At 71.8% G+C, this 55,418-nt stretch carries 56 protein-coding genes; 33 read left to right on the plus strand and 23 right to left on the minus strand.

Features of this window, described 5'->3' with window-relative positions:
* From ACFFIA_RS13125 to ACFFIA_RS13140, 4 genes are all read right to left on the minus strand, one after another.
* Positions 1-606: CHAP domain-containing protein (locus tag ACFFIA_RS13125; protein ID WP_377250370.1), on the minus strand; the 606-nt coding region annotated here is incomplete at its 3' end.
* Between the two features lie 86 nt (positions 607-692).
* A complete protein-coding gene (locus ACFFIA_RS13130; protein WP_377250372.1) occupies positions 693-1,370 on the minus strand; it encodes a response regulator in 678 nt (225 codons plus the stop codon).
* Positions 1,343-2,476 (minus strand): hypothetical protein, encoded by a 1,134-nt coding sequence (locus ACFFIA_RS13135; RefSeq protein ID WP_377250374.1) that lies wholly within the window; start codon positions 2,474-2,476, stop codon positions 1,343-1,345. Before ACFFIA_RS13135 ends, ACFFIA_RS13130 begins: the two co-directional genes overlap by 28 nt.
* Positions 2,469-3,593 carry a sensor histidine kinase gene (locus ACFFIA_RS13140; protein ID WP_377250377.1) on the minus strand — a complete coding sequence of 375 codons (1,125 nt, stop codon included), beginning with the start codon at positions 3,591-3,593 and terminating at the stop codon, positions 2,469-2,471. Before ACFFIA_RS13140 ends, ACFFIA_RS13135 begins: the two co-directional genes overlap by 8 nt.
* Before the next feature lie 224 nt (positions 3,594-3,817).
* Here ACFFIA_RS13140 and ACFFIA_RS13145 point away from each other — a divergent pair, with 224 nt between their 5' ends.
* The 4 genes from ACFFIA_RS13145 (at position 3,818) to ACFFIA_RS13160 (ending at position 6,535) form a co-directional block, all read left to right on the plus strand.
* Positions 3,818-4,180, plus strand: a complete 363-nt coding sequence (locus ACFFIA_RS13145; protein WP_377250380.1) for a hypothetical protein — start codon at positions 3,818-3,820, stop codon at positions 4,178-4,180.
* Between the two features lie 155 nt (positions 4,181-4,335).
* Positions 4,336-5,112: an alpha/beta fold hydrolase gene (locus ACFFIA_RS13150; protein WP_377250383.1), complete on the plus strand. Its 777-nt coding sequence runs from the start codon at positions 4,336-4,338 to the stop codon at positions 5,110-5,112.
* Between the two features lie 92 nt (positions 5,113-5,204).
* Positions 5,205-6,284, plus strand: coding sequence for a hypothetical protein (locus ACFFIA_RS13155; protein WP_377250386.1), 1,080 nt, complete (start codon positions 5,205-5,207; stop codon positions 6,282-6,284).
* Complete coding sequence (locus ACFFIA_RS13160; protein ID WP_377250389.1) at positions 6,281-6,535, plus strand: hypothetical protein; 255 nt, start codon at positions 6,281-6,283, stop codon at positions 6,533-6,535. Before ACFFIA_RS13155 ends, ACFFIA_RS13160 begins: the two co-directional genes overlap by 4 nt.
* Before the next feature lie 29 nt (positions 6,536-6,564).
* Here ACFFIA_RS13160 and ACFFIA_RS13165 read toward each other — a convergent pair whose 3' ends face one another.
* The 3 genes from ACFFIA_RS13165 to ACFFIA_RS13175 all read right to left on the minus strand — a co-directional run bounded on the left by ACFFIA_RS13165 (position 6,565) and on the right by ACFFIA_RS13175 (position 9,039).
* Positions 6,565-6,828, minus strand: coding sequence for a DUF6458 family protein (locus tag ACFFIA_RS13165; RefSeq protein WP_377250392.1), 264 nt, complete (start codon positions 6,826-6,828; stop codon positions 6,565-6,567).
* 65 nt (positions 6,829-6,893) lie between these two features.
* Positions 6,894-7,934 (minus strand): FIMAH domain-containing protein, encoded by a 1,041-nt coding sequence (locus ACFFIA_RS13170; protein ID WP_377250394.1) that lies wholly within the window; start codon positions 7,932-7,934, stop codon positions 6,894-6,896.
* A 103-nt stretch (positions 7,935-8,037) separates the two neighbouring features.
* On the minus strand, positions 8,038-9,039 hold the full coding sequence (locus ACFFIA_RS13175) for a CehA/McbA family metallohydrolase (RefSeq protein WP_377250397.1): 1,002 nt from the start codon (positions 9,037-9,039) through the stop codon (positions 8,038-8,040).
* Between the two features lie 71 nt (positions 9,040-9,110).
* Here ACFFIA_RS13175 and ACFFIA_RS13180 point away from each other — a divergent pair, with 71 nt between their 5' ends.
* The 3 genes from ACFFIA_RS13180 to ACFFIA_RS13190 all read left to right on the plus strand — a co-directional run bounded on the left by ACFFIA_RS13180 (position 9,111) and on the right by ACFFIA_RS13190 (position 10,378).
* Positions 9,111-9,557, plus strand: a complete 447-nt coding sequence (locus ACFFIA_RS13180) for a VOC family protein (protein ID WP_377250399.1) — start codon at positions 9,111-9,113, stop codon at positions 9,555-9,557.
* A gap of 67 nt (positions 9,558-9,624) precedes the next feature.
* Positions 9,625-10,062 (plus strand): SRPBCC domain-containing protein, encoded by a 438-nt coding sequence (locus ACFFIA_RS13185; protein ID WP_377250402.1) that lies wholly within the window; start codon positions 9,625-9,627, stop codon positions 10,060-10,062.
* Positions 10,049-10,378 (plus strand): ArsR/SmtB family transcription factor, encoded by a 330-nt coding sequence (locus ACFFIA_RS13190; RefSeq protein WP_377250405.1) that lies wholly within the window; start codon positions 10,049-10,051, stop codon positions 10,376-10,378. The genes ACFFIA_RS13185 and ACFFIA_RS13190 overlap by 14 nt, the downstream gene beginning before the upstream one ends.
* Before the next feature lie 282 nt (positions 10,379-10,660).
* Here ACFFIA_RS13190 and ACFFIA_RS13195 read toward each other — a convergent pair whose 3' ends face one another.
* A complete protein-coding gene (locus tag ACFFIA_RS13195; RefSeq protein WP_377250408.1) occupies positions 10,661-11,176 on the minus strand; it encodes a cupin domain-containing protein in 516 nt (171 codons plus the stop codon).
* Positions 11,176-12,051, minus strand: a complete 876-nt coding sequence (locus tag ACFFIA_RS13200) for a LysR substrate-binding domain-containing protein (RefSeq protein WP_377250411.1) — start codon at positions 12,049-12,051, stop codon at positions 11,176-11,178. The genes ACFFIA_RS13195 and ACFFIA_RS13200 overlap by 1 nt, the downstream gene beginning before the upstream one ends.
* A 346-nt stretch (positions 12,052-12,397) precedes the next feature.
* Between ACFFIA_RS13200 and ACFFIA_RS13205 the strand changes: the two genes are divergently transcribed.
* Genes ACFFIA_RS13205 through ACFFIA_RS13255 form a run of 11 tightly spaced genes read left to right on the plus strand, consistent with a single transcriptional unit; the run spans position 12,398 to position 23,289 of the window.
* Positions 12,398-13,747, plus strand: a complete 1,350-nt coding sequence (locus ACFFIA_RS13205; protein ID WP_377250413.1) for an NtaA/DmoA family FMN-dependent monooxygenase — start codon at positions 12,398-12,400, stop codon at positions 13,745-13,747.
* Positions 13,744-15,249, plus strand: a complete 1,506-nt coding sequence (locus ACFFIA_RS13210) for an ABC transporter substrate-binding protein (protein WP_377250415.1) — start codon at positions 13,744-13,746, stop codon at positions 15,247-15,249. The genes ACFFIA_RS13205 and ACFFIA_RS13210 overlap by 4 nt, the downstream gene beginning before the upstream one ends.
* Complete coding sequence (locus ACFFIA_RS13215) at positions 15,246-16,265, plus strand: ABC transporter permease (protein WP_377250417.1); 1,020 nt, start codon at positions 15,246-15,248, stop codon at positions 16,263-16,265. Before ACFFIA_RS13210 ends, ACFFIA_RS13215 begins: the two co-directional genes overlap by 4 nt.
* A gap of 1 nt (position 16,266) precedes the next feature.
* Positions 16,267-17,130 (plus strand): ABC transporter permease, encoded by an 864-nt coding sequence (locus ACFFIA_RS13220; RefSeq protein ID WP_377250419.1) that lies wholly within the window; start codon positions 16,267-16,269, stop codon positions 17,128-17,130.
* Positions 17,108-17,920 carry an ABC transporter ATP-binding protein gene (locus tag ACFFIA_RS13225; RefSeq protein WP_377250422.1) on the plus strand — a complete coding sequence of 271 codons (813 nt, stop codon included), beginning with the start codon at positions 17,108-17,110 and terminating at the stop codon, positions 17,918-17,920. Before ACFFIA_RS13220 ends, ACFFIA_RS13225 begins: the two co-directional genes overlap by 23 nt.
* On the plus strand, positions 17,910-18,749 hold the full coding sequence (locus ACFFIA_RS13230) for an ABC transporter ATP-binding protein (RefSeq protein ID WP_377250424.1): 840 nt from the start codon (positions 17,910-17,912) through the stop codon (positions 18,747-18,749). Before ACFFIA_RS13225 ends, ACFFIA_RS13230 begins: the two co-directional genes overlap by 11 nt.
* Complete coding sequence (locus ACFFIA_RS13235; RefSeq protein ID WP_377250426.1) at positions 18,746-20,098, plus strand: NtaA/DmoA family FMN-dependent monooxygenase; 1,353 nt, start codon at positions 18,746-18,748, stop codon at positions 20,096-20,098. Before ACFFIA_RS13230 ends, ACFFIA_RS13235 begins: the two co-directional genes overlap by 4 nt.
* Positions 20,095-21,867: an FAD-dependent monooxygenase gene (locus tag ACFFIA_RS13240; RefSeq protein ID WP_377250428.1), complete on the plus strand. Its 1,773-nt coding sequence runs from the start codon at positions 20,095-20,097 to the stop codon at positions 21,865-21,867. The genes ACFFIA_RS13235 and ACFFIA_RS13240 overlap by 4 nt, the downstream gene beginning before the upstream one ends.
* The gene (locus tag ACFFIA_RS13245) at positions 21,848-22,615 is read left to right on the plus strand and encodes an alpha/beta fold hydrolase (RefSeq protein WP_377250430.1); all 768 of its coding nucleotides are present in this window, start codon (positions 21,848-21,850) and stop codon (positions 22,613-22,615) included. The genes ACFFIA_RS13240 and ACFFIA_RS13245 overlap by 20 nt, the downstream gene beginning before the upstream one ends.
* Before the next feature lie 14 nt (positions 22,616-22,629).
* Positions 22,630-23,139, plus strand: a complete 510-nt coding sequence (locus ACFFIA_RS13250) for a flavin reductase family protein (RefSeq protein WP_377250516.1) — start codon at positions 22,630-22,632, stop codon at positions 23,137-23,139.
* Positions 23,140-23,289, plus strand: coding sequence for a hypothetical protein (locus ACFFIA_RS13255; protein ID WP_377250432.1), 150 nt, complete (start codon positions 23,140-23,142; stop codon positions 23,287-23,289).
* A 24-nt stretch (positions 23,290-23,313) separates the two neighbouring features.
* Here the strand turns inward: ACFFIA_RS13255 and ACFFIA_RS13260 are convergent, their stop codons facing one another.
* Complete coding sequence (locus ACFFIA_RS13260; protein WP_377250519.1) at positions 23,314-24,396, minus strand: calcium:cation antiporter; 1,083 nt, start codon at positions 24,394-24,396, stop codon at positions 23,314-23,316.
* Between the two features lie 5 nt (positions 24,397-24,401).
* The gene (soxR, locus tag ACFFIA_RS13265; RefSeq protein WP_377250435.1) at positions 24,402-24,896 is read right to left on the minus strand and encodes a redox-sensitive transcriptional activator SoxR; all 495 of its coding nucleotides are present in this window, start codon (positions 24,894-24,896) and stop codon (positions 24,402-24,404) included.
* Between the two features lie 387 nt (positions 24,897-25,283).
* Here soxR and ACFFIA_RS13270 point away from each other — a divergent pair, with 387 nt between their 5' ends.
* From ACFFIA_RS13270 to ACFFIA_RS13285, 4 genes are all read left to right on the plus strand, one after another.
* On the plus strand, positions 25,284-25,943 hold the full coding sequence (locus ACFFIA_RS13270; protein WP_377250437.1) for a hypothetical protein: 660 nt from the start codon (positions 25,284-25,286) through the stop codon (positions 25,941-25,943).
* Positions 25,940-26,719: a HoxN/HupN/NixA family nickel/cobalt transporter gene (locus tag ACFFIA_RS13275; protein ID WP_377250439.1), complete on the plus strand. Its 780-nt coding sequence runs from the start codon at positions 25,940-25,942 to the stop codon at positions 26,717-26,719. The genes ACFFIA_RS13270 and ACFFIA_RS13275 overlap by 4 nt, the downstream gene beginning before the upstream one ends.
* 13 nt (positions 26,720-26,732) lie before the next feature.
* Positions 26,733-31,706 (plus strand): carbohydrate-binding protein, encoded by a 4,974-nt coding sequence (locus ACFFIA_RS13280; RefSeq protein ID WP_377250441.1) that lies wholly within the window; start codon positions 26,733-26,735, stop codon positions 31,704-31,706.
* A gap of 300 nt (positions 31,707-32,006) precedes the next feature.
* Positions 32,007-33,512: a hypothetical protein gene (locus ACFFIA_RS13285; protein ID WP_377250443.1), complete on the plus strand. Its 1,506-nt coding sequence runs from the start codon at positions 32,007-32,009 to the stop codon at positions 33,510-33,512.
* A 15-nt stretch (positions 33,513-33,527) separates the two neighbouring features.
* Here ACFFIA_RS13285 and ACFFIA_RS13290 read toward each other — a convergent pair whose 3' ends face one another.
* The gene (locus tag ACFFIA_RS13290; protein WP_377250446.1) at positions 33,528-34,718 is read right to left on the minus strand and encodes an ATP-grasp domain-containing protein; all 1,191 of its coding nucleotides are present in this window, start codon (positions 34,716-34,718) and stop codon (positions 33,528-33,530) included.
* A 499-nt stretch (positions 34,719-35,217) separates the two neighbouring features.
* Between ACFFIA_RS13290 and ACFFIA_RS13295 the strand changes: the two genes are divergently transcribed.
* Genes ACFFIA_RS13295 through fxsT form a run of 3 tightly spaced genes read left to right on the plus strand, consistent with a single transcriptional unit; the run spans position 35,218 to position 39,682 of the window.
* Entirely contained in the window at positions 35,218-35,571 is a 354-nt protein-coding gene (locus ACFFIA_RS13295; RefSeq protein WP_377250448.1) for a CU044_2847 family protein, read from the plus strand.
* 5 nt (positions 35,572-35,576) lie between these two features.
* Complete coding sequence (locus ACFFIA_RS13300) at positions 35,577-36,500, plus strand: effector-associated domain 2-containing protein (protein WP_377250451.1); 924 nt, start codon at positions 35,577-35,579, stop codon at positions 36,498-36,500.
* Between the two features lie 53 nt (positions 36,501-36,553).
* The gene (gene fxsT, locus ACFFIA_RS13305; RefSeq protein WP_377250454.1) at positions 36,554-39,682 is read left to right on the plus strand and encodes an FxSxx-COOH system tetratricopeptide repeat protein; all 3,129 of its coding nucleotides are present in this window, start codon (positions 36,554-36,556) and stop codon (positions 39,680-39,682) included.
* 20 nt (positions 39,683-39,702) lie between these two features.
* On the opposite strand, the gene ACFFIA_RS13310 is transcribed toward fxsT, so the two are convergent.
* The 3 genes from ACFFIA_RS13310 to ACFFIA_RS13320 form a co-directional block, all read right to left on the minus strand.
* Complete coding sequence (locus ACFFIA_RS13310; RefSeq protein WP_377250456.1) at positions 39,703-39,897, minus strand: hypothetical protein; 195 nt, start codon at positions 39,895-39,897, stop codon at positions 39,703-39,705.
* 282 nt (positions 39,898-40,179) lie between these two features.
* The gene (locus ACFFIA_RS13315; RefSeq protein WP_377250459.1) at positions 40,180-40,971 is read right to left on the minus strand and encodes an MBL fold metallo-hydrolase; all 792 of its coding nucleotides are present in this window, start codon (positions 40,969-40,971) and stop codon (positions 40,180-40,182) included.
* Complete coding sequence (locus ACFFIA_RS13320) at positions 40,968-41,768, minus strand: alpha/beta hydrolase (RefSeq protein WP_377250461.1); 801 nt, start codon at positions 41,766-41,768, stop codon at positions 40,968-40,970. Before ACFFIA_RS13320 ends, ACFFIA_RS13315 begins: the two co-directional genes overlap by 4 nt.
* Positions 41,769-42,028: 260 nt before the next feature.
* Between ACFFIA_RS13320 and ACFFIA_RS13325 the strand changes: the two genes are divergently transcribed.
* Positions 42,029-42,277, plus strand: coding sequence for an SCO4848 family membrane protein (locus tag ACFFIA_RS13325; protein ID WP_377250463.1), 249 nt, complete (start codon positions 42,029-42,031; stop codon positions 42,275-42,277).
* A 13-nt stretch (positions 42,278-42,290) separates the two neighbouring features.
* Here the strand turns inward: ACFFIA_RS13325 and ACFFIA_RS13330 are convergent, their stop codons facing one another.
* Positions 42,291-43,214: an aldo/keto reductase gene (locus ACFFIA_RS13330; RefSeq protein ID WP_377250466.1), complete on the minus strand. Its 924-nt coding sequence runs from the start codon at positions 43,212-43,214 to the stop codon at positions 42,291-42,293.
* Between the two features lie 92 nt (positions 43,215-43,306).
* On the opposite strand from ACFFIA_RS13330, the gene ACFFIA_RS13335 reads away from it, so the two are divergent.
* Together ACFFIA_RS13335 and ACFFIA_RS13340 are read left to right on the plus strand one after the other, a co-directional pair.
* On the plus strand, positions 43,307-44,356 hold the full coding sequence (locus ACFFIA_RS13335; RefSeq protein WP_377250468.1) for a LacI family DNA-binding transcriptional regulator: 1,050 nt from the start codon (positions 43,307-43,309) through the stop codon (positions 44,354-44,356).
* Positions 44,357-44,453: 97 nt separating this feature from the next.
* Positions 44,454-45,050, plus strand: coding sequence for a copper resistance CopC family protein (locus ACFFIA_RS13340; RefSeq protein ID WP_377250470.1), 597 nt, complete (start codon positions 44,454-44,456; stop codon positions 45,048-45,050).
* A gap of 19 nt (positions 45,051-45,069) precedes the next feature.
* Here the strand turns inward: ACFFIA_RS13340 and ACFFIA_RS13345 are convergent, their stop codons facing one another.
* Positions 45,070-47,424 (minus strand): FdhF/YdeP family oxidoreductase, encoded by a 2,355-nt coding sequence (locus ACFFIA_RS13345; protein ID WP_377250472.1) that lies wholly within the window; start codon positions 47,422-47,424, stop codon positions 45,070-45,072.
* A gap of 288 nt (positions 47,425-47,712) precedes the next feature.
* Here ACFFIA_RS13345 and ACFFIA_RS13350 point away from each other — a divergent pair, with 288 nt between their 5' ends.
* Positions 47,713-48,579, plus strand: coding sequence for an aldo/keto reductase (locus ACFFIA_RS13350; RefSeq protein WP_377250474.1), 867 nt, complete (start codon positions 47,713-47,715; stop codon positions 48,577-48,579).
* Between the two features lie 26 nt (positions 48,580-48,605).
* On the opposite strand, the gene ACFFIA_RS13355 is transcribed toward ACFFIA_RS13350, so the two are convergent.
* Both ACFFIA_RS13355 and ACFFIA_RS13360 read right to left on the minus strand, forming a co-directional pair.
* Positions 48,606-48,728, minus strand: coding sequence for a hypothetical protein (locus ACFFIA_RS13355; RefSeq protein WP_377250477.1), 123 nt, complete (start codon positions 48,726-48,728; stop codon positions 48,606-48,608).
* A 109-nt stretch (positions 48,729-48,837) separates the two neighbouring features.
* Positions 48,838-49,551: a DUF4142 domain-containing protein gene (locus ACFFIA_RS13360; RefSeq protein ID WP_377250480.1), complete on the minus strand. Its 714-nt coding sequence runs from the start codon at positions 49,549-49,551 to the stop codon at positions 48,838-48,840.
* A gap of 350 nt (positions 49,552-49,901) precedes the next feature.
* Between ACFFIA_RS13360 and ACFFIA_RS13365 the strand changes: the two genes are divergently transcribed.
* Positions 49,902-50,579, plus strand: coding sequence for a response regulator transcription factor (locus tag ACFFIA_RS13365; RefSeq protein ID WP_377250482.1), 678 nt, complete (start codon positions 49,902-49,904; stop codon positions 50,577-50,579).
* A gap of 107 nt (positions 50,580-50,686) precedes the next feature.
* Here ACFFIA_RS13365 and mgrA read toward each other — a convergent pair whose 3' ends face one another.
* Both mgrA and ACFFIA_RS13375 read right to left on the minus strand, forming a co-directional pair.
* A complete protein-coding gene (gene mgrA, locus ACFFIA_RS13370; RefSeq protein WP_377250485.1) occupies positions 50,687-51,733 on the minus strand; it encodes an L-glyceraldehyde 3-phosphate reductase in 1,047 nt (348 codons plus the stop codon).
* Between the two features lie 99 nt (positions 51,734-51,832).
* Positions 51,833-52,000: a hypothetical protein gene (locus tag ACFFIA_RS13375; RefSeq protein ID WP_377250487.1), complete on the minus strand. Its 168-nt coding sequence runs from the start codon at positions 51,998-52,000 to the stop codon at positions 51,833-51,835.
* A gap of 100 nt (positions 52,001-52,100) precedes the next feature.
* On the opposite strand from ACFFIA_RS13375, the gene ACFFIA_RS13380 reads away from it, so the two are divergent.
* Together ACFFIA_RS13380 and ACFFIA_RS13385 are read left to right on the plus strand one after the other, a co-directional pair.
* Positions 52,101-52,760: a hypothetical protein gene (locus ACFFIA_RS13380; RefSeq protein WP_377250489.1), complete on the plus strand. Its 660-nt coding sequence runs from the start codon at positions 52,101-52,103 to the stop codon at positions 52,758-52,760.
* A 235-nt stretch (positions 52,761-52,995) separates the two neighbouring features.
* Complete coding sequence (locus tag ACFFIA_RS13385) at positions 52,996-53,346, plus strand: NUDIX domain-containing protein (RefSeq protein ID WP_377250491.1); 351 nt, start codon at positions 52,996-52,998, stop codon at positions 53,344-53,346.
* Between the two features lie 142 nt (positions 53,347-53,488).
* Here ACFFIA_RS13385 and ACFFIA_RS13390 read toward each other — a convergent pair whose 3' ends face one another.
* Together ACFFIA_RS13390 and ACFFIA_RS13395 are read right to left on the minus strand one after the other, a co-directional pair.
* Complete coding sequence (locus tag ACFFIA_RS13390; protein ID WP_377250493.1) at positions 53,489-54,310, minus strand: PHP domain-containing protein; 822 nt, start codon at positions 54,308-54,310, stop codon at positions 53,489-53,491.
* 143 nt (positions 54,311-54,453) lie between these two features.
* Entirely contained in the window at positions 54,454-54,597 is a 144-nt protein-coding gene (locus ACFFIA_RS13395) for a hypothetical protein (protein WP_377250496.1), read from the minus strand.
* Between the two features lie 385 nt (positions 54,598-54,982).
* On the opposite strand from ACFFIA_RS13395, the gene ACFFIA_RS13400 reads away from it, so the two are divergent.
* Positions 54,983-55,396, plus strand: a complete 414-nt coding sequence (locus ACFFIA_RS13400) for a VOC family protein (protein ID WP_377250499.1) — start codon at positions 54,983-54,985, stop codon at positions 55,394-55,396.
* The last annotated feature ends 22 nt before the right edge of the window (positions 55,397-55,418 follow it).

The raw sequence follows: 55,418 nt of genomic DNA on the forward strand, positions 1-55,418 counted from the left end.
CTGGTTGGGGTCGACGGCGACCAGGTCCTCGTACCGGTCACCGTTGACACTCTCCGCGACCCGGTTCACCGAGGGCAGGTCACCGAAGTAGATGTACTCGAAGCTCGACGCGGAGACCGTGCGCCTGCCGTAGCCGGTCGGCGTGGCCCAGTTGTACTCCTCGATGAGCACTGTTCCGTTGGAATTCACCTGGGCGACCCACGCCACGTGGCCGAACGAGCCGCCGTCGGACTGCGCGATCGCGCCCGGTCGAGGCGTCGAACTCACGGTGAGGCCGGCCCGCCGCGCGGCGTCGTCCCACGTGTTCGCGTTGCCGAAGTGCTGGCCGAGATACCGGTTGTGGAAGTTGATGCCGAGCCGGCTGTTGATCCGCCACGCGGCGAAGGACGTGCACTGTCCTTTGTAGTAGTTCCACGGGTCGACGCCGCTGCTCTGCCCCCGGTAGGGGTAGTCGTCGACGATCGGACCGGCGTTGGCGGCGGCGGGCTTCGCGGTGCCGGCCACGTCGATGGTGCCGGTCGTGAGCATGCTGAGCGCGGCTACCGCGAGCGCGGCCGCGAGGAGTCGAATGGTGATTCGTCCGGGTCGGAATGCCTGTGCTGCCAAGGCGACCTCCTGTGAGCATGGGCGGATTGCCCGCGCTCACGGTATGGAGGGTCCACTCCGGACAGGGTCAGGTGATCACCCCACAGTCACGACGATGGATCCGGCATCTCACCCAGATCGGCCAGCGTGATCAGCCCGTCGTGGAGGGCCCGCGTGACGAGTTCACTCTTGGTACGGGCCGCTCGCCCCACATTGGCATACTTCACCCGTACTCGCTCGATGTGCGTGTCGACCGTCTTGACGCTGATGTTGAGTTTTGCCGCGACCAGATCCTTCGACGACGAGGCGAACCAGGCGCGCAGTACCTCTGTCTCGCGCTGGGAGAGGTGGGGGCGGCTCGGGTCGTCGTCGGAGACCAGCACGCCGCCGAGCGAAGGCGCGGTGTAAGACCGACCGTCCGCGGCCGCGTGGATTGCCGGCACCAGGTGGTCTGGCCCCTCCGTCTTGGTGAGGTAGGCCAGCGCGCCGAGGTTGACGCACTTGAGCACGGTCTGGCTGTCGGCGTGCTGGGAGTAGACCACGACCCGCCGGCCGGCGTCGACGAGCCGCCGCAGCTCGCCGAAGGCCGGATTCTTCGGCACCAGCTCCAGGTCGAAGATGACCACGTCGGCGAGCGCTCCCGCGCCGGTCCAGACGTTTGCCATCCTTGCCTCCGCGTCGATCAGCTCGATCGGCGGCTCGGCCCGTTCGCACCAGTACCGGACGCCCGCGGCGATCGCCGCGTGGTCATCGACGATCACCGCGGTGATGCGGTCGCCTGCCATCGCACCTCCACCCACAGCCTCTCCTCGGTATGGAACGCGTCCAGCCGCACGCCGGGCGCGGCCGGGCGCGGCAACTCCACCGGCCCGCAGTCGGCCAGTACGTTGACGCAGACCAGGTCGGGGCTGCCGACCACGGTGACCCGGGCCCACGACTCGGCCGTGGCGAGCACGGTCAGCGGCGCCTCGGTGAGGTCGCGCCGCACCGGCAGCGGCAGGTCGGGCCACTGACCCCGGGCGTCCAACTCCACCAGCACGCCCTTGCGGTCGGCCACGTCGGCGCAGTGCCGCAGCTCGTGCAGCAGCTGGTTGGGTACGTGGTCGACCTCGGCGAACAGCCGCCGCATCCGGGCCGCCTCGATGGCGCAGTCGTGCCGGACCCGCGGGTCGGCCGGGTCGAGCCGCCCGCGGGCCAGCCCTTCCAGCAGCGGCAGCGCGGTCAGGTCGAGGTCGGTGAAGCGTTGCTGCCGCCGCCGGTGCGACTCGACCGCGGCCGCCTCGGCGACGGCGACCTGCTCGGTCTCCCACTTCGCGGCCGCCGCCGCGCGGGCGATCCCGCGGAACGCGGCGGCCGTCACCGCCATGCACAGGGGGTAGCCGATGACGCCGACCGAACCGGTGGCGAAGCGGAGCACCATCGTGCGGTCGACGTCGGTGGAGAGCAGCATGTTGCCCAGCGCGATGCTCCAGTGCAGACCGAGGAAGGCGAGGGGCACGGGGAGCGGCCGGCTCAGCAGCACCACGAGCCCGACCCAGGTGGCCTGGCCGAAGATCCAGTCACCGGCGGAGGCGGCGTGGCCGTACGGCAGGGCCGTGTAGGAGACGACCGAGGCGAGCACCACCACGCCCACCGCCGGCCACCGCCACGCCGCCGGCCAGAGCCGCCCGCGGACCACCAGCACGGCCTCCACGCCGAGGACGCCGGCGAGCATCAGGTATGCCACCACCTGCGCCCAGGCCGGCTCGTACAGCTCCCAATCGCGCAGCATGTTGGGCAGGCAGAGCAGCAGCAGGCCGCCCGAGGCCGCGGCCAGGATGCCTACCCGCAGCCGGGACATCAGCTGGGCCCGGGTCGCCCGCTCGATGCCGTCCCGGGGATCGTCACTCATCGCGCCACTCCAGCGAGACGGTCGTGCCCGCGCCGGGCCGGGACGCGACCCGCGCCGTGCCGCCGACCGCCGCCAGCCGGCCCCGCACGCAGTCGCGCAGGCCGCGGCGGGTCGCCGGTACCCGATCCGGCTCGAAGCCCCGGCCGTCGTCGGCGACCTCGACCCGCAGCCGCCGCGGGTCACCGCTCAGCCGCAGGTGGATCTGCTCGGCGCCGGCGTGCCGCAGGACGTTGTTCATCGCCTCCCGCGCCGCGTCGGCCACCGCCCGCCCCACGCGGTACGGCACCGGCAGGTCGGCCGGCCCGGCGAACCGCACCGGGAGCTGTCTGACCGCGTCGGCCTCCTCCCGCAGCAGCAGCACGAGGTCGGCCTCGGCGGGCGCCTGCTCGCCGTACGCCCGGAGCATCTCCAGGTCGCGCCGGGCCCGTGGCACCAGCCAGCCGTCGCCGGACCGCACCTGGCCACTGCCGACCATCAGCAGCGTGGTGGCCGCCGTGTCGTGCAGCGCGTTGACCAGCTCGCGCTCGTCGGCCCGGACCGCGGCGGCGACCCGCTGCGCCTTCCGCGCCCGCTCGGCGTCGAGCGCCAGCCGGTCGGCGCTCCGGGCGCCCCGCATGACCAGCGTCCACGCGGTGCGGGACAGCGCGGCGAAGGCCAGGACGCCGACCGCCGCGTTGACGACGTCGGAGGCGGGCTGGGTCACCAGCACGACGGTCAGCAGCGTGCCGCCGAGGACCCCGGTCGCGGCGATGCCCCGCGGCAGCGGCGTGTACCACTGGTACGCCACGCAGGCGAAACTCACCAGCAGGCGGATCCAGCCGACGTTGCTCTGCGCCGCCGCGTCGGTCCAGAAGATGCTCAGGCAGACCAGGACCAGCACCGCCACGTCGACCGCCGTCGCCCACTGGCCGGTGCGCCGCAGCAGCCACCAGACGTAGTATGCGCTCCACACCGCGACTCCGGCGACCACCACGGCCGTCGGCGCGGCGTGCTCCCCGGTCGCCCGGAGCAGCCCGATCACGGCGACCGGGCCGAAGATCGCCACGCGGACGCCGGCCGCCAGGCGCCGCCCGTAGCGCGACAGCAACGCCTCGGACTCGCCCCCGACGCCCGGCACGTCGCCTCACCGCCTCCTCGATCATTTGGATCCGGCGGCTGCACCCTAGCGCCACGAGCCGTCTCCTGGGTGAACAAATGTGGGTTGTTCGCCCGACACACACTGCGTGCCCTCGTCTATACCATCGGCTCCGCCATCCGTGTTAGCCCACGGCCGTGGGATAGGTTGGCGGCGTACGCCGCTCTCCGCGCGGCGGTTGGGACAGGAGAGGCGGACTGCTGGTCGTGCGGCCCCGGGTCGATCGCTGGTGGCCCGGCTGCCTGCTGATCGCGCTCGGCGTGCTGCTCTACACGGCGCACGCGATCGTCGTACCGCACGGCGCCGCCGCGCCCGCCGGCACCGCCTCCGCGACCACCGCCGCCCCCGCCGTCACCTGCGTCGACCGCGGCCTGCCGGCCAGCGAGCCCGGCTGTGGGGCGTACACCGCCGGCCACCAGGTTGCCCGGCAGACCAGCGCGAAGACCGCCGCCGCGCAGCCGCACCGGCCCGCTGGCGAGGCCCGGCCGGTCACCGCCGAACCGCCCGAGCCCGGCCGGGAGGCGGAGCGGAGCGTCGACCGCGCCCTGCTCCAGGTCTGGCGGCACTGAGCCCGCCGCACGCGCCGCCCACCTACTGACTCACGCCGCGCACCCCGCTGGCGGGCGCACCGCCGCCCCGCCGGTGAGCGACGTGCGCGATCGACCCGCTCCCGGACCGGTGCCGCCGCGAGCCACCGGTTCCCGACCCGCAGGAACGAGAATCGATGACCGTAACTGGCAGGAACCCGCGGCCGCCGCGCCGCGTACCGCGCGCGTGGCTCGGACCGGCCGGCACGTGGACGTACGACGTGTGGGGTGACACCGGCCGGCCCGTGGTGCTGCTGCACGGGCCGGTGTACGACCGCCGCATGTGGTGGCCGGCCGGCGCCGAACTCGCCGACCACGCCACGGTGATCGCCGTCGACCTCCCCGGCCACGGTGACTCCCCGGCCCGCAGCGGCTACCCGCCGGCCGCGCTGGTGGCCGAGCTGGCCAGCCTCGTCGACGGCGTCGGGCGGGGACAGGCCCCGGTCGTCGTCGGCCACTCCATCGGCGCGCTGCTGGCCTGCGTACTCGCCGCCCACATCCGGGTGCACGCGGTGGTCACCGTGGCGCAGAGCCTCGACGTACGCCCGCTGGCCGGCGCCCTGCGCGAGACCGGCAACCTGCGCGGCGTACTGCCGCAGGCGCGGCTGGACGCGCTTCCCGGCGCGTACCGCGATCTCGTCGTGCCGCACCCCGACGCCGGCCTGCTCGCCGACTATCTGGAGTGGATGACCGACCGCGAGCCGCACGAGGTGCAGCAGGTGGTCGACGACGCGCTGCGCCGGATCGACACGCCGCACCTGACCGTCCTCGGCGACCCGCCCGAGCCCGGCTACCTGATGTGGCTGCACCGCCTGGTACCGACCTCGCAGTGCCGGATCTACCCGCACACCGGCCTCTTCCCCCACCTCCACGAGAGCACCAGGTTCGCCGCCGAGGTGCGCGCGCTCCTCTGAGGGCGGTGTGGGGTGTTCACCCGACACCGGACGTCCCGGGCCGTGGTTACCGTCGTCAAAACCATGTCCGCGTGCCGACGCGAGGAGTTTCGATGCAGGTCGAGGCGGCCGCCCTTGGTGCGTTCGCGTCCCGGATCCACGGCCTGGGGCTCGACGTCGCGGCCGGCCGGCGGTACATCCGCGACTACGCCGACTTCAGCTGGCAGGAGGAAGGGCTGATCGGCCTGCTCCGGTCGGCCCACGACAAGGCGTCCGGCGAGGTCGAGGACGCGATGCGGCACCTCGAGCTCCTGCTCGACAAGTCCGCGTTCGAGCTGCGCTTCGCCGAGGGGTACTACGTCAAGACCGACGCGGTCTCGGCGGCCGAGCTGGACCAGACCTTCGAGGGTGCGCCGCAGCTGTACGGGCCGCTGCGACCGGGGCCGCCCGCCCCGTACTCGCCGCTGAACGCCTGGCACGACCCGCGCTCGAATCTGGACGACCCGGGGGAGCCGGAGGCCAGGATCGGCGACGGGTACGTCGACCCGGTGCAGGTCTTCGAGCTGGTCAGCCCCGCCTCATGGCTGAACTGGCTGCTCAAGGAGACCCTCGGCTTCGACGCGATCGGGTCGATGACCAGGCCGTTCCTCGGTGACTGGCGGGCGCTCGCCCGGTACGGCATCGCCCTGGAGAACCTCGGCGAGTGCCTGGGCTCTGTGGCCCACAACATCCGGTTCGCCCGGGACGACATCGCCCGCCACTGGAGCGGCAACGCGGCGAGCAGCGCGCTGGCCTACTTCACCGAGGTGTCGGTGGCGTGCGTGGCGGCGCAGGGGGCGTTGCGGGAGCTGGCCGGGCAGTACAAGGAGGCGGCGCGGGGCAACTGGCTCTTCGCCAACCAGGTCGCAGGCGTGATCACCGGCATCACCGACGCGGCGATGGTCGGCGGGGTGGGCGCCGGCATCGGTACGTTCCTCGGCTGGACCGGGATCGGCGCCTGGGCCGGCGGCACGCTCGCCGCCTCGCAGGTCGTCCGGATCTGGGGGCTGATCGACGAGGCGACCGGCATCATCCGGAACGCGGGTTCCGCGCTCACGGCCATCGCCGGCGCGGTGCTGGGGATGACCGACCTCGGCGGGCTCAAGTCACTGTCGCTGCCCGAACATCCCTACGACCACCCGGGAGTGCCATGACGGCCTACGAGGAGCTCGTGGAGATGAGCGGCGGCGACCGGGAGACCGCTCGCGTGCTGCTGGACGGGCTGCGCCAGATCGAGGCGGGCGCGAGCGACCCGCAACTGCGCCGCTTCGCCAGCGACGTGCTCGCGGGTCGGATCACGCTGCGGGAGGTGGCCCGCTCCGAGGCATACGACACCGTGCTGAGCCAGCACTTTCGCGGCCTGACCCGGTGGCGCGACCACCTCCCGCCGGACGGCGACGGCTGAGCGCGGTCGCACCGGCACGATCTGGCGGGTCACAGCGGCGGCGCGTCCCGGCGTTCCTCGACCCGGCGGTAGGTCGCGGGCTCCTCGACCCGGCGGTACGTCGCCGGCTCCTCGGTGACCACGGCCCGGCGGCGGTTGCCCCAGATCATCATCGTCACGACCAGGCCGAGCAGCCCGGCGCCCATGAGGATCCAGCCGACCACGTCGAGGTCGAGCCCGCCGACGCTTGCGTTGACCGCGAAGGCGAGAATCGCGCCGAGCGCGATCAGGAAGACGCTTGCTCCGATACCCATGATGGCCTCCTTGCCTGGGGGGACCATCCCGCAGTACCCGATGCCGCGCCGCCGCGAACCTGATGTCAGCGGATCGTCGCGATGATGCGGTCGATCACATCGAGCGCGTCGTGGCCGGCGGCGCTGAGCTTGCCGTCCTCGCGCAGGTCGGCCAGCCGGCGGTCGAGCTGGCGGAGCCGCTTCACCGCCTTGTCGCTGTGGCCGTCCCGCACCGCCGTGGCGACGTCGCCGAGCGTACGCAGGATTTCCTTCCCGGCCTTCTCGTTCAGGTCACCGCTGGCCATGCGCGCCTCCACGGCCGAGGCGTAGCCGGCGAGCAGGTCGATCGGACCGGCCGGTTTGGCGCTGGTGGGGGCGGGCTTGGGGGATGGAGGCGGCGTCGTGGGCGCGGCCGTGGCCTCCTCCGGTGTCGCGGTGATCTCGACTTCGACCCCGACCCCGACCGGCGCCGCGCTCGCCGGCTCGCTCCGGTTTCGGCCGGTGAGCACCAGCGTGACCGTGACCGCCGTCACCAGGATGACCGCGGTGGAGACCACGCTGATCCACCACCGCCGCATCCACTCGCCGGTGACCCAGTGGGGGAGCCAGGCGGGCGGGACGGCGGGCTTGCGGTGCCGGGGGGCCGGGAGCGTGCGTGGGATCAGCGCGGTCGGGGCCGAGGCGAGGCGGATGGCGGTCAGCTTGGCGCGTACCTCGGTGGCGCTCGCCGGCCGCTCCTCGGGGCGCGGGGCGAGCATCCGCTGGACCAGTTCGTCAAGCTCGGCGGGAACGTCGGGGCGGAGCGCGCGGGGCGACGGCTGCCCGGTTGAGGCGGGATCGCCGCTGGTCAGCATCGCGTACAGCACGTGGCCCAGGGCGTGCAGATCGGCGCGGGGGTCGGCCGGCCCGGTCACGTCGACGGCTCGCAGGGTCACCGCCCCCGTGTCACCGATGAGCAGATTGCCCGGGTTGATGGCGCCGTGCGCGGTACCGGCGGTGTGCAGGGCCGCGAGTGCCGCACCGGCCCCCTCGGCGATCGCCGCCGCCCGCTCGACCGGCAGCCGCCCCTCGGTCGCCAGCAGGTCGCCCACGCTGCGGTGGCCGCCGCTTCCGATCTGCTCCGCCATATGCCTGATCCCTCCCGGTTTCGGGCATACCACCGCCCGAAACGCCCACTCGTACGCAGGGACAAGCGTCCGGGGGCGGTGTGGCGTTACCGGGACGCCCGGCTCAGCGCAGGACGACCGGGTTGGTCAGCGCCGCCATGTGGCCGCCGGCGTGGCGTACCTCGACGCGGACGAACAGGGACTCCGCCGCGCTCGTCGCCCACACGACGGCGCCCGAGCCGTCGACGGGCAGCGCCGCGCGGTGTACTCTGCCCCGCTCGGTGTGGAAGCTGACCGTGCCGGACGGCACACCCCGCACCTCGACCCGTACCGTAGCCGGCTCGCCGCGGGTCGGCAGCCGCTCGCCGATACCCGCGTCGCGACCGCCGGCGGCGACGGTGAGCGAGAGGCCGACGGCGGCCGACTCGGCGATCCAGGCCCGGCCCGCGCGGATGGCGTCGAGGAGCGCGGCGGCGCTCATCTCCTCGGCCAGCACAACCGTGTGCGGCGTGGCGATCTGCCCGGCCAGGTGCGCGTCGCTGGCCCCGATCGCCGGCCGCCACCGTCCACCGTGGACGCCGGCGGGCAGGCCGCGTCCCCACTCGGCGAGCGCCGCCTCGTTGTCCGCGCCCCACGGCAGGTCCGAGCGCCACAGCCCGTTCCACACCTCTACCGCGTCGAAACCCTCATAGGGGTACATGAAGGCGCCGGAAGGGTACGGCGCGTGCGGATGGGCGGCCACGCACAGCCCTCCGGCCCGGCGCACGCCGGCCAGGTGCCGGTCGAGCACGCCGTCGCGGATGCCGTAGCGCCAGTCGACCACCTGGCCGGGCTCGAGGCCGAGCGCCAGCCAGTGGCCGGTGCGTGTGGTGACCTCCTGCCCGAGGATCACCAGCAGGTCGTCGCCGGCGAGCGGGCCGAAGGCGCCGTGCGTGTCGGTCGTGTTGTGCTCGGTGATCGCGATGAAGTCGAGCCCGGCCGCGCGGGCGGCGGCCGCGAGCTGCGCCGGTGTCAGCTCCCCGCCGTTGGAACGCGCGGAGTGCACGTGGCAGTCGCCGCGGTACCAGCCGCGTCCACGGCCGGCCGTGGACGCCGGCGGGAAGGGTGGCCGCGACGCGGTGTCCACTGTGGTTAGGTGTGCGGGACCAGCCCGGCCAGGCGTGCCCCCGGCGTGGGGCGTCGAGGGAGGCATCACCGGTGACCCAGGACTACCGATTCCACCACCTGGCCATTATCGCGAGGAACTATGCCGAGACGGTGGGCTGGTACTGCCGCCACTTCGGTTTCAGCCTCGCGCAGGAGTGGACCGCGCCGGACATGCTGCCCGGTGCCCGCATGTGCTACCTGCGCAAGGGCACGTTCTTTATGGAGATCATCGGTGACGGCGAGAAGGCCGGTCACCACCAGGTCGCCGAGGACCCGCGGCAGGAGTACCAGATCCCCGGCTACCGCCACTTCGCGCTGGAGGTCGACGACGTCGACGCCGCGGTCAAGACGCTGGAGGGCGACGGCGTGCCGGTGTTCTTCCCGCCGGCGACACTCGACGGCGTCGGCGTGCGGGCGGCCCTCGTACGCGACCCCGACGGCAACACGGTCGAGCTGATCCAGTGGCTGCGGGGCCGGCCCGGCGAGGCTGAGGCGTAGGGTTGACGCAACCGATTGGTTTCGTTAATTTGGGTAGCAACTGAACGGTTGCTACTAGGGAGACGTCATGGCATTCCCCGACCGCATCGAGCGCACACTCGAGTTGGCCCACATGCCGGAGCGGGTCTGGCAGGCCCTCACCACCGCCGAAGGGCTGGGCACCTGGTTCGGCAACAGCGCCGAGGTCGATCTGAAGGTCGGTGGCCTGGCAAAGCTCACCTGGGACAGCGGCGACACCGCCACGCTCACCATCGAGCGCCTCGACCCGCCCCGCGTCTTCGCCTACAGCTGGTCCATTTTCGGCCTTCCCGAGGGCGATCCGCGACGCACCTATGTGGAGTTCACATTGGAGCCCGCCGGCGCCGGCACTACACTCACGATGGTCGAGACCGGGTTCGCGCAGGTGCCCGACGCCGACACGCACGAAAAGGCATACTCCGGCAACACCAAGGGCTGGACGCACGAGTTGGGTGAGCTGGTCGCATACCTCGATGGAAAAGCCTGACCCGGAGGCGGTGGCGCAGGAGGTCTTCACCGCCCTCGCAGACCCGAGCCGGCGCGGCATCCTCGCCGCGCTCGCGTCCGGCGGCCCGGCCACCGCGACCGACCTCGCCGGCCAGTTGCCGATCACGCGGCAGGCGATCGCCAAGCATCTCGCCCTGCTCGCCGAGGCGGGCCTGGTGGTGGCCGAGCCGGGGGAGCGGCGGCGGGTCCGCTACCGGCTCGACTCCGCGCCCATGAAGGTCGCGCAGCAGTTTCTCGCCGCGCTCGCCCGCGACTGGGACGGCCCGCTGGCCGCCCTGGAGCGCCACCTGAGCTAACGGATCCGTTCCAGGGCTGAGGTGCACGACCGCTCCAGCCACAGAGGTCGGGCCTGTGCGTGGCGAAAGTTCACCCCATAGGGTCAACTTTTCGCCACGGACGCGTAGCGTCCGTCCGTTTCCGCGCGACGCCCGCGCGCCGGAGCCCTCGGCGCCGCCGGCGGGGACAGGGGTTTGTGGACGGCGGAGGGTGCGGCTGCGGGAGCGGCGGCCTTGACCGCGGCGGACATCGCGGTAGCCCAGATCTCTGAACGGATCATCTGGGAGCGCATTGGCCGCTGATCACTCCAGCCGGACCTCGGACCAGTCGAGGGCGTCGAGGTTGACCACGATCGCCTCCTGGGTCGTCCGGGCGATCACGACGACGGCCTCGGTCTCAGGGTCGGGATTCTCCTCGCGGTGCGGCACGTACGGCGGGACGAACACGTAGTCGCCCGGCCCGGTCTGGATCCGCGTCTCCACCGGCTCGTCTCCATCGACATCGAGGAAGACGAAGGCGGGCGTGCCGGAGACGACGAAGATCGCGGTCTCCGAGGCGCCGTGGTGGTGGTTGCCGGAGTTCGTGGCGCCGGGCACGTGTGTCTGGCCCATCCAGAGGTGGCGCGCGCCGACCGTCTTGCCGCTGATCGCCTCCAGCCGCCGCATGCCCGAGGTCTGCGAGGTCTGGCCGACGAGACCGGCGGGCGCGATCCGGTGCAGGCGCCGGTGGAACGGGTCGATGTCGGTGGGCAGGAGTACGCCGCTCGGGGTACGGACGGCGTCGCCCGCGGAATCGGCGGGGATGTGCAGGGCGGGCATCAGGCGGCTCCCAGGAGCGAGGTGCGCGGACGGGTCAGCAGGCGGGTCAGTGACGTGGCGGCGCCCTCGGCGAGGTCGGCGGGGAGCCCGCGGCGCGGCGACACCGACAGCGGCAGGGGCCGGGCCAGCGGGAGGTCGTCGCGGGCCACCAGCCCGTCGGGGCTCTTGCCGAGCGTGGCCATGAGCCCGATGCCGAGGCCCGCGCGCACAGCGGCCTGGACGCCCGCCAGGTGCGCCGCCTCGCAGCCCACCTCGGCCGGTACGCCGTGCGCGGCGAGCGTCTCCAGCGCCCGCGTACGCAGCGCGCACGGGGCGTCGAAGGCCACCAGCGGGACCGGCTCGCCTCGCGCCGGCGGGCTCCAGTGCGGTGCTGAGTACCAGGTCAGGTCCAGCTCGCCGACGGTGCACGCGTCGGGCTCGTCTGGTGGGCCGAGCAGCAGCGCGAGGTCGATGCGGCCGTCGGCCAGCCGTGACCGGAGCTGCGCGCCGCGGTCGATGCGGAACCGGATGCGGCACTGCGGGAACGTGGCGGCGAGCGACGCGGAGAGCTCCGGCAGCAACTGCGCGGCGGCGTGCTCGGTCGATCCGATCACCAGCGTCTGGCCGGGCTCCACGCCGAACTCGCGCAGCGTCTCGTCGTGCAGGCTGAGGATCCGCCGGGCGTGGCCGAGCAGCGCCTCGCCATCGGGGGTGAACCGGGAGCCGCGCCCCTCCCGCTCGACCAGGGTCCGGCCGAGCGCCTCCTCCAGCCGGCGCACGTGCTGGCTCACGGCGCCCTGGCTGAGGTGCAGCGAGGTCGCCGCGCGCTGGAAGCCGCCGCAGTCCGCGACGGCCACGAAGCTCCGCAGCGGAACGATGCCGAGATTCCTGCTCATGCCTATCAGTTTACTAGGAATTAGATTAGCTGCGGTAATGGATCTGCATCACGATCTTTCGTTGGACAAGCCGCTTGACCCGGACCCATACTCGGGTACATGAGCCGGCGACCCGCAGTGATGCTGACCAGTCGCCGCTGGCTCGACTACGGTCGGAGCGCGGCGGCCCTCTGTCGCTGACCCCCCTCGATCTTTCCTCCCGCGCGCCCGTGATCTGAGGGCGTCGACATACATCACCCCGTTCCGTCTGGATCACGCCTGAGCGGGGCGCGCGAAGCGCGTCCACGCGCGATGCCGCGCGTCCGCTCCCGTCCATCCGTCGTCGTCAACGAAGGGCACTGTCATCGTGACCCGTAGAACTCTCAAGCTCGGCGCCGTCCTCCTCGGGGTCGGCGGGCCGGGACAGCACTCCACCTGGCTCGACCCGGAGATCCCCGGCGACGCCAGCGTGGACATCCGTTGGTACATCGCGCGCGCCCGGGAAGCCGAGGCGGCCAGGTTCGACCACGTGTTCATTGTGGACAGCCAGTTCATCACGCCGGACTCGCCCAACCACTACCTCAACCGGCTCGAACCGCTCACGCTGCTCTCGGCGGTCGCGGTGCACACCTCGCGCATCGGGCTGGTCGGCACGCTCACCACGTCGTACAACGACCCGTTCAACGTGGCCCGGCGGCTCGCCTCGCTGGACGTGATCAGCGGCGGCCGCGCCGGCTGGAACGTCGTGGCCACCGGCGACGGCGGCACCGCCGGCAACTACGGCCGCGCCGAACACTACGACTACGCCACGCGGTACGGGCGCGCGCTGGAGCACGTGCGGGTCGTGCGAGGGCTCTGGGACTCGTACGAGGACGACGCGTTCCCGCGCGACAAGGAGCGCGGCGTCTTCTTCGACCCGTCCCGGCAGCACGCGCTCAACCACGTGGGCGAGCACTTCTCCGTCGTCGGGCCGCTCAACATCCAGCGCTCGCCGCAGGGGCAGCCGGTCATCTTCCAGGCCGGCGACTCCGAGGAGGGGCGCGACCTGGGGGCGGGCATCGCCGACGCGATCTTCACGCACGCCCAGACGATCGAGCAGGGCCAGGCGTTCGCCCGCGACATCCGCGCCCGCGCGGCGGCGAAGGGGCGCGACCCGGAGAACGTCCTCATCGTCCCCGGCATCAGCCTGGTCCTCGCCGACACCGACGAGGAGGCGCGGGAGAAGGAACGCTCACTGAGAAGCGGCAAGGACTTCCACCGCGCGCTGAAGGAACTCGGCCGCCCGTTCGGCTGGCACGACTTCTCCCAGTACGACCTCGACGCCCCCTTCCCCGAGGTGGGCGACATCGGCGACCGCAGCTTCCGTACGCAGGCCGAGCGGATCAAGAAGCTGGCCCGCGACAACGGGTTCACGCTCCGCCAGACCGTGCGGCACGTGCTGGACTCGCGGCGCTCGCCCTTCGTGGGCTCGCCCCGCACCGTCGCCGACGAGATCCAGCGGTGGTACGAGGCGGGCGCCTTCGACGGCATCAACGTCACCGTCAACGCGCCGAGCGAGTTCGCCCGCTTCACCGAGGGCGTGCTGCCGATCCTGCGCGAGCGCGGGGTCGTCCGGAGCGAGTACGAGGCCACCACGCTCCGTGGGAACCTCGGCCTCCCCATCCCCGAGAACGTCCACACGGCCGCGCGCCTGACCGCGACGGGAGCGGGACGATGAGAACGAAGACCTGGGCCGTCCTCGCCGCGGTCACCCTGGCCCTCTCCGCCTGCGCCGGGCAGAGCGGCGGGGCGGCCGGGGAGTCGACGCTGCGCTGGGCGGTCACGCTGCCGGCGCACTGGGACCCCGTGGTGAGCGGCAGCGGCGCGCAGTTCCGGATCCTGTCGCTGGCGTACGCGTCGCTGACCGAGATCGACGAGCAGGGCCGGGCCGTACCGAACCTCGCGGAGAGCTGGGAGTACAACGACAAGGGCGACGAGGTCACCTTCCACCTGCGGCCGGGCCTGAAGTTCTCCGACGGCGAGCCGTTGGACGCGGCGGCGGTCAAGGCGTACCTCGAGCGGGCCAAGAACCAGGAGAACTCCGCCCTCGACGGCGACCTCACCTCGATCGGGTCGGTGACCGCGCGGGGCGAACTCGACGTGGTCATCCAGCTGACCCAGGTGGACCACCAGATCCCGCTGCTGCTCGGCGAGCGGGTCGCGCAGATCACCAGCCCGAAGGCGGCCCGGGACCCGGTCAAGCTGGACCAGTGGCCGGTCGGCGCCGGCCCGTTCGTCGTCACCGACCTGGTGCCGGGCTCGCACGTGTACCTCAAGAAGAACCCGGACTACTGGGACGCCGCGAACATCCACATCGACCGAGTTGAACTCCAGACCGCGCCGGACGCCGCGACCGTCGTCTCCGGCCTCAAGACCGGTGTGTACGACTTCGCGAACCTCACCGCCAGCCAGGTCAAGGCGGCCGAGGCGGCCGGGCTGGACGTGGTGTTCCAGCCGGGCTTCAACGCCTCGAACATCAGCATCAACGTCAACAAGGAGCCGTTCACGAACCCCAAGGTGGTCGACGCGGTGCGCCACGCGGTCAACCGCCAGGAGTTCGTCGACAAGGTCACGTTCGGCCACGGCAAGGCGACCGACCAGCCCTTCCCGCCCGAGTACCTCGCCTACGACCAGCGGTCCGCCAACCGGTACCCGTACGACCCGGCGAGGGCCAAGCAGTTGCTGGCCGAGGCCGGCTACGCGCCCGGACAGATCAAGCTCGACCTGGTCATCGCCGGGCAGACGTACGCGACCGCCTCCGAGATCGTCCAGGCGCAACTGAACGCGGTCGGGTTCGACATCACCATCAAGGTCGACCCCAACTGGGAGAAGCCGTTCTTCGCCAAGGACCTGACGCTCTCGCTGTACGGCACGACCGGCCGTGAGTCGCCGGTGCAGACGCTCACCGCGCACTTCGGCCCGAACGGACCGCTCAACCTGAGCACGCCGTACCAGCCGGAGGGCTTCGAGCAGGCGGTGTCGGTGGCCCGCGGCACACCGCTCGACTCGCCCGACTACGAGGAGAACCTCCAGGCGGCGACCCGGGCCGGGCTGGAGAGCCGGGCGCTGGTCTTCACGTACTCGCAGCCGAACATCTTCGTGAAGAGCAAGAAGGTCTCCGAGATCACCCCGATCCCGGGTCAGATCCACTGGACCGGGCTGAGGGTTGACGCATCGTGAGTGAGCGTGGCCGGCGGCGCCCGCCCACGACGACGGTGAGCGAGCGAGCAGGAAAGGCACCGTGGAAGGCGCTGTCCATCCTCGCCCGCTCGGTCGCGATCTTCGTACCGGTCTTCCTGGTCGCCACGTTCGTGACGTTCGCGCTGCGCGCGCTCAGCGGGCTCAGCCCGGCGAGCATGCAGCTCGGGGAGTCGGCCACGCCGGAGGCGATCGCGCAGATCGAGCACCAGTGGGGGCTGGACCGGCCGTTCCTGACCCAGTACTTCGACTGGTTCGGCGACATGCTCTCCGGCGACCTGGGCAAGAGCTGGTACAACGGCGCGGACATCTCCCGGCTGCTGGTCGAGGGGGCGGCCATCAGCCTCTCGGTGGCCGGGCTGGCGCTGGTGATCGGCGTGGTGTTCGGGTTCGGCTTCGGCGTCCTGGCGGCGCTGCGCCGGACCACCTGGGTGGACCGCGCCATCACGGGCTTCATGACGTTCATCTCGGTCATGCCGTCGTTCGTGGTCGGCATCGCGCTCGTCGGCGTCTTCGCCGTCGGGCTCGGCTGGTTCCCCTCCGCCGGCTACTCGCCGGCGGAGCGGGGACTCGGCGTGTGGCTCGCGCACATCACGCTGCCGGCGATCGCGCTCAGCTTCGACACGGTCTCCGACGTCGCCCGGCAGTTGCGGGCCGGGCTCGTGGCGGCGTACCGGGAGAACTACGTGACCGGCGCGGTCGTGCGCGGCCTCAGCCCGCGACGGATCTTCTTCCGGCACGTGCTGCGCAACGGCATCGGGCCGTCCCTCGCGGTGCTCGGCCTCAAGTTCCCGAACCTGCTCGGCGGCGCGGTCGTCACCGAGGCGATCTTCGGGATGCCGGGCTTCGGCCAGTTCGCGGCCAACTCGGCCCAGCGCGGCGACGTACCCGCCGTCCAGGGCGTGCTGGTCGTCTCGATCGTGCTGGTCGTGGTCTTCAACCTGCTGGTCAACATCGTGCTCGCCCGGGTGGCACCGGCGTCGGCGAGAGGGGTCTGACGTGATCCGCCGCGTGCTCGGCCTGACCACCGGCCGCATCGCCATCGGCATCCTGGTCTTCATCGCGCTGCTCGCGGTCTTCGGCCCGATCCTCGCGCCCCAGGACCCGCTCGAAGGCACCACCGACATCCTCGCCAACCCGTCCGGCGCGCACCCGCTCGGCACCGACTACCTCGGCCGGGACGTGCTCAGCCGCTTGCTCGACGGCTCCCGGGTCAGCGTGCTCGGCGCGATCCAGGTCGCGCTCCTCGCCCTCGTCGTCGGCGTGGTCCCCGGCATCCTGTCCGTCTACTTCGGACGCGCCTTCGAGTGGATCACGCTGCGCCTGGCGGACACGCTGATCGCGCTGCCGTTCCTCGTCTTCGCGGTCGCGGTGACCGCGCTGCTCGGCAACGGCATCCCGCAGGCGATGTTCGTGGTCGGCGTCATGGTCTCCCCGCTCTTCTACCGCGTGGCCCGCGCCGCCACGCTCTCGGTCGCCCGCTCGCAGTACGTCGAGGCGGCGATCGTGGCCGGTGCCTCGGTGGGCTGGGTCGTGCGCCGGCACGTGTGGGTCAAGGTGCTGCCGCCGATCGCGGTCGCGCTCGCCAACACGACCGGCGTCGGGTTCGTCGTGGTGTCGAGCCTGACGTTCCTCGGTATCGGGGTGCAGCCGCCCGCGCCGACCTGGGGTGGCGTGCTCGCCGCCGACCTCGGCTACCTCAGCTTCCAGCCGTGGGCCCCGCTGGTGCCGACCGCGCTGATCATGGCGACCGTCTGGGCCTGCAACCTGCTCGCCGACGCGATCCGCGACGTCACCGGCGAGGCCGGGCGGGCGCTGCTCAACACAAGGAAGGTGGCTCATGGCTCTGCTGTCACTTCGTGACGTACGCGTCCACGACGGCGTCAGCCGCCGGGATCTCGTGCACGGCGTCTCGTTCGAGCTGTCGCCCGGCAAGGCGGTCGGCATCGTGGGGGAGTCTGGCAGCGGCAAGACGCTGACCTGCCGGGCGGTGCTGGGCATCCTGCCGGAGCACTTCACGGTCGCCGGCGGTGCCATCGAGATCGACGGGCGGGACACGGCCGGGCTGAGCGGGAAGGAGTGGACCGCCCTGCGCGGCGCGACCGTCAGCGCCGTGTTCCAGGACCCGGCCTCGTACCTGAACCCGTCGCTCAAGGTGGGCACGCAGATAGCCGAGGTGGTGCGGGTCAAGAAAGGGCTTGCCCGCCGAGCGGCCCGGCGGCGGGCGGTCGAGCTGCTGGAGGCGGTCCGGCTCCGCGATCCCGAGCGGGTCTGCCAGCAGTACCCGCACGAGCTTTCCGGCGGCATGCTCCAGCGGGTCCTGATCGCCGCGGCCATCGCCGCCGACCCGCGTGTGCTGATCGCCGACGAGGCGACCACCGCGCTCGACGTCACCGTGCAGGCGGAGATCCTCGACCTCCTCGCCGACCTGCGCGAGCGGACCGGGCTGGCGCTCGTCGTGGTCTCCCACGACCTCGCCGTCGTCGCGCAGCTCTGCGACGAGGTGCTGGTGCTGCGGGCCGGCGAGACGGTCGAGCAGGGCCCGGTGGAGAGGATCCTCTACGACCCGCGGCACGAGTACACGAAGCTGCTCATCGAGGAGCACGAGCAGTACGGGCTGGATCGCTTCAAGGAGCTGGACCATGTCGCTTGAGGTCTCCAACCTGGACGTCCACTATGGCCGCACCCGGGCTCTGCGCGGCGTCTCGCTCGCGGTGGCCCCCGGCGAGGCGGTCGGGGTCATCGGCGAGACCGGCTCCGGAAAGTCCACACTGGCCCGTGCGATCGTCGGCCTGGTGCGCCCATCGGCCGGCCGGATCGTGGTCGACGGCGAGGAGGTGTCGGCGTACAACGCGCGGCAGTGGCGGGCGCTGCGCCGGCGCGGGACCGTCCAGTACGTATTCCAGGACCCGCTGCGCAGCCTCGATCCCGACCTCTCCGTAGAAGAGTCCATTGTAGAGCCGCTGCTGATCCGAGGTGGGTCGCGGCGGGAGGCGGCCGAGCGGGCGCGGGCACTCCTCGCCCGCGTGCACCTCGACGAGGCCCTGCTCGCCCGGCTGCCCGGCGAGCTCTCCGGCGGCCAGCGGCAGCGCGTGACGGTCGCCCGGGCGCTCGTCACCGACCCCCGCGTCATCATCCTGGACGAGCCGGTGAGCGCGCTCGACGCGGCCAACCGGGTACGGGCGCTGGAGTTCTTCAAGGAGCTGCGCGACGGCGGCACCGCGCTCGTCTTCATCTCCCACGACCTCGGCTCGGTCGCCGGCGTCGCCGACCGGATCGCCGTGCTCTACCAGGGCGAGATCGTCGAGGACGGTCCCGCCCGCACCGTGGTGAACGCGCCGCGGCACGCGTACACGCGACTGCTCGTCGGCTCCGCGCCGACCCTGCGCTCGGCGGCGGCCGCCCGCTCCTCGCGGGCCGACCGGGCCGAGCGCGCGGCACTGCGTGAGCTGCTACAGACCATCGGAGGACAAGCATCATGACCCGCCAGATCCGGCTCGCCCTGCGGGCGTACGGCGTCGGAGGCCCCGGCCAGCACAGCCTGTGGAAGGACCCGCGCGTCCCGAAGAACGCGAGCATCGACATCGACTGGTACATCGCGCAGGCGAAGGCCGCCGAGCACGCCAAGTTCGACGCGCTGTTCATCGTGGACAGCCAGTTCATCGACGCGACGTACCCGCCGCACTACCTCAACCGTCTGGAGCCGCTCACGCTCCTCTCCGCGGTGGCTGTCCACACCCGACACATCGGGCTCGTGGGCACGCTCAGCTCCACGTACAACTCGCCCTTCAACGTGGCACGGCGGTTCGCCTCGCTCGACCACATCAGCCGGGGGCGGGCCGGCTGGAACGTGGTCACCAGCTTCGACTCGGGAACCTCCCGCAACTACGGGCTGGCCGAGCACCTCGACTACGCCACGCGATACGGCCGCGCGCTGGAGCACGTGACCGTCGTACGTGGACTGTGGGACTCGTACGAGGACGACGCCTTCCCGGCCGACGTCGAGCGGGACCTCTTCGTCGACCCGGAGAAGCTGCACGCGCTCGACCACGAGGGCGAGCACTTCACGGTGACCGGACCGCTCAACATCTCCCGCTCGCCGCAGGGCCAGCCGGTGATCTTCCAGGCCGGCGTCTCGGAGGAGGGGCGCAACCTGGCCGCGCACGTCGCCGAGGGCATCTACGCGCCGGGCGGCTCGCTGGACGCGACGCGGGACTACTACGCCGACATCAAGCGGCGCACGGCGGCGGTCGGTCGCGACCCCGACCACGTGCTCATCTTCCTCGGCGCCCAGCCGGTCGTCGCCGGTACCGACGCCGAGGCGCACCGCCTCTCCCGGGAGATCTTCGACGCGGACAACGACTTCCCGCGCAAGCTCGCCGCGTTCGGGCGCTCCTTCGGCGCGTACGACTTCTCCCAGCACGACCTGGATGGGCCGTTCCCGGACGTCGCCGCGCTCGCCGAGCGGAGCGGCCGCACGCGGGGCGCGGAGGTGATCCGGCGGGCCCGGGAGGAGGGGCTCACGTTGCGCGAGACCGTGCTCGCATTCACCGAGTACCAGCCGTCCCCGTTCACCGGCGCGCCCGGTACGGTCGCGGACACGGTCGCGCGGTGGTTCGCCGCCGGCGCGTTCGACGGCCTCAACCTGGGCTTCCGCACGCACGAGGACCTCAACCGGTTCGTGGCGGACGTGGTGCCGCTGCTGCGGAAGCGGGGCCTGTTCCGCACCGAGTACGAGGCCGACACGCTCCGCGGCAACCTCGGCCTGCCGATCCCGGAGAACCGTTGGACCGCCGCCCGCCGCGCGCGCGTGCCGGAGGGGGTCCGATGAGCCGCGGGCGGGACGTGCGGATCGTCCACTTCCCGGCCGCGACACCGCCGGAGGAGGTGACCGTCCTCGTCGTCGGCGCCGGCCCGGTCGGGCTCTCCGCGGCCGTCGAACTCGCCGGCCGCGGCGTGGCGGTCGCGGTGGTCGACGCCGCCGTCTCCGCCACGCTGGTACGGGCCGGCGCGATGGGGCACTCACCTCGCGTGGTGGAGCACTTCCGCCGCTGGGGCGTGCTCCAGCGGGTCCGCGAGGCGTGGACGTTCCCGCCGGAGTGGAACCGGGGCATCCGCGTCGCGACCTCCCTCGTGGGGCACGACCTGGTGGCCCGCCAGCCGCGCGCCTTCGGTGAGCCGGGCGCGCGGCGGCACTCGCTGCTGCCGCCGATCCGCCGGCCGCAGACCGCGCTCCAGCAGGTGTTCCTGGACCACCTGGGCGAGCGCGCGGTGACGGTGGCCGGCGGCTGGCGGGTCGAGGCGCTGCGGGACACCGGCGACGGCGTACACACCACGGTCGTCTCCGGCGCGACCGGCGAGACCCGCGTGGTCCGCTCGGCGTACGTGATCGGGGCCGACGGCGGGAGCAGCACCGTGCGTCGCCTCGCCGGCATCGCCCGCGAGGGCGGGTACGCGGACGAGAAGATGTTCCGCCTCGTGGTGCGTACCGGTGACGTCTTCGACCGGACCGGCGCCGCGCCGAGCGGCACCAACATCGTCTTCAACCAGCGCGCCTCCGGCTTCCTCGCCGCGATCAGCACGCGGGAGTGGCGGGTCTACGCCGGGCCGTACCCGCTCGACGCCGAGCCGCCCGAGGCGGAGCTGCTGGCGACCGCGCGCGCCGCGTTCGGCTTCGACCTCGACCTGGAGCTGGCCTCGTCGACGACGTACTACCAGGCCACCCGGATCGCGGAGACGTTCCGCAAGGGGCGCGTGCTGCTGGCCGGCGACGCGGCGCACGTGCGCACGCCCGGCGGCAACCTCGGCGAGGGCTTCGGCGACGTGGTCAACCTCGGCTGGAAGCTGGCCGCGGTGCTGGCCGGGCACGGCACCGACGCGCTGCTGGACTCGTACGACCACGAGCGGCGGCCGCACAACTGGCGGGTCGCCGACCACTCGCTCGACCGGGCCCGCCGCGGGCGAGAGCGGCTGGCCGAGATCCGCCGCATCGGCGTACCCGACGACGCCGACAGCAGCCCGGCGGCGGAGGCCCGCCGGGAGGAGATCCGGGCACTGCTCGGCGGCGAGCGCGGGGAGGCGCCGGGCGTCCTCTTCGACGAGCGCTACGACGCCTCCGGTGTCGTCTGGTACGAGGAGGACCAGCTCGCCGAGGAGCCGCCCTGGGACGCCGACACCTACGAGGACGACCCCCGCCCCGGCCACCGCGCGCCGGACGGGTACGTCGACCCGTGGGGCGACACGCTGTACGACCGGATCGGCAACGACCTCGCCCTCCTGGTGTTCACCCCGGACCGCGCGGTGGAGCGGGCCTTCGCCGCGGCGGCCGCCGAGCGGGCGCTGCCGTTCACCGTCGTGCACCTGACCGATCCGGCGGTGCGCCAGGTGTACGGCGCCGACAACGTCCTCGTCCGCCCCGACCAGCACGTGGCCTGGCGCGGCGGGACGCTGCCGCCCGCCGGCGCGGGCGCGGTGCTCGACCGCGTCCTCGGCCACGCCGCGTCCACCATTCCCGGTTCAGGCATTCCCGCTTCCAGCATTCCCGCTTCAGGCATAGCCGCCCTCACGAAAGGTGCCGACCATGACCTCGCCCTACGTTGATTTCAGCGCCCCGGCCGGGCTTCGCACACGGGGTACGGTCCTCGTGGTCGCCGGCCGCGGCGAGGTGCCGGCCAGCTACGCCCGCTTCGGCGCGCGGCTGGCCGCCGACGCGTACCGCGTGCGCGTGCTGCCCGCACCGGCGCTCGACGAGGCGGACCTGACCGGCTCGCTGGCTCGGTTCGCCGCCGGCCTGGCCGAGGCGGTGGCCGGCGTCGAGGAGCCGGTACGCCCGCTGGTGCTGGTCGGCGCCGACCTCGGCGCGGCGGCGCTCGGCGCGCTCGTGGCCCGCCCGGAGCCGGCGGCCGCGTGGTGGCCGGAGGCGGTCGTACTGGCCGGGCTGCCCGGCTACGACGCGCACCGCACCGCCGTGTGGGACGACGAACTCGACGCCCGGACCCACTGCCCGGTGCACCGAGGCGTGCTCACCGGGGACCCGTCGGTCCAGCGGGGCGCCCTCGGTACGACGGTGCCGCCCGCGCTGCTCGACGCGGTGTACGGGAGCACCACCGAGCTGCCCCACCTGCTGCTGGTCGGCGACGCGGACCCGCTGGCGAGCCGCGCCGACCTGGCCCGTGCGGCCAAGTCGCTGCCGGCGGCGCGGCTCGCGGTGGTCCGCGGCGCGCACCACGACGTGCTGAACGACCTCCAGCACCGCTCGGTCGCCGCGGAGGTGGTCGGCTTCCTCGAAGCGCTGCGCGCCGCGCCACCACTCGCGCCGGTCGTCCACGCCGAGTCGAGTAGCTGGTGAGGCGCGTGGGCTCGCTGGCTGTCACGCCCCTGGACGCGGACTCCTTCCGTACGCTGCTGCGGCGGCAGGCGGCGACGGTCACGGTGGTGACCGCGCCGGGCTCGCCGCCGGTGGGGTTCACGGCGACGTCGTTCACGTCGGTGTCACTGCGACCGCCGCTGGTGTCGTTCTGCCTGGATCGGGGCTCGTCGAGCTGGCCGACCGTGGAGCGGGCCGGCCACGTCGCGGTGCACCTGCTGGGGGAGGAGCAGCACGAGGTGGCCCGGACGTTCGCGACGAGCGGGATCGACCGGTTCGCCGCGCACCGCGGTTGGCGGTGGGGCCCGTACGGCGTGCCGCTGCTCGACTCGCCGGTGGCGTGGCTGGTGTGCCGGGTGACCCAGCGGGTCGCGGCCGGTGACCACGCGATCGTGCTCGCCGAGCCGGTGCAGGGCCAGCACGCCGGCGGCGGCGCCCCGCTGATCTACCACATGGGCCGGTACGCCTCGCTCACCTCGCCACCGGAGGAGCAGGCGGCCGCCTGAGTGGTACCGGCCGCGTGGGCGGAGCTGGAGGGGGCGGGCACCACCGAGTGCGTGGTGACGTGCCAGCCGGGGCAGAACCCGGGCCACCTCGACGAGGAGATCCGGGCTCTGCCCACCGCCTTCGACCCGGACGGCGCCCGCGCCGGCTGAGCGTCCCTCCTCCGCGGCCGGAGGTCAGGGGTTGATGGCGAGGAAGATGAACGCGGCCAGCAGCACCAGGTGGACCCCGCCCTGGAGCCGGGTCGCGCGGCCGGGCACCACCGTCAGCACGCCCGTGACGAGGGTCAAGGCGAGCAGGACCATCTGGGTCGGGCCGAGGCCGAGCGCCAGGGGACCGTCCAGCCAGATCGACGCCACCGCGATCGTCGGGATGGTGAGGCCGATGCTGGCCATGGCCGAGCCCAGCGCCAGGTTGAGGCTGATCTGGACCTGGTTGCGCATCGCCGCGCGCACGGCGGCGATCGTCTCCGGCAGCAGGACCAGCAGCGCGATGACCACGCCGACGAACGCGCGCGGGAAGCCGACCGCCGCCACCCCGGCCTCGATCGACGGCGACTCCACCTTGGCCAGGCCGACCACGCCGACCAGCGCGACCAGCAGCAGGCCGACACTGGCCAGCGCCTTGCGCCCGGAGGGCGGAGCGGCGTGCACGTCGGCGTTGGGGTCGGTGATCTCGACGGGGAGGAAGAAGTCGCGGTGCCGGACGGTCTGGGTCACCACGAAGAGGCCGTACAGCATGAGCGAGATCACGGCCGCGAAGGTGAGCTGCGCGGGCGAGAACTCGGGGCCCTGCCGGCTCGTGGTGAACGTCGGCAGCACCAGGCTCAGCCCGGCGAGCGTCGCCACGGTGGCGAGCGCCGCCCCGGTGCCCTCGGCGTTGAAGACCGCCAGCCCCGAGCGGATCGCGCCGATGAACAGGCAGAGGCCGAGGATGCCGTTCGTCGTGATCATCACGGCGGCGAAGACGGTGTCGCGGGCGAGCGTCGCGGTCTCCGGCCCGCCGGAGACCATCAGCGTGACGATCAGGGCGACCTCGATGACGGTCACGGCGACCGCGAGCACCAGCGAACCGAACGGCTCACCGACCCGGTGCGCCACCACCTCGGCGTGGTGCACGGCGGCGAGCACCGCGCCGGCCAGCGCGATCGCCACCACCACCGCGAGCAGCGCGCCGGGATGGGTCCCCCACACGAAGGCCAGAAGTACGGCGGCCACCAGCGGGACGGTGGTGGTCCACGAGCGCAGCGACCCCAGCATGGTGTTCACTGGATCACGTCCAACTCGCGTCGGGGGCGTGGCCGTGACTGCGCGGACGGCACCAGCCGCCGCGGGCCCGGCCCCTGCTCGGCCAGCTCGTCGCCGGGGTTGAGCAGCTGGCAGGCGCTCATCGAGAGGCATCCGCAGCCGATGCAGCCGGTCAGCTCGCGCTCCAACTGCTCGATCTCCCGCTTGCGCTCCTCGAGCTGCGTGCGCCATCGCTGGGAGACCCGCTGCCAGTCGCGGATCGTCGGGACGGTCTCCATCGGGAGTGTGGTGAAGACGTCCCGCACGTCGCCGAGGCCGATGCCGAGGCGCTTCGCGACCAGGATCAGCGAGATCCGCCGCAGCATGTGCCGGGCGTAGCGGCGCTGGTTGCCGGACGTCCGGTGGGCGGCGATCAAACCCATCTGTTCGTAGTAGTGCAGTGCCGAGGCGGCGACGCCGGTGCGGCGGACCACCTCGCCGATGGGGAGCGCGTCGTCCGGCTCCAAGGACACAAGGTGACCTCCCACTCCTTCGCCCGGAACTCAAGCCCACTTGAGTTCTTACCGTACCGGCATGCCACGATCGCGCAGGTCGGAACTGGAACCTGGCCGGAACGCCCCTTGATCACATTCTCTCATCACCGGCTCACCGCCGATCGCCGCCCTCCACCAGTGGTCCAGCGACAACGGAGCGTGACCGTAGGCCATTGGTGCGGCCGGCTCCCGGCGCGCGATGATCAACTTATTGTTCACGTCGGCATCCCCTGCTGATCACCTGGTTTGGGGCGGCGCGTTTCCGAACGTTCGGCAAAGTCTCAGCCCGTTCGGTCCATCTCCATACCCCCTGGAGCGTCGTCCTTGCCCTCCCGCGCGCGGTGGCTGTGCCGCGGCCTGACGTTGGTGGCGTTCGCCGTGATCGGCTCGGCGCTGCCGGCGCCGGCCCAGGCGCACCCCTTCGGCGACCCACAGACCGTGGCGATCGCGGCCGACCCGGCGCATCCCGAGGTGGTCCGCGTGCGCTGGAAGGTGGGCGGCCTCGACGACCTCACGCTGCTCGGGGTCTCGCTCGGCCTGCTGCCCCAGGATCGCGTACTGCTCGACGGCGCGGTCTTCTACGAGGACGCGGACGCGGCGGCGATCGCCCCCTCGGGGCGGTTCGCGGCGTACCTGCTCGACCGGATCACCGTCACCAGCGGCGGTACGGCCTGCGCCGGCACCGTCGAGCCGCCGGCCGACCTGGCCCGGTCGGGAGCGACCATCGGGTACACCTGCCCCGGTCCGGTCGGTGCCGTCGCGGTCGCCGTACGGACGCTGACCGACCTGCACCCCGCGTACCGGACGCTCGCCAGCGGCCCGGACGGCGCCCGCGCGGTCTACGCCGCCGACCAGGAGAGCCACGACTGGGTCGTCGGCGACGCGCCGGTCACGGCCACCGCCCCGGACGCCGGCCGGAGCGCCGCCGTCCAGATCGCCGTCGTGCTCGTCGCGGCGGTGCTCGTCGTGGCCGCCGCGCTGGTGCTCGTCCGCGTGGTACGGCGCCGCCGGAGGGCGGTCTCGTGATCGCCCTGGCCGCGGTCTCCGACCGGTTGCAGGCGTTCGTCGAGTCGCCGGGCGTGCCGCCACTCGCCTTCGCGTTCGCCTTCGCCGCCGGTGCCTTCCACGCGGTGACACCGGGGCACGGCAAGAGCCTGGCCGCCGCGTACCTCGTGGGGTCGCGCGGCCGGATCCGGGACGCCGCCTGGCTGGGCGGCTCGGTGGCGGTGATGCACACGCTCTCCGTGCTGGTGATCGGTCTGTTGTGGACGTTCCTCTCCCTGGCCGACGTGATCCGGATGGACGAGCTGACCCGCTGGCTCCAGCTCGCCGCCGGCCTGCTCGTCGTCGCGACCGGGCTCTGGCTGGCCCGCCGCCACGTCCGCGCGCACCGGCACGCGCACGACCATCACCACGACCACGACCATCACCACGACCACGACCATCACCACCACGACCATCACCACCACGACCGCGAACGGCGGCCCGGGCTGATGCTGCTCGGCGCCTCCGGCGGGCTGACCCCTTCGCCGGCGGCGTTCCTGGTCCTGGTGACCGGGCTGTTCATCGGGCGCGCCGGCTTCGCCCTGCTGCTCGTGCTGACCTTCGGGATCGGCATGGCGGTCGTGCTCTTCGGCGTCGGCCTGCTCGCGATCGGCGGCGGCGCCGCGGTCGCCCGCGGGGCCCGCCGGCACGCCGCCCTGCGCCTCGCGACCCGCGTGGCGCCCGTACTCGCCGCGGTCGGCATCACCGTCTTCGGCGCCGGCATGACCACCGTCGCCGCGATCCACCTCACCACCTAAGGAGACGCCCCACATGAGGGTCCCATCCGGCCGGCGCCCACACGCGCTCCGGCTCGCACTGGCCGTCACCCTGGTCGCCGCCGCGGCGGCCGTGGTCGTCCCCAACATGGCCGGCGCCGAGGAACCGGTCCCGCCGGTGAGCGGCGCGCCGGATCTCAACCTACGCGAGGGCCAGAACCTCGAGGGCACCGTCACCGTCGTCGCCGAGCCCACCGCCGAGGACGACTCGGTGGCCAGCCTCACGATCGACGGCCGCACGGTCGACGCCACGCGGACCGCCGGCACCGCCCGCCTCGCCTTCGACATGGGCGGCAACGGCACCGAGGCGCGCTACCACAACTACATCACCGTCAACGGGCGTACGGCCGAGGCGGACCGGGTCTACTTCCCGGACATCCCCGGCGGGCGCTCCGGCGCGCTCGACTTCCCCGGCGAGTGGCTGCACCCCGGCACCAACACCGTCACCATCAACGCCGGCGCCAACTGGGTCGACACGACCAACACCGCCGCGGTCGGCTACGAGCAGCTGCCGTACGGCGAGGGCGGCCGCTGCCCCAACTACGACGACTTCCCGGTGAGCGGCATCAGCCTGAGCCTGCTCGGCGTGGTCATCGACGGCGAGCAGAACCTGTTCAGCTACAGCCTCGGCGACGGCACCTGCGGCAGCTCGACGCGGCGGCTGAGCCACACGCTGACGTTCGTGCTCTCCGGCGAACCGGGCAGCACCGCCGGCCTGAGCCACGAGCTGGACACGCGGTCGCTGCCGAACGGCACGCACACGATCGCCGCCACCACCGAGTCCGGCGCGACGACCAGCGTCTCGGTCGAGGTGAACAACGCGCCCGCCGGCTCGGCCACGATCACGCCCGGCGACGGCGCGCTGGTCCGCGGCACGCGGCCGGTGATCGCGGCCCCGCCGAACGACACCGACGCGGCGGTCGGCTCGCTCGCGGTGGACGGCGCGCCCGCCCAGAACGCGGAGACGCTCGCCGCCGGCACCTCGACCTTCACCTTCACCGTCGCCGCTGGCAACTCCATCGAGGCCCGCTACCACAATTACCTGCTGGTGAACGGCAACCGCGTGGACCTCGGCGGCGACTACGGCGCGGCGAACGGCCAGGCGGCCGAGACCGTCTCGATCAAGCTGCCCAACCGCTACCTGCGCCCGGGCGACAACACGATCCAGGTGGTCACCGGCGACTACAACTCGGGCAGCGGCGCCAACCTCTGCGCCAACCACGACGACTTCCGGATCGTCCGGAGCACGGTCGGCCTCCAGGTGAGCACCGGCACCGCCGCGCTGACCGGCGTCGCGTACCTGACCGGCGGCGCGAAGACCCCGACCGAGGACGCGACGCTCGCGCTCGGCGACGGCACCTGCGGCACGGTCAAGGACGCCGAGTTCACCTTCGCCATCTCCGGCGCGCAGGCCACGCGCACCATCGCCACGCTCGGCAGCGGCGGCGACGCCCGGCTGCGCGTCTTCATCGGCGGCAACGGCACCGACAACGGCTACCGCAACCAGGTGCACATCAACGGCATCCCGCTCGACCTCGGCGTCTGGGAGAAGGAGACGGCCGAGCTGTCGTTCCCGAACGAGTGGCTGGTGCCGGGCGTCAACGTCGTCGACTTCGTCGCCGGGATCAGCCCCACCACGGTCACCGCCGACTGCCCGACCGGCAACTTCGACGACTTCACGCTCCGCGACTTCGAGCTGCTTCCGGTCGGCGGCAAGGCGACCCAGCTGACCCGGCAGATCGCCCAGACCACGGTGACGATCGGCTCGTCGTCGTACCCGCCGGGCGCGCCGGTCACCACCTTCGTCGGAGACGGGACCTGCGGCAGCACGCACAACCCCACGCTGCGCAAGGAGATCCTCTTCGACGTCACCGCCGAGGACGGCGCCGCGCTCGCGGCCAGGGGGCTGCGCGCCGACGTGGACACCACGGCACTGGCCGACGGCGCGCACACCATCACCGCGGTCAGCGGCGACAAGACCGCCACGCGTACGTTCACGGTGGACAACAGCGCGCCGGTGGTCGCGAGCAGCGTGCCGGCCGAGGGGCAGCGGCTCACCTCGACCGTCGCGTTGCAGGTCCAGGTAGAGGACGCCACCGGGGTCGCCGGCACGCCCACGATCACGCTCGACGGCGAGCCGGTCGCGCAGGGCGACCAGATCGGCCACGGCCTGCCGGCCGGCGCGCACACGATCGCGGTCACGGTGACCGACACGCTCGGCAACACCGCGACCCGCGAGGTCCGCTTCACCAGCGCGAGCATCCCGGCCGTACCGACCGGGCTGGAGACGGCGGTCAGCGGCGCCAACGCGTCCTCGGCCGTGCTCTCCGCGACGGTCCCGGGCGAGGCGGGGGTACCGCTGACCGCGACCTTCACCAAGGCGGACGTCGTCACGCCCGCCTCGGGCTACCAGGGCGTGGCGACCGGCGTACCGACCTCGCTGGACGTCCAGCACGACGGGGCGGTCGACGTCGGCTCGCTGCGCCCCCTCGACGGCCGCACGATCGACACCGCCTCCAGCCGGGACGTGGTCTTCCAGCGGTACGACCTCGCGGTGCCCGCCACCGAGCAGGTGCCGACCCTGCGCTGGGAGGGGACGATCGACCCGGCCCGGCTCGTGGCCCTGCGCGCGTGGGACCCGGCCGCGAAGAAGTGGGTCGTGCTCACCAGCTCGCGCGGCCAGACCGGGCGCACCACCGTGCTCACCGCCCCGCTGACCCCTGAGTACCGCGACGGCGGCACCGTGCACGTGCTGGTCACCGGCGAGGACCCGTTCGCCGACGACCTCTCCCCGCGTGACTCGTCGGCGCAGAACGACAAGGACCGCTTCGAGGACCCGGACACGTACGACTTCGCGCTCGCGCACTTCACCGACACGCAGTACCTCAGCGAGGGCGCGGCCGGCGGCACGTACGACGACTTCGACGGCGTCGCGGAGCCCTCGGACATCCAGGTCGCCGAGGAGCAGGCGATCTTCGCGGCGGCGTACCGCCAGCAGACCCAGTGGATCGCCGACAACGCGGCCGGGCGGAAGATCGCCTACACCGCGCACACCGGCGACATCATCGAGAACGACTACCACGACCCGCTCGCCAAGGGGCCGGACGGCTCGCTGCTGCGCCCCGGCCTCGACGAGCAGGTCCGGCGGGAGTTCGAGCGCGCCTCCGAATACCAGCGGATCCTCGACGACGCGGGCGTGGTCAACCAGGTCATCGCCGGCAACCACGACAACCAGCTCGGCGCCGAGACCGGCCCCGACTCCCGCTTCAGCCAGACCTTCGGCGCCGACCGGTACTACCAGGTGGCCGGCTCGTGGCCGGCGGGCGCCGAGTACCACGCCTGGGACGAGGTGACGAACCCGGACGGGAGCGTCACGCCGGGCAAGGACAACCAGAACAACTACGTGCTCTTCTCCGCCGGCGGTCTCGACTTCGTCGCCGTGGGGCTCTCGTACGGCGTGACGCCCAACGAGGCGAAGTGGGCCGACTCGATCTTCAAGCGGTACAAGGACCGCAACGGGATCCTGCTCTCCCACGACTACCTGCGCCCCTCGACCAGCCCGGACGGGCGCGGCGCCACGTTCTCCGCGCCGGACGGCTCGCCCCTCTACAAGCTGGTCGTCGAGAACAACCCGAACGTGTTCCTGGTGCTCGCCGGCCACGAGCACGGCGTCGGCACGAACGTGAAGTCGAACGTCGGCGTGACCGTCGCGCACGACGTGGTGGAGCTGCTGGCGGACTACCAGTTCTACACGGTCTCGGCCGGTGAGCTCTGGCCCGAGCTGGTCGACACCGCCGGCGACATCGACCTCAACGGCGACGGCAAGGTCGACCACAAGGCCACCGACCGTCTTCAGTTCGGGGCGAGCTTCCTGCGGCTGATGCAGTTCGACGTCGACCGCGCCGAGATGCACATCGACACGTACTCGCCGCTGCTCGACAACTTCGGCGCCACCGAGTACGACATCCGCGCGGACGGCAGCCAGACCCGGCCGAGGTACAACGGCGCCGAGGACAACCTCACGCTGCCGGTCGACCTCACCACGCGGAAGACCTCGTTCAGCACCGACTCGCTCGCCGCGTACGTGCCGGCCGGCGTGATCGGCACGGACAGCGTGGCCGCGAACGGCACCGCGACGGTGACCTGGTCCGGGCTCCAGCCGGCCACCTCGTACGCCTGGACGGTCACGGCGACCAGCGCGGACGGCGGCGTGGCGGTGGCCCAGCCTGCGGTTTTCCGCACCGCCAAGGGCAAGCCGACCGTGACCGCGACGGCGGCGCCGGCCACCTGGGGCACCGCGGCGACGGTGACGGTCAGGGTGACGGCGGACAAGGTGCCGGTCACCGGCACGGTCGAGCTGCGCGAGGGCACCACGGTGCGGGGCTCGTCGGCGCTCTCCGGCGGCGCGGCGACGTTCACCCTGCCGGTGGGGCTCGCCGGCGGCGAGCACAGGCTCACCGCCGCGTACTCCGGCAGCGACGTCCTCGACCCCGCGCAGGGCACCGTCACCGTGACCGTCGCCCTGCCGGCGGCGTGGAGCGCGACGAAGGTCTACAACGCCGGCGACCGGGTCACCTACCAGGGCAAGGTCTTCCACGCGTCCTGGTACGCGAAGGGCCAGCGGCCGGGCGACCCCAACGGGCCGTGGCAGGAGTTGGCCATGACCGAGGAGGGCACCGCGATCTGGACACCGTCCCGGATCTTCGACCGCGGTGACCAGGTGACGCACGACGGCAAGCTCTTCCGGGCCCGCTGGTACTCGCGTAACCAGGCGCCCGGCGACCCCAACGGCCCGTGGGAGGAGATCGCCCCGCCGCCGCCGGACGGGAGCCCGGCCGCCTGGACGCCGACGACCGTGTACCAGGCCGGCGACCGGGTCGCGTACCAGGGGCATGTGTACGAGGCCCGCTGGTACACGCGCAACCAGCCGCCGGGCGGTGACAACGGGCCCTGGAAGCTGATCCGGTAGCGGTCCCTGGGGAAGGCCCGGCACCGCACCGTGCCGGGCCTGCTCCATCCACAGTGGGTTGTGACGTCGGGCCGAGGCGGTCCGTACGCGTGATCGCCGTGCCCTGCCTTCTCCAGACACCTTCCACGCCCGCCATCTTGCGGTGGCGTCGATCAGTTTCCGGCCATTCCGGGACGAGTGGCCCATCAATATCCACTTTGGAATGTCCAAGTTGGTCTTTTCGCCGGTGGCCCGACGGCTGCGTCGCCACTACTCTAAGGCGTGTTCCGGTCGCTGTGGGTCTTGCGAGGCGGAGGCGGCATGTCCATCCAGGACCGAGGTCTTGACGAGCGACGCCGGCGGGTGCTGACCAGCCTGCGCGAGTTCAGCGAGCCGGCCGGCACAGCCGCCGCGCGGAGGGCGGCACACCGGTTGGCGACCGCCATGGAGAGCTCCGCGCCCCCAGCCTCACACACGCCCCGCCCGCCTCGGGCGATGCTCGCCTACGGAGGAGGCAAGGACAGTTCGTACATGACGGCGTTCGTGCGCCTCATCCAGCTGATGCTCGCCGAGCAGGGCGTGCGGCTGCTGCTGCGCATTGTCACGAGCCGGCACGCCGGCATGCCGCGCGCCGTGCTGGAAAACATCGATCGCGCCTACCGCGCGCTCGGCATGTACGGCGACCCGGACGTCGAGCTGGTGATCGTCGATCACGACCGGGTGCGTCCGTTCCACGTCGACCTGCCGATCCCGTCCGAGGTGGTCCAGCGCAACCGGCTGGACATCCTCATGAACGGTCACCGGTGCTTCGCCGAGGGGCGGCCGACCTTCTGCAACGCCTGCAATCTCGGCATGATCGAGGCACTGGCCGCGGCGGCTGAGCACGGCGACGGTGTCGATCTGATCGTCACCGGTGACTCGCCGACGGAGCAACGAGCCTACCTGCTGTGGGTGCGCCGGCTCGCGCGCCGGCTCGGCGTCGCCCGGCGCCCGCTCGCCGGCTTCGACGGCACGGTCGCGACGGCGCGCGACATCGCCGACCGCTTCCGCGCGGACATCCACGGCGCTGCCGACGGCGGGCCGGGACCATCCGACGGCTTCCGGACGGGCCCGTCGTTCTTCTCCATCTACCGGGACACGGAGTATCGTGCGGCCGATCACTGGGCGCTGTTGACCCGCTTCCTGGGCTTCAGGTTCGACGACCTGGCGTTCAGCTTCACCGAGTCCGACTGCGCCAATCCGGCCCTGATGGCCCACCTGCGCGGGCTACGCGCCGAACGCCTGTACGGCCTTGGATACGAGGTGGGCATCGGCGAGTACGTGGAGTTCGCGACCGGTCTGATGCGTGCGAAGGAGCTGCCCACGCCGCTGATCGAGACAATGCGGCAGAGGTACGACACGCCCGCCAAGGTGGGGGAGATGCGCACGCGGATCGGGCGGTACGCCAGCGTGACCTTCGGGCTGTTCGAGCACCACCTCGTGTGCATGGCGTACTCGCCCTTCGCCGGCAAGGGTGAGTACCTCGAGCCGTACCTGGGCGCAGAACATCCTGACCTGGCCGGGGCAGGGGATGCGATCCGCGGCCTGCTGGCCGGTGCCGACGAGCCCGTCACCTTGGCGGGTCGCCTGGAAGAGGTGAGTGGCCTGACGCTCGACCGCCTTCGTACGCTGTACCGGTCGCCCCTTGCGATCGCGTACCCGGGCGGGCCGGCGACCGCCGGCAACCTCATCGGCCTCGTGCTCGCCGGTGATCCGCACCGTGGCGTCGTGGAGACCCGCCGCCGGCCCGGCGGGCCTGTCGTCGTCGAGATGATTTCCGGTCGGTGAGGGCCGGAGGCCGGCTCAGCGGGTGGCGACGCGGCAGCGATCGAGGAGCGCCGTGACGTCGCTGGCGCTGTCGGAGAACACCGAGATCCGGCCGGTCGCACCGGCGTGCCGGCCGATGTCGGACCGCAGCGACGCCGGGATCTGACCGCCCCACTCCGGCGGCAGTTGCGGCGGCTGGTAACGGTCCACCTCGACTGTCGCCTGCGGGACCTCGGCGGCCAACTGCTCCGCCCGCGCCAGGCTGGCCTCGTTTCGCACCGTGAGCTGCCCGCAGTAGCGGTGCTCCGGGGTGAACGCCGGCGCGGCGACCTGCCCGTCGCGCAGGTGCGCCCGGAACGTGGCCTCGGCCCAGTCCACACCGGACACACGGCGGACGATCTCGGTGACCCGCATCCCGGACAGCCGGAAGCCCATCTCGAGGAGCCGGAGGCTCGTCCCGTCGCGGATCAGGTCGACGTGGAAAGGACCTTCCTGGTATCCGACGGCGGCGAGACAGTCGGCTGTGAACCGCCGCAGCACCTCGTCGGCCTCGGCGCCGGGACGGGCCACGTGCCCCGCCTCGCGGAAGCTGGCCAGCAGCGACCACCGAGGGTCCGGCTCGATCGAGATCAACTTTTCGCAGTAGGTGAGGATCTCGACGCTGCCGGCCGCCACCACGCCCTGCACAGAGGTCTCGGTGCCCTTGACGTACTCCTCGACGAGCCAACCGTCGAAGTCGCCGCCATCGTAGTTGGCGAGCCCGGCCAGCAGGTGCGGTATCGACTTCATGCCATCGAACTCGCTCACCAGCACCACGCCGAGGCCACCGCCGCCGTCGCCGGGCTTCACCACGACGGGGTAGGAGAAGTCGGTGGCCACCTCGCACGCCTCGTCGAGCGTGCGGACCGCGGCGTAGTTTGGCTGCCTTACGGAAAGTCCGTACGCGGCGACGGCATTTCGCTGCCCTGCCTTGTACGGCGCGACGAACCGCGGCGATCCGGCGGCCTGGAGCAGATCGAGACGGCGCGCGAGAGCGAGCGCGGGTGCCGTGTAGCGCTCGAAGCCGGCCAGTACCAGCTCGGGCCGCAGATCGCGCTCGGCGAGCAGACCGGCGAGGTCATCAACGACAGAGGGCGACTCTGCGGCGATCATGACATCGAAAGGCCGACGACCGAGCGCCTCGCGCCAGCACAGGTAATCCGGCGTCTCCACGAGCACGGCCAACATGCCACGGCTGCGGGCCGCATCAAGATAAGGATCGAGACCGTCTCGTGTGGCGCCGACCTGAACGAACACGCGCTGCGCGCTCAATGATCTTCCTTTCGTCTGAAGCGCATGTGCTCTCCGCGCCATGGTGGCCCGTGCCGTCCATGCACGTGCCATGAAATGGTGCTTACCGCCTTATGCGGGCCGACGGACCCGGTGTCCGATTAGGGCCGATGCACATATTTAGCCTAACGGAAGCGCGGGCGCCAGCCGGCAAATGGGCCGAACCTCGTGAGGGGGAACTTTGTTCGTAAGCCCCTCATGGGTGGGAGCAGCCGCCTCGCCTGTGGTCATGCGAACCAGCCGTAGTGCAACGACAACGGGGGTGTTCGCCCCATGTGGGCGGCCTGTCGAATGCGATCAAGAAATCGTCAAGCTAAGGCAGTCATTCGGCGCGCTGACCTCTCCTTGTAACCCGGCAAGAATCGACGCCTTACGCTCGGTATCGTATGCTGTCCCGATGGGAGATCTGCTGCGCCTCAAGGCGGAGCGCGGCGAAGCGCCGGTCAGGGCTCGGGCCAGCACAGATCTTCAGTGGGTCGGTCTTGTTGATCGCATACAACCAGAAAAACAACTGCTCGTGGAGGCTTTCGTCGAGATCGGGCCGGCCGCTCGCGCAGCCGTGGCGGCAGTTCAAGATCTAAATAGTGCATCTGACGACGTTGCTCTGAAAATGGGATTCACTCTGACGGCGGAGACCTGCGCGGTCGTTGTCCACAGGGCGTCCGGAGGCCGCATCACAGTGGAAATCGGCTGCCGGCCACGGCGTGCGCGTGGCCAGTCCGCCCTCACCGTCACCATCCCCCCGATCTAGGGCGAGTGCTGGTGGCACGGGCGCGAGTCCTGGGTGGACAGCCGCCGCAGACATTGGGGGCGGCGATTCTGGTCGCTCCCGGTTCGGTGCTCACCTGCCGGCACGTGCTGGCCGATGCGAACGGTGGGAGGACGCCCGAGGAGTTTCTGGTGGACTTTCCCGATTCGCCAGCGGCAGATCCGGCGAAGGCCACGGTTTCGCGGTCGATCCCGGCCATTCCCGGCCACAGCCGCGACCTCGCCCTGCTCGAGCTGGCGTCGCCGGCATCGTCGGTTCCCGCACGATGGGCCGACCGCGTCGATGAGCCGGTGGTGCGGGTCTTCGGTTACCCCGCGGGCCTGCCGGTCGGTGTCTGGGTCAGGGCCCTCCTCACCGACGAGGTCGACGAGCGCACGGGCTGGCGGCGGCTCGACCGCCGGGGCGCAGAGTGCGGGCCTGACGAAGGCCGTGACACGCAGCCGATCGAGCGCGGTTACAGCGGCGCGGCGGCGTTCGACGCGGCCGGATCGGTCGTCGGGATGGTCGTTGTCCGCACCCCGCCCACCGGGCGCGCCGAGACCTGGCTGATCCCTTCCGGGCAATGGCAGGCTGTGCTGTCCGGATCGCCGAGGCCGTCGCCCACCGGCCGGCGGCCGTTGAGCTTCGCCCAGAAGCACGTGCTGTCCCACGCGCTCGGAAACGTGCCAGTTCTGACCACCCCCGAAGGACGCCGCCTGTTGCTGCAGACGTTGCCACCGCACATCCGCGCGGTGGTGCCGACCCATCCGACCGCACGCTTGGAGCTGTTTGCTCTGCTCGACACCGTCCTCGAATTCGACGAAGGGTTTCCGATCCTGCTCGCCACCGTCGCCGCCCTCGCCGGCCCTGACATCCGAGCGGTCGCCACAGTGCGGCGCCTCGCGTGCGATCTCGGACTGCTGGAGGCGTAACCTTGACCGCTTCTATGTCGCTGAGCCGCGTACAGGCCATTGTGCGGCCGCTCATGACCATCTCGGCCCTCAGCGATTCGGGCACGCGCAATCTCTACCGACGCGAGATCGAAAATATCATCGGCAGGCAGTTGCGGACTCCTCGCGATCCCGCCCTCCAGGCCGATCTCTTCCAACTCGTGCGTGGATGTGAGCAGGAGCCCGACGGACTCGCGGCGTTGCTCGAGGTCGTGACGTTGTTCAACGAGGGTGCGCGGGTGGCCACCGACGTGCGCCGGCTCATCGAGGAATGGTCCCGCGAGCAGCAGTTGATCGCACTGCTCGCCGACACGCCTCAGGATGATGTGCTGAACGCGATTGTCGCGGTTACCGGGAGCAGGCCGAGCGTTAACCAGATCGCCTCGGCGGTCCAGACCGTAGGGTGGCAGCGGTCTGACGAATGGGGCGCCCCCGCGATCCTTGCCGTGGTAGATGTACTGTCGGCGGGTCCAGGCAGCAACGGTCCGGTCAAAGAGTGGCTCGACCGGGTCGCGCGCGATCTCGGCTGGAGTAGGGCCGAGATCGACGGACTGCGGACGGCCACGATTGCTCACCTGCAGAAACCGATCGGCGGGCAATCCGTTATGGATCGGGATGGCAACCAAGATGACGCGGAGTCAGAGATGAGAAGGATAATCATCGAAGAGGCGTCCACGGGCGCCCCCATCCGCGGCGGCATTCCGGCCCGCAACCTTTACTTCACCGGCCGCAGCAGCATCATGGGCGAGCTGGAATCGATACTGGAGATGCGTCGCCAGGCGTCGGTTCTGCCCGAGGCCACCCTGCACGGCTACGGCGGAGTGGGGAAAACCCAGATCGCCGTCGAGTTCACCTACAGAAACGCCGACAACTACCAGCTGATCTGGTGGATGTCGGCAGAGGACCCCAGCGCTGTGCGCGCCCAGCTGTCTGTGCTGGCGGCGCGGCTCGGCCTGACCAGCAATGGCACCATGGACCTGACGGTGCGATCGGTCCTCGACACCTTGGCCAGCACGACGTCGCTGCGGTGGCTTCTGGTCTACGACAACGCCAACGATCCGTCCTCATTAGACGGTCTGATCCCATCGGCCGGCGGCCACGTGCTCGTCACCTCACGCAACCCCAACTGGTCCGCCTCCGGGCCGGCGGTGGAGGTCGACGTCTTCAGCCGCCCCGAGAGCATGGAGCTGCTGCGTAGACACCACCCCGAGATGTCTGACTCGGAAGCGGATCGCCTGGCCGGCGTCCTCGGCGACCTGCCGCTCGCGCTGGAGCAGGCGGCGACGTGGATGCTCACCACCCTGACGTCGGTCGACGACTACCTGCGAGAGTTCGAGCGCCGCAAGAGCGGGCTCATGGGCGAGGCGCGGCCGCGGCACTACCCCAACACGGTTCTGACCTTCGTCAACCTCGCCGTGGAGCGCATGCACCGTGAAGCGCCGGTCGCCGCGCAGATGCTGGAGCTGATGGCGTTTCTGGCGCCGGACCCGATCTCCAACGTGCTGTTGTGGGAAGGGCGAAACGCCGAGATCACCGAGCCGCTGCGCAGTGCGCTCCAGGAGCGAAACGACATCGCGCGGTCCCTTCGTGACCTGGTGCGGTTCGGCGTCGCCAAGGCCGACAAGGGACGGCGGGTCACCGTGCACCGGCTGGTCCAGATGGTGCTGCGCGAGGAGCTGACCTTCAACGGCCGCCTCGACGGGCTGCGCAACGCGCGCAGACTCCTCGCCGCTGCCAACCCCGGCTACCCGGACGACCGGGCCACCTGGGTTCGCCACTCCGACCTGCGACCGCACGTACGCACCGCCGACCTCATCCACGGCGAGATCGAAGAGCGGCAAGCGGTCATGGATCAGCTGCGATACGTCTACAACACCGGCGACTTCGAGGGCTGTTGCCAACTCGCGGTCGACATCCTGGAGGCGTGGGACAAGCCCGTCGAAGAAGGCGGCTACGGCGCCGAAGACGTCCTCACGCTGCTGGCGATGCGCCGCTACGCCGACGCCCTGCGCTCACTGGGCGACCGGAGAGCGGGCGAATACGCCAGGCGCGCCCTCGACGGCATGCTGGCCGTGCTCGGCGAGCGGCACGAGTACACGATGGGCGCTCTGATGGGTGTGGGCGCCGACCTGCGGATCGAGGGGCGGTTCGAGGAGGCGCGGTCGGTCGACGACCAAAACCTCGAATACCACCTCGAGGTGCTCGGCCCAGGCGATCCCAGCACCCTCCGCGCGTTGAACTGTGTGTCGATCAACCGGCGTTGGGCTGGCGACTTCAAGGGCGCCTACGAGGTCGACGTCGAGGCCGAGCGGCAGTCCCGAGGCGTGCTGGGTGAGTTGGAGGTCTGGACTTTCTTCGCGATGGAGAGCCAGGCGTGGGATCTGCTCCTGCTCGGTCGATACGCCGAAGCGCTCGCGCTCCAGGAGTCCGTGCTGCCGGACGAGATCGCGTTGCTAGGCGAGGGTCACCTCGCTGTGCTCCGTGCGCGCACGCTCGTGGCGGCCATGCTGCGCAAGACCGGAAAGCACACCGAGGCCGTAGCCGCCGCCCGCGACATCTATCGCAACCTCTCCATCCGATTTGGAGCCAAGCACGGCCAGACACTGCGCACCACGGTGACACTGGCCAACAATCTGCGTGCCGCCGGCGACGCGGGTCAGGCATTGCGCCACATCACAGAGGCGCACGAAGGGTTCCTCGAAATCTACGGCGAGGGTCACGGTCTGACGCTGTGCACGGCCCTGGACAAGGCCGTCGTCTACCGGGCACTTGGGTTCGACCGCGACGCGCTCGACCTTGACGAGGCCATCCTCCCGGCCATGACCGAACTGCTCGGCGCGGAGCATCCGTTCACGCTCTCCCTGCGGGTCAACCACGGTACCGACCTGGCGCGGGCGCATCGGCTCGATGAGGCGCTCGCGGTGACCTCGAGTGCCTGGCAAGACTCGACCCGGCTGCGCGGAAGCCAACATCCGTACAGCCTGCACGCGGCCAACAACGTCGCGCTGCACATGATCGACCTGGGCCGGAAGGCCGACGGTGAGGGCTTGCGGGCGGAGGCTCTCGCCGGCCTGGAGCTGGTCTACGGGCGAGACCATCCGGAGACCGACGCGGCGCGGCGGCACCGGCGGCTGGAGTGTGAGCTCGAGCCCTGCCTCATCTAGGGTCTCACGAGGAGCTTGTACTACGTGGACTCTGTGGGCGGCGACACGAAGTTGTTCCACGCGAGGGTCACACCAGAAGGATTGTTCAACCGCGACACCAGCGCGCGCGTGGCCTCGGCCAACTCCGGATTGTTGGCCAGTAACGCGGACAGTTCGGTCGAGGCGACGTCGGGTAGGTCGTCGGCGCCGAGATCGATGGAACTGTCCGGCTGCATGCTCTCGCTCCCGCCATCAGTCCAGGCCAGGTGAGGTACCCGCGGCAAAGGGTACCGGCTCTCGGCAGAGGATCGCTTATCCTTTCGGCCCCCGCGAACGCTTCAGTAGCGTCGTGTCCGCGACACCGTCGCCGCGCGGGAGGCATCGACAGGTGAGGATTGACGGTCGCGGACAACCGGATCGCCTGCGACTGACGGCGTCGACCGGCAGCGAGCGGTTCGACGGGTCGTCGACCTCGACGGGGACGACGAGGGAGCCTGGCGCCGGCCGGGCGGCCTCGCTCAGGTCTCCAGGTCGGTGGGCGTGCCGATCTCCAGCCAGCGGATCCGGTCGCGCACGCCGGCCGGGGCGGCGGCGAACTCCCGCTCGATCTCCGCGCGCGGCTGCTGGAAGTGCTTCCACCCCTCGTAGTGCACGGGTACGGCGGTGTGCGGCCGCACCGCGCCGAGCAGCTCCACCGCGTCGCGGGCGGTCATCGTGTAGCGCAGCGGGCCGGTGACCGGGAAGCGTACGCCGCCGAGGTGCAGCAGTGCGAGCCCGACCGGAAGGCGGCCGGCGACCTGGCGCACGCCGGGATAGAGCACGGTGTCCCCGGAAATCCACACCGCACCGTGTCGCTGCCCCTCCCACCGCAGGGCGAAGCCGACGACGTCGCCGACGATCGGGCGGCTGAGCGGCGGGCCGTGCCGGCACGGTGTCGCGGTGACCTCGATGGACGGTCGCCCCTCGGCCTCCAATGTGGTCGACGCCCACGGCGCCAGCCCGCGCGCCCCGCCGCCCAGCCGGGCCGCACCGGCGGCCGTGGTGACCACCGTGCCGGCCGAGGGCAGCAACTCGCGGCCGGCGCCGTCGAGGTTGTCGCCGTGGTGGTCGTGGGTGAGCAGGACGGCGTCGATCGGGCCCAGTGCGCCGGCGTCGACGGCGGGGCCGGCCAGCTTGCGGGAGGACGTGCCCCAGCCGAACGCGTACGCGCGCCCGGCCGGGTCGAACGTCGGATCCGTCAGCAGCCGCCAGCCGCCGACCTCGATGAGCGCGGTGGGCCCGCCGATGTGCGTGACCCGTACGCGGCTCATGACTTGGCGTGCCGCAGTGCCCAGTCGAGGGCGTAGTCGGCGATCTCCTCCCACCCCTTCTGGGCGGGCAGCAGGTGCGCGTACCCCTCGTACTCCTTGATCTCGGTGATGGTCTTCGACTTGTAGTGCTTGGCGTTGGACTTCTGGATGGCCGGCGGCATGATGTGGTCTTCGCCGCCCGAGATGAAGAGCAGCGGCGCCCGCTCGTCGTTGTGGTAGTCGACCCAGGTGTCCTGGTGGCCGGGCTGGAAGTTGGCGAGCACGCTGCCCCACAGGATGCCGCCGTTGGCCGGGATGTGGTAGCGCTCGTAGAGGGCGAGCGACTCCTCCTCGGTGAACGTGTTGGTGAAGGCGTACTTCCACTCCTCGAACGAGAGCCCCACCGCCTTGTGCCGGTTGGCGGGGCTCTTGAGCACCGGGAACGTCGACTTCACCTGGGAGAGCGGCACGACCCGCACGCCTTCGGTGGGCGCGGAGTTGAGCGTGACGCCGGCGGCGCCGAAGCCGTGGTCGAGCAGGATCTGGGTGAACGCGCCGCCGGCCGAGTGGCCCATGATGATCGGCGGCCGGTCCAGCTCGCGGAGGATCCCCTCGATCTTCTCGATGATCGCCGGCACGGTGACGTCGACGATGATCTGCGGGTCGGCCCGCAGCGCCTCGACCTCCGCCTCGAAGCCGGGGTAGCCGGGCGCGATCACCCGGAAGCCCTTCCGCTCGTAGTGCGTGATCCAGTGCTCCCAGCTGCGCGGCGTCACCCAGAAGCCGTGGACGAGGACGATCGTGTCGGGTGCGGTCATGGCGGTAAACCCCCTCGGTAACACTTCGGTGGAAACCTTATGAGCGAGGCGCGCCCGCGACAGGGCTGCGCGTGCACCGTTGTCGGCTCTCCGTGCACATGGGGCGGCGTACATGGGTTTTGTCCTGGATACGGCGGATATCCCGCCCGGGGAGGGTCTGGACCACGACGAGCATCGCGGCAGCCCACATCTGTCCCTTGGCATAGATCGGCTAGGCCGCGTGGAGGTCGGGCTGGCCGCACCGGGCATACTCGGCGCGTATGAGGATCTCCCGGGGCTGGGCCGCCTTCCTGGTCGGGGTCGGCGTCTGGACGTGGCTGATCTGGCCGCGCTTCGCCGTCGCGATCTGGAACGACGAGCGGGCGTGGTCCACCGGCCGGATCGGCGACGGTCACCCCACCAGCTTCCTGTGGGTGCACGCCCTGCTCATCGTGGCGTCGCTCGCCATCGGTACGGCCGTCGGACACCTCGGCGTCCGCGCGTGGCTGGCCGTGCGCCGCGGCCGCTGAGGTACGGCCCGGGTCAGGGCAGCGCGGCCCCGCGCGCCGTGACCCACAGCCGGTACCACTCCTCGTGCGTGAGGTCGGGCGCGCGCCGCACCGCGTCACCGCAGGCCGCGATGCGCGCGGGCCGCGTGCTCCCGACGACCGGCACGATCCGCGCGGGATGGCGCTGGAGCCACCACAGCACGATCGTCTCCGGCGTGGTCTCCTTGACCCGGGCCAGCTCGGCGATCAGCCGCGCGGCCGCCGTCTCGGCCGGTGTCTCCTGGAGGCCGGTGTAGCGGCCCTGCGCGAGCGGCTCCCACGCCTGGAGCTGGATGCCGTTGGCGAGGCAGTGCTCGACGGTGCCGAGGGGGAAGCCGGTGCCGGCCGACTCCGCGGTGTTGACCAGCACGCCCGCCTCCAGCCAGTCGCGCCGGCGCAGGCTCATCTGGAGCTGGTTGGCGACGAGCGGCACCGGCGTGTGTGCCTGGAGGTGGGCGATCTGCGCGCCGCTCATGTTCGACACGCCGAAGCTGCGGACCAGGCCCTGCCGGTGCAGCGAGCCGAGCGCCGCGCCGATGTCGGCCGGGTCGGCGAGCGGGTCGGGCCGGTGCAGCAGCAGCGTGTCGATGCTGTCCACGCCGAGCCGCTCCAGGCTCTCCTCGACCCGCCGGAGGATGGAGGCGCCGCGCAGGTCGTAGTGGCCCGGCTGGTCGCCTTCGGCCAGCCGGATGCCGCACTTGGTCTGCACGGTGATCCGCCCGCGCAGGTCGGGCGCGCGCCGCAGCACCTCGCCGAAGACCAGCTCAGAGCGCCCGCGCCGGTAGATGTCGGCCAGGTCGAACGCGGTGATGCCGGCCTCCAGCGCGGCTCCGACCGCGGCCTCGGCGGCTTCGATGTCCGCCGCGTCGAGGGGGCCGCTGCCCACCTCGCCGCCGAGCCGCATACAGCCGAGAAACACCACAGCATCTCCTCCGAACGAAATCTTGACGGCTACCTTCCACCGTTGTAGCGTCCACGCAACTCATACGCATTAGTCAGGGGAAGGGTATCGTGGCACGCAGGGTGCGGCAGGCCGACATCGCCAAGCAGCTGGGCATTTCCCAGGCTACGGTGTCGCTCGTGCTGTCGGGGCGGGCCGGTCGCGACATCGCGATCAGCCAGGAGCTCCGCGAGCTGGTGCTGCGCACCGCCCGCGACCTCGGCTACCAGGCCGACCCGGTGGCGCGCAGCCTCGCCGGCGGGCGCAACCGGCTGCTCGGCGTCTTCACGTTCGAGGCGGTCTTCCCGGTCGGGCAGCGCGACTTCTACCATCCCTTCCTGGTCGGCGTGGAGGAGGAGGCCGAGGTGCAGCGATACGACCTCGTGCTCTTCACCAGCGCCACCGTCGGTGCCGGTCGCCGTTCCATCTACCGGTCCGGGGCCAATCGCCTCCGTCTCGCCGACGGGGGGCTGCTGCTCGGCCTCGAGCCCGACCGCGAGGAGCTCGCCCGGCTCGTCAAGGAGCAGTTCCCGTTCGTCTTCATCGGGCGCCGTGACGTCCCCGGCGCCGAGCTGTCCTATGTGGCCGCCGACTACGCCGGGGCCACCGCGTCGCTGGTGGAGGAGCTGTTCGCCCGCGGGCACGAGCGGGTCTGCCTGGTCACCGGCAGCGCGGGGCTGGAGCCGACCGTCGACCGCACCACCGGCTTCGTGCGGGCGCACGAGGCCGCCGGCCGGCCGCTCGACGCGCTGTCGACGTGGGCGGTCGAGCCCGCCGGGCTCGGCGCCGCCGAGCTGGTCGAGCGGCGCGACAGGGGCGTCACGGCGTACGCGGTCGAGGGCGCGGCGGACGGCCGGCTGGTCGCCGCGTTTCTGGCCGCCGCCGATGAGGCGGGCCTCCGCGTCCCCGGCGACGCCTCGCTCGTGGTGCTCGGCGACGTCGGCGACGAGTCCGTGACGCGGCGCTGCACGCGCTTCGCCGTGCGGCGCGAGGAGATGGGGCGGGCCGCGGTCCGCATGCTCATCGAGAAGCTCGAAGCCGTCGATCCGTCCGCGGTGAACCGCGTGACCATCCCCTGTGTGCCCGTCCCGGGCGACACCGTGGGTCCGCCGCGGACCTGACCCTCGCCGAGAGGGCCACGCCCCCTGAGGTTTGTCGGCGCCTCGCCGAAGAAAGTTCCACGCGAGTTCCGCCGGTGGAGGCGCTACGGTGGGCGCCGTGAACCGATACCGACCGATCCTCGCCACGGCCGCCGCTCTCGCCGCCGTGCTGGCCGTGCTCCTGCCGGCCGCCCCGGCCGCGGCGCACACCGAGCTGAAGAGCACGACGCCGGCGGCGAAGAGCATCGCGACCGAGGCGGTAACCGAGGTCACGCTGACGTTCAGCGGCCTGATCAAGAAGCCGGGCACGACGGTCGCGGTGACCGGGCCGGACCAGACGTCATACAGCGCGGGCGACGCGGAGGTGCTCGACCGCACGATCACGCAGCCGGTGTCGGCACTGCCGGTGGGCGCCATCACCGTCGCCTGGCGCACGGCCGCGGCCGACGGGCATCCGATGGAGGGGACCTTCACCTTCACCAACCGCGCCGCGCCGCCCACGCCGAGCGCCGAGCCGAGCCCCACGCCGAGCGCCGAGCCCACGGCGGTCGCGACGCCGGCGGCCACCGAGCAGGCCGAGGTGAGCACGGCGGGGCAGGCCAGCGACGACGGCTCGGGCGGAGCGGTCGTGTGGATCGTCGTCGCGGTCGTGGCGGTGGCGGTCGCGCTGCTGGGCGGCCTGCTGTGGCGCCGCCGGCGCGGCACCGGGAGCTGATCGGGCGCACCTCCGCCCGTCACGTGCTCGGCCGCACCTCGACGACGAGGTGCTTGGTGACCGGCTGGCCGCTCGTCGGGCTGTGGTCGGCGAGCCCGCAGAGCACGTTGAGTTCGGGCATGTAGCCGGCCGCGCAGCCGCGCGCGATCTCGTACGTCACCGCACGGTAGCCGAACACCGTGCGCCGGCTGCCGTCCTTGGAGACGCTGGTGATGTCGACCGGGTCGAAGTCGCCGAGGCCGCGGGCGCGCATGTCCGCCTCGTTCATGAAGACCACCGTGCGCAGCCCTTTGAGCCCGCGGTACCGGTCGTCGTTGGAGTAGATCGTGGTGTTGAACTGGTCGTGCGATCGGACCGTCGTCAGCAGCAGCCGGTCGGGGCCGGGATGCACGTCGTCGGGGAGCGCCGCGAGGGAGAACTCGGCCCGCCCCGACGGCGTCCGGAAGACCCGCTCCCGGGCGAGCTGGCGGATGCGGAAACCGTGCGGATGGCGGGCCCGCCGGTTGAAGTCCTCGAAGCCGTCGAGCACGCGCGACATCGTGTCGCGGATCCGGTCGTAGTCGTCGGCGTACTCCCGCCAGGGCGTTCGGCTCTCCGGCAGTGTCGCGCGGGCCATGCCCGCGACGATCGCGCACTCCGAGCGCTGGTGCGGCGAGGTGGGGTCCTTCATCCCGTACGACATGTGCACCATCGACATCGCGTCCTCGACGGTGACCCCCTGCGGGCCGCTCGCCCGCACGTCCCGGTCGCTGCGGGCGAGGCAGGGCAGGATCAGCGCGCGCCTGCCGTGCACGATGTGGCTGCGGTTGAGCTTCGTGCTCACCTGCACGGTCAGGTCGCAGGAGCGCAACGCCTCGAACGTCGCGGGCGTGTCCGGCGCCGCGAGCGCGAAGTTGCCGCCCATCGAGACGAAGACGCGTACGTCACCGCGGCGCATCGCCTCGATCGTCTCCACGGTGCCCAGGCCGTGCCCGCGCGGTGGCTCGATGCCGCATACCTCGGCGAGCCGGTCGAGGAAGGCGTCGTCCGGCCGGTGGTTGACGCCGCAGGTGCGGTTTCCCTGCACGTTGCTGTGCCCCCGTACCGGGCACAGCCCGGCGCCCTCGCGACCCAGGTGGCCGCCGAGGAGCAGCAGGTTGACGATCTCCCGGACCGTGTCCATGCCGTGCTCGTGCTGCGTGATGCCGAGGCACCAGGCGACGATCAGCCGCTCCGACCGGCGGTACGAGTCGGCGAGCGCGCGGATGGCCCGCTCCGGCACGCCGCTGTCGCGTACGAGGTCGGACCAGCGCGTCGCCTCGACCAGCCGGCGATAGTCGTCGAGCCCGTGCGTGTACCGCGCGAGGAAATCGTGGTCGAGCACGCTCGGGTCGTCCGCCGCCGCCTCGAAGAGCGCCTTCGCGACGCCGCGGAGCAGCGCCAGGTCGCCGCCGATCCGCACCTGGACGTTCATCGTGCCGATCCGCGTGGTGCGGAACGTCGCCATGTCGACGAGTTCGTGCGGCACGATCGTCCGCCGGGAGGCCGCCTCGACCAGCGGGTTGATGTGGACCAGCTGGGCGCCGCGCCGGTCCGCCTCGGCCAGCCAGGTGAGCATCCGGGGCGCGTTCGAGGCGGCGTTGTCGCCGATCAGCCAGATCGCGTCCGCCTGCTCCCAGTCGTTGAGGTCGACCGTGCCTTTGCCGGAGCCGATCGCCGCGTTGAGCGCCCGGCCGCTCGCCTCGTGGCACATGTTCGAGCAGTCCGGCAGGTTGTTCGTGCCGAACTCGCGGACCCAGAGCTGGTACAGGAAGGTCGCCTCGTTGCTCAGCCGCCCGGAGGTGTAGAAGGCGGCCCGGTCGGGGCTGTCGAGCCCGCGCAGGGTCTCTCCGACCAGCGCGAAGGCGTCGTCCCAGGAGATCGGCTGGTACGTGTCGGTCGCCGGGTCGTAGCTCATTGGCTCGGCCAGCCGCCCCACCTCCTCCAGGTCGTGGTCGCTCCACTCGGCGAGCGCGCTGACGGTGTGCGAGGCGAAGAACGCCCGATCGGCGTCCGAGGCGGTCAGCTCCCAGGCGGCGTGCTTGACGCCGTTTTCGCAGATGTCCAGCCGGAGCCCGCTCGGGTCGTCCGGCCAGGCGCAGCCGGGACAGTCGAACCCGCCGTCCTCGTGGTTCATCACGAGGAGCGAGCGGAAGCCCTCGATCGGCTCGCCCGCGCGGGCCAGGACCCGCCCGACGCTGCGCGCGGCGCCCCAGCCGGCGGCCGGATGGTGGTACTCGTGGCGCGACCGGCGGCCGGTGGGCTCCGGTCCGCGTCCCAGCGCGGGCACGCCGGGCGCACCGCCGAGCATGCGGTGCTGGCTGCCGCGGTCTGGTGGCTGATCCGATGACGGCATGGTTCCCCCGCGAACACAGGCGGCATCTGGCCGCTCGACCGTAGCCCGGATCCCTTTGCCCGCGCGGGGTTCCGCGCACCGGCCGCCGTGCGCCTCCTCCCGCCGAGTGGAGATCGGGACGACCCCGCGGTGACGGCCGGCGAGCCGGCGGGTGAGGCCGCTCTCCGTCAGGTCGCGGCGTTCCCGGTGGCAGGTGATCCGTTCGCCCGTGAGCGTCCCGGTTCGTCACTAGCATCGGTCCGGTGGCCCGCTGAGGCGCGCACACCTGACGAGGGAGGGGGCTGACCCATGCCAGCGCGGGACGCGGCGCACGCCGGGATGGCCGGCACGATCGACATCGGCGGCGACCTGACGGTCAACCGCCTCGGCTACGGCGCGATGCGGATCACCTCGCCCGGCATCTGGGGCCCGCCGGCCGACCGCGAGGCGGCGAAGGCGACGCTCCGGCGGGCGGTAGAGCTGGGCGTCAACCTCATCGACACCGCCGACTCGTACGGCCCGTTCGTCAGCGAGGAGCTGATCCACGAGGCGCTGCATCCGTACCCGGAGGATCTGGTCATCGCCACCAAGGGCGGGCTGGTGCGCACCGGCCCGGGGGAGTGGCCCGTCGACGGCCGCCCGGAGCACCTGATCGAGGCGTGCGAGGGGAGCCTGCGGCGGCTCGGGCTCGAACGGATCCCGCTGTACCAGCTCCACCGCCCTGACCCGGACGTGCCGTACGAGGACTCGGTCGGGGCGCTCGTGACGCTCAAGGAGCAGGGCAAGATCCGGCACATCGGGGTCTCCAACATCACCGAGGACCACCTGCGGCGAGCCCAGCGGCTGACGCCGATCGTCTCGGTGCAGAACCGCTACAACGTCACCGACCGCCACGCGGAGTCGCTGGTCGACCTCTGCGAGCAGGAGCGGATGGTCTTCCTGCCGTGGGCGCCGATCCAGGGCATGGACTCCGACGAGGCGGTACAGGAGATCGCCCGCCGTCACCAGGCGAAGCCGCGGCAGGTCGTGCTCGCCTGGCTGCTGGCCAGGTCACCGGCGATCCTGCCGATCCCGGGCACGGGCACGGCCGCGCATCTGGAGGACAACGTGGCCGCCGCGGCGATCGAGCTCACCCCGGCGGAGGTCGCCGCGGTGACCACGGGCACACCTCTGTAGCGGCCCGGAACGATTCCGGACCGGGCTCACCGCCCGACGAGGTTGAGGCCGACGGTGCAGAGCACCGACAGGACCAGCGAGGCCAGGATCATGAGCAGGCAGCCCAGCCCGCCGCCGAGCGGCCGGATCTCCGTGTTACCGATGCGCATGCCAGCGGTTACCCGCTCGCGGTCACGCTTAGACCACCGGTCCACATGCTGGTCCGGTGCCGCTCCCGAGGCCGGCGGTCCCGAGGCCGGCGGTCAGCGGGGCCGGCGGTCAGCGGGGCCTGAAGAGGCGCCAGGTGCCGCCGATGCCGAGCACGGCCGCGGTCAGGACCACGATCCAGATGACCATCGGGTTGAAGCCGCTGCCCGCCGCCGTACGGGCGAGCGCCGCCTCCTGGAGCGAGTCGATCTTCGGCTGGTCGGCCGGCAGCAGCGCCGGGGGCAGCTCGGCGTAGCGCACGAGGCCGGTGCTCTCCAGCAGCGTGAGGTGGTTGAGCACGAACCGGTTGGAGTCCTGGGCGAGCTGCCGGACGATGTCGTTGCGCGTGCCGGAGCGGACCGCGCCGATCACCGGGAAGATCTTGCCGTGGGCGGCCCGCAACCGGTCGACGAAAATCCGGTCGAATTCCCGGTTTGACGACGCGCCGCGCATCTCGTCGAGCCATTTCTGCTGCTCGGCGTTGGGCTCGGTGGGGAGCTGCACGCCGAGCTTGTTGGCGGCGTCGACGACGAGCTGGTCGAGCTCGGCGTGCTCGGCGGCGATCTGCGCGCCGACCTGCCGCACCCGCTCCTGACTGCCTCGCTCAGCGGCCATCTGCCCGGCCGGCATCTCCCAGAGCCCGGCCAGCCGCACGCCGTTGAGCAGCGCGAGGTCGGTGGCGCCGAGCTGGGCGGGGGCCGCCGGCTGCGCGCTCGCCGCGGCGGCCGGCACACTCACCGCAGCCGCCAGACCAACCAGGAACGCCACGATGCGTCGGGCGGTCACGGCAGACACCGCCTCATCACCTCCGCGAAAAGAAGCAGAAATTGTTTCCTCGCGAACGTTAAAGCGGTGAAAGGAGGGAAGTCAAACGGCAATTTCTTAAGGAAGAATTGTGATTCGAGATTGATCCGACCGCCTCGTCCCGACGGTCGATGCGAAGCGTTGGGAGGATGAATCTCAGGGCACGCCGAAGGGCCACTTCCGGTAACTTACCGGAGCGGCCGCGTGCACGTCGAGGCCAGCCTTTCCCTGGCACATGGCGATACCTCCGCGGTTTTATGACAGTCTCATGACAACCAGGTCGAGGTGGCCGCGCTGTTTCATCCCGGCGGCGAGTGGGCGATGATGCCGTGATGGAGCAGGTTCTGCTGATCGAAGACGACCACCGGATCCGGCTGTCGTTGACGCTCGGCCTGGAAGACGAGGGATACGCCGTTCGCGGCGCGGCTACCGCCGAGGAAGGGCTGTCCGCCCAGCGGCGCGAGCCGGCCGACACGGTGCTGGTCGACCTGATGCTTCCGGGCGTCGACGGCTTCGAGTGCATCCGCCAGCTGCGCAGCCGCGACGACGTACCCATCGTGGTGGTGAGCGCCCGCGACGACACGCACGACATCGTGGCGGCGCTGGAGGCGGGCGCCGACGACTACCTGGTCAAGCCGGTGGCGGTGAAGGAGCTGTCGGCCCGGCTGCGGGCGCTGCGCCGGCGGGCCCGGGCGAGCGCGGTCGCCGCCGTGCCCGCGCTGGTCTTCGGCGACCTGGAGATCCGCCCCGAGGCCGGCGAGGTGTCGGTGGGCGGCCAGCCGGTGGGGCTGACCCGCACCGAGTTCCGGCTGCTGTGCGAGCTGGCCCAGCATCCCGGGCGCGTGCTCTCCCGGGCACAGTTGCTGGAGCGGGTCTGGGAGTACGCGTACGGCGACGAGCGCCTCGTCGATGTGCACGTCGGCCGCATCCGGCAGAAGATCGAGTCCGACCCGGCGGTGCCGCGCCACCTCGTGACGGTCCGCGGCATGGGCTACAAGCTGCTGCGATAAGGCCCTGAGCGAGCCCGCGCGCCGGTGGATTGGCGCGTGCGCCGGCTCGCTTCGACGCAGCGCCCCGGGATGGTGCGGCACCTCCGCGAGAGGTGCCGCGGCCCGTCCTACAGCGCGCCCTCGCGCGCGTCCTGCCACAGGTCCACAGAGGAGGTCGGGCCCTCCAGGATCCTGTCGATCGCGGCCAGCTCGTCGCCGGCGAACGTGAGGTTGTCCAGCGCCGCCACGTTCTGCTCAAGCTGTCGCACGCTGCTCGCGCCGGTCACCAGCGACGTGACGCGCGGGTCGCGCAGCGCCCAGGCGAGCGCGAGCTGGGCGAGGGTCTGGCCGCGTCCGCGGGCCACCTCGTTGAGCGCGTTGAGCTGGGCGACCCGGGTCTTGTCGATCGATGACGGGTCGAGCGACTTGCCCTGCGTCGCCCGCGAGCCCTCCGGGATGCCGTTCAGGTACCGGTCGGTGAGCAGCCCCTGGGCCAGCGCGGTGAAGCCGATGACGCCGGCGCCCACCTCGGCGGTGGCGTCGAGCAGGCCGTCGGTCTCGATCCAGCGGTTGAGCATCGAGTACGACGGCTGGTGGATCAGCAGCGGCGTGCCCAGCTCGCGCAGCAGCGCCGCCATGATCCTGGTGTGCTCCGCGTCGTACGAGGAGATGCCGACGTAGAGTGCCTTGCCCGCGCGCACCGCAGCGTCGAGCGCGGCGGCGGTCTCCTCCAGCGGCGTGTCGGGGTCGTACCGGTGCGAGTAGAAGATGTCCACGTACTCCAGGCCGAGGCGCCCCAGCGACTGGTCGAGGCTGGCGAGCATGTACTTGCGGCCTCCGCCGCCCTGCCCGTACGGGCCCGGCCACATGTCCCAGCCGGCCTTGGTCGACACCACGATCTCGTCCCGGTACGGCCGCAGGTCCTCGCGCACCAGCCGCCCGAAGTTGACCTCGGCGGAGCCGTACGGCGGCCCGTAGTTGTTGGCCAGGTCGAAGTGCGTGACCCCGAGGTCGAAGGCGCGCCGGGTGATCGCGCGCTGCACCTCGAACGGCTTGTCATCGCCGAAGTTGTGCCAGTAGCCGAGGGAGAGCACGGGCAGGTCGAGGCCGGAGCGGCCGGTGCGGCGGTACTGCATCCCACTGGTGTATCGGTCGGTCGCGGCGACGTAGCTCATGATCTCACTATCGCCATCCGCCGGCGGGCCGTCCAACAGAAGAACAAGATCCGATTCAGCGGTGGGAGCGATCAATCGCGGCCCCGGCCCGGCGGCGGGCTAGGCGCCCTCCGGCTCCTCGGCCGGGATGGCGACACGATCCCGCAGGCGACCGCGGATCTCCTCCGGTGTGTATGCCCGGCGCCGCCGCTCCGCCCGCGCCACCACGACCCCCGTGGCGGCGACCCCCACGAACGCGGCGAGCCCGAGCACCTTCCACCAACGCATCCGCACAGCGTAGTGCCAACGGCGCCGGCGCGCCGTCCCGTGGCGTGCGGCGCGGTGGCGTACCCGGCGCGGCGGTGAGGGCCGGGCTAAGGTGATGGCCGTGCCCAGTCTTGGTCTCGATGAAGCTGTCGACCTGACGCGCACCGGCGACCTGTGGCTTTTCCGCGGGCGTTCGGGGGCCGACCGGGCGATCCAGGTGACCACCAACAGCCCGGTCAACCACGTCGGCATGGCGGTGGTCATCGAGGACCTGCCGCCGATGATGTGGCACGCCGAGCTGGGCAAGTCGCTGCCCGACCTCTGGTCCGGCGGCCACCACCGGGGCGTCCAGCTGCACGACCTGCGCGCGGCGGTGCTCGTCTGGGCCAGGCGCTACGGCCAGCGGGCCTGGCTGCGCCAGCTCGAGCCGCCGCCGACCCGGGCCCAGGAGGACGCGGTGCTGCGCACGGTCGCCCGCCTCGACGGCACGCCGTTTCCGTCCAGCGCCCAGCTCGCCTGGCGGTGGGCCCGCGGGCGCGTGCCGATCCGCAGCGGCGGCATCGCCCGCCACCTGCCGTTCCGGCGTACGCGCGAGGAAGGGCTGGAGAGCGCGTACTGCGCCGAGGTCGTGGCGGTCACCTACGAGGCGATGGGCCTGCTGCCGGCCGGTCGCAACCCGAACTGGTACGACCCCGGCCGCTTCTGGAGCGGCGACGACCTCGCCCTCTCCGGTGGCTTCGCGCTGGGCACCGAGATCGCCGTCGAGATACCGGCCGACTAGCCCCGGCCTAGCGCGCATCAACACCTACAGCGACTCCGTGCCTGAAGAAAGGCCCGCAAAGCCTGGGACCACGCCATCCAACGGCATCCCCGGTTCTTCGCCCATGGTCGAACCTCGCCGTGGCTCGTTGGTCCCGTCTGGTCCGCGTCCTACTGCGATGAACCAGCCATCCACATGCCGTTTGCCTTGATTGAGAATCCCGTGTGCGATGGCGTGGTCCGGGTAGCCTCCCCTGGTGAGTTCACCGTCCGGCGACTACACCGCCACGCTGCCGCGTAAGCGGATGGGCTCGGCTGTCCTGCTCCGCGATGGCGACGATCGGATCTTGCTGGTGGAGCCCGTGTATAAGGACTACTGGGAGCTGCCCGGAGTCGCGGTGGACGCCGACGAGTCGCCGTACGACGCGGCCGTGCGCGAGCTGAAAGGGCCTTCCAGGCCCTGCTGGCCGCCGAACGCGACACTCCACAGGAGGTCCGCTACCAGGCCGTGGGCGCAGAACCTGACCCGAGACCTGCTATCCGCCGACAGACGCCGAGCACTCCCAGGCATGCGCGAGTTCGCAGACCGGATCGGCGTCACCGCCTAGCAATCGCCACTGCGAACCGTCATCCATCACGCTTGGCGGGCCGGCGACGGTGTCCGCAGATGCATGCCCCCACGTCGCGATGCTGACCCTCCTGTACGCGTCTTACGCAGAAACGGGGCATGGGGTCGGACCGGTCCAGTCTCTAGCGGCGCCAGAAGTCGTACGCGTCGCGGCCGCGGGTGAAGCCGGCCGCCGCGGCGATGTCGACCGCCAGATCGAATCGGCCGCCCACGACCCACGGCAGGTGCGCGTCGCTGCCGAACGAGATCGCCCGGCCGCCCTCCTCCCGCCACCAGCGCAGCAGGTCGACCGAGAGGAGCGGGCTGCGCGTGTTGAACTCCAGCACGCGGTCGGAGCCGGCCAGCGCGCGGAGCACCGCGCGGTACTCCTCCTCGTGGTCCGCCTCCCGGTACGGCGGGGCGCCCGCCGGCCAGTAACGGCGCGGGTAGTCGAGGTGGGCCAGTACCTCGAACGCGTCGCTGTCTTTGATCATGCGGACCATGTCGGTGAAGTAGCGGCGCATCACCTCGCGCGTGCCCAGGATGTGGAAGAGTTTGTCGGGCGCGACCAGCCGCCCGTCGTAGGGGATCGCGTGGAGTGAGCCCAGCACGCGCTCGAATGCCCCGCTGGCCAGCACGCGCGCCACGCTCGCGCCGAACATGTGCGGCTCGCCCGCCTCGACGCCGGTGAGGATGCGCAGCCCGGGGAAGCGCTGGCGGCACTCTTCGACGCTCGCCAGGTAGCCGGCCACGTCGATCGGCCGGATCTTCGCCCACCAGCCCAGCTCGAGCCCGTCGGCCGCGATCGCGTCGTCGTCGACCCAGTCGGTGAACTCCAGGTGCTCGGTGAACGCCACCGCCGGCAGCCCGATCTCGACCGCCCGCTCGCACGTCTTCGCCATCGAGGCCTGCTCGCCCGTGTCGAACGACCACTCGGAATGCACGTGGTTGTCGGCCGGCAGCACGTGTCCGAGTCTGCCATCCGTGGGGGCCTATCCCAAGGTCTTGTGATCCGCCCAACCGGACCACGCGCCCGCGCCCGCTCGCCGCCGACCCGGTGGAGCGGGCGGCGGCGAGCGGGCGCGGGGCGCGGGTACGAGGCGGACCCTCAGTGCTGCGGCGGTGGCCAGCCCGCCACGGGGGCCGGCTGGGCCGGTGGGACCGGCGGAGGTGGCGGCATCGCGGGCGAGTACGGGCCGGAGATGGTCTCGATCAGCCGGCTGACCACCACGCCGAGCAGGATCGCGACCACGAGTGGTACGTAGAACGTGACCCAGCGTGGCGGACCGAGCTGTGTGAGTCGATGCCGACCAGCGGGCCGAGCGCCTTGGCCGGACGGAAGCGCACCGGGTCGTCGGCGACGCGGTTGGTGGCGAGCGCGTTGCGTACGGCGGGGATCAGCCACAGCGCGCCGGCGCAACAGCTCGACCGCGGCCACGAACTGGTCGAGGTCGACGTGCAACAGCCACCACCGCGCCGACACACGGTCACGATACGGCGGTTTCCCGTCCGGGTCGGGTGAACAGGGCTAGCCTGCGGTTGAGCACTCCTCCCGTTTCGACCGCCGAGAGCCTCCGCGCCACGGTCCTCGACCGTCCGCGAGCCGCCGCGGCGGTCCTCGACCAAGGAGCCCGACGATGGCCTCTCGCCTCAACCCGTACATCAACTTCGACGGCACCGCGCGCCAGGCCCTTGAGTTCTACCGGGACGTCTTCGGCGGCGAGCTGTTGCTGACCACGTTCGGGCAGTTTCCCGGCGCCGACGCGGCCGACGCGGAGAAGATCATGCACGGCCAGTTGGAGACCCCGAGCGGCTACACGCTGATGGCCGCCGACACGCCGCCCGACTGGGAGATCAGGCCGGGCAACACCATGACGATCAGCCTGAGCGGCGACGACGCCGCCGAGCTGCACGGGTACTGGGAACGGCTCGCCGAGGGCGGCACGATCACGATCCCGCTGGAGAAGCAGATGTGGGGCGACGAGTTCGGGCAGTGCCTCGACAGGTTCGGCGTCTCCTGGATGGTCAACATCACCCAGCCCCAGTCCTGACCCGGTCGGCGGCGGCGTCCCG

Origin of the sequence: Phytohabitans kaempferiae, from assembly GCF_042433955.1 — a bacterium.
GTDB lineage: Bacteria > Actinomycetota > Actinomycetes > Mycobacteriales > Micromonosporaceae > Phytohabitans > Phytohabitans kaempferiae.

Excerpts from the sequence above, each read along its gene's own strand:
- ACFFIA_RS13355 (WP_377250477.1), bottom strand. The coding sequence starts at position 48,728 with ATGCGCATCGGTAACACGGAGATCCGGCCGCTCGGCGGCGGGCTGGGC.
- ACFFIA_RS13190 (WP_377250405.1), top strand. The coding sequence starts at position 10,049 with ATGGAAAAGCCTGACCCGGAGGCGGTGGCGCAGGAGGTCTTCACCGCC.
- ACFFIA_RS13165 (WP_377250392.1), bottom strand. The coding sequence starts at position 6,828 with ATGGGTATCGGAGCAAGCGTCTTCCTGATCGCGCTCGGCGCGATTCTC.
- ACFFIA_RS13135 (WP_377250374.1), bottom strand. The coding sequence starts at position 2,476 with ATGAGTGACGATCCCCGGGACGGCATCGAGCGGGCGACCCGGGCCCAG.
- fxsT (WP_377250454.1), top strand. The coding sequence starts at position 36,554 with ATGACCATCTCGGCCCTCAGCGATTCGGGCACGCGCAATCTCTACCGA.
- ACFFIA_RS13280 (WP_377250441.1), top strand. The coding sequence starts at position 26,733 with ATGAGGGTCCCATCCGGCCGGCGCCCACACGCGCTCCGGCTCGCACTG.
- ACFFIA_RS13240 (WP_377250428.1), top strand. The coding sequence starts at position 20,095 with ATGAGCCGCGGGCGGGACGTGCGGATCGTCCACTTCCCGGCCGCGACA.
- ACFFIA_RS13310 (WP_377250456.1), bottom strand. The coding sequence starts at position 39,897 with ATGCAGCCGGACAGTTCCATCGATCTCGGCGCCGACGACCTACCCGAC.
- ACFFIA_RS13225 (WP_377250422.1), top strand. The coding sequence starts at position 17,108 with ATGGCTCTGCTGTCACTTCGTGACGTACGCGTCCACGACGGCGTCAGC.
- ACFFIA_RS13245 (WP_377250430.1), top strand. The coding sequence starts at position 21,848 with ATGACCTCGCCCTACGTTGATTTCAGCGCCCCGGCCGGGCTTCGCACA.
- ACFFIA_RS13155 (WP_377250386.1), top strand. The coding sequence starts at position 5,205 with ATGCAGGTCGAGGCGGCCGCCCTTGGTGCGTTCGCGTCCCGGATCCAC.
- ACFFIA_RS13345 (WP_377250472.1), bottom strand. The coding sequence starts at position 47,424 with ATGCCGTCATCGGATCAGCCACCAGACCGCGGCAGCCAGCACCGCATG.
- ACFFIA_RS13325 (WP_377250463.1), top strand. The coding sequence starts at position 42,029 with ATGAGGATCTCCCGGGGCTGGGCCGCCTTCCTGGTCGGGGTCGGCGTC.
- ACFFIA_RS13210 (WP_377250415.1), top strand. The coding sequence starts at position 13,744 with ATGAGAACGAAGACCTGGGCCGTCCTCGCCGCGGTCACCCTGGCCCTC.
- ACFFIA_RS13195 (WP_377250408.1), bottom strand. The coding sequence starts at position 11,176 with ATGCCCGCCCTGCACATCCCCGCCGATTCCGCGGGCGACGCCGTCCGT.
- ACFFIA_RS13260 (WP_377250519.1), bottom strand. The coding sequence starts at position 24,396 with ATGCTGGGGTCGCTGCGCTCGTGGACCACCACCGTCCCGCTGGTGGCC.
- ACFFIA_RS13200 (WP_377250411.1), bottom strand. The coding sequence starts at position 12,051 with ATGAGCAGGAATCTCGGCATCGTTCCGCTGCGGAGCTTCGTGGCCGTC.
- ACFFIA_RS13320 (WP_377250461.1), bottom strand. The coding sequence starts at position 41,768 with ATGACCGCACCCGACACGATCGTCCTCGTCCACGGCTTCTGGGTGACG.
- ACFFIA_RS13160 (WP_377250389.1), top strand. The coding sequence starts at position 6,281 with ATGACGGCCTACGAGGAGCTCGTGGAGATGAGCGGCGGCGACCGGGAG.
- mgrA (WP_377250485.1), bottom strand. The coding sequence starts at position 51,733 with ATGAGCTACGTCGCCGCGACCGACCGATACACCAGTGGGATGCAGTAC.
- ACFFIA_RS13170 (WP_377250394.1), bottom strand. The coding sequence starts at position 7,934 with ATGGCGGAGCAGATCGGAAGCGGCGGCCACCGCAGCGTGGGCGACCTG.
- ACFFIA_RS13230 (WP_377250424.1), top strand. The coding sequence starts at position 17,910 with ATGTCGCTTGAGGTCTCCAACCTGGACGTCCACTATGGCCGCACCCGG.
- ACFFIA_RS13365 (WP_377250482.1), top strand. The coding sequence starts at position 49,902 with ATGGAGCAGGTTCTGCTGATCGAAGACGACCACCGGATCCGGCTGTCG.
- ACFFIA_RS13235 (WP_377250426.1), top strand. The coding sequence starts at position 18,746 with ATGACCCGCCAGATCCGGCTCGCCCTGCGGGCGTACGGCGTCGGAGGC.
- ACFFIA_RS13130 (WP_377250372.1), bottom strand. The coding sequence starts at position 1,370 with ATGGCAGGCGACCGCATCACCGCGGTGATCGTCGATGACCACGCGGCG.
- ACFFIA_RS13295 (WP_377250448.1), top strand. The coding sequence starts at position 35,218 with ATGGGAGATCTGCTGCGCCTCAAGGCGGAGCGCGGCGAAGCGCCGGTC.
- ACFFIA_RS13185 (WP_377250402.1), top strand. The coding sequence starts at position 9,625 with ATGGCATTCCCCGACCGCATCGAGCGCACACTCGAGTTGGCCCACATG.
- ACFFIA_RS13150 (WP_377250383.1), top strand. The coding sequence starts at position 4,336 with ATGACCGTAACTGGCAGGAACCCGCGGCCGCCGCGCCGCGTACCGCGC.
- ACFFIA_RS13315 (WP_377250459.1), bottom strand. The coding sequence starts at position 40,971 with ATGAGCCGCGTACGGGTCACGCACATCGGCGGGCCCACCGCGCTCATC.
- ACFFIA_RS13400 (WP_377250499.1), top strand. The coding sequence starts at position 54,983 with ATGGCCTCTCGCCTCAACCCGTACATCAACTTCGACGGCACCGCGCGC.
- ACFFIA_RS13375 (WP_377250487.1), bottom strand. The coding sequence starts at position 52,000 with ATGCGTTGGTGGAAGGTGCTCGGGCTCGCCGCGTTCGTGGGGGTCGCC.
- ACFFIA_RS13290 (WP_377250446.1), bottom strand. The coding sequence starts at position 34,718 with ATGTTGGCCGTGCTCGTGGAGACGCCGGATTACCTGTGCTGGCGCGAG.
- ACFFIA_RS13285 (WP_377250443.1), top strand. The coding sequence starts at position 32,007 with ATGTCCATCCAGGACCGAGGTCTTGACGAGCGACGCCGGCGGGTGCTG.
- ACFFIA_RS13350 (WP_377250474.1), top strand. The coding sequence starts at position 47,713 with ATGCCAGCGCGGGACGCGGCGCACGCCGGGATGGCCGGCACGATCGAC.